54 protein-coding genes, 3 tRNA genes and 1 riboswitch (2 of these 58 cut by a window edge) are annotated in these 57,671 nt (G+C 39.5%); of the genes, 22 read left to right on the top strand and 35 right to left on the bottom strand.

Features of this window, described 5'->3' with window-relative positions:
- A protein-coding gene (locus K1I80_RS10590; protein WP_223312470.1) for a polyphosphate polymerase domain-containing protein crosses the window boundary here: on the bottom strand, positions 1-630 show its 5' portion. 84 nt of this gene lie to the left of the window's left edge; the window shows 630 of its 714 coding nt (coding positions 1-630); the start codon lies at positions 628-630; its stop codon lies off the left edge, out of view.
- Positions 631-819: 189 nt separating this feature from the next.
- Positions 820-3,243: a YhgE/Pip domain-containing protein gene (locus K1I80_RS10595; RefSeq protein WP_223312471.1), complete on the bottom strand. Its 2,424-nt coding sequence runs from the start codon at positions 3,241-3,243 to the stop codon at positions 820-822.
- Positions 3,244-3,616: 373 nt separating this feature from the next.
- On the opposite strand from K1I80_RS10595, the gene K1I80_RS10600 reads away from it, so the two are divergent.
- Both K1I80_RS10600 and K1I80_RS10605 read left to right on the top strand, forming a co-directional pair.
- Positions 3,617-4,321: a DUF4947 domain-containing protein gene (locus K1I80_RS10600; protein WP_223313912.1), complete on the top strand. Its 705-nt coding sequence runs from the start codon at positions 3,617-3,619 to the stop codon at positions 4,319-4,321.
- Positions 4,322-4,553: 232 nt separating this feature from the next.
- A complete protein-coding gene (locus K1I80_RS10605) occupies positions 4,554-5,084 on the top strand; it encodes a TetR/AcrR family transcriptional regulator (RefSeq protein ID WP_004189391.1) in 531 nt (176 codons plus the stop codon).
- A gap of 98 nt (positions 5,085-5,182) precedes the next feature.
- Here the strand turns inward: K1I80_RS10605 and K1I80_RS10610 are convergent, their stop codons facing one another.
- From K1I80_RS10610 to mnmA, 15 genes are all read right to left on the bottom strand, one after another.
- Positions 5,183-6,127 (bottom strand): 3-oxoacyl-[acyl-carrier-protein] synthase III C-terminal domain-containing protein, encoded by a 945-nt coding sequence (locus K1I80_RS10610; protein WP_223313913.1) that lies wholly within the window; start codon positions 6,125-6,127, stop codon positions 5,183-5,185.
- A gap of 100 nt (positions 6,128-6,227) precedes the next feature.
- A complete protein-coding gene (locus tag K1I80_RS10615; RefSeq protein WP_223313914.1) occupies positions 6,228-7,487 on the bottom strand; it encodes a F390 synthetase-related protein in 1,260 nt (419 codons plus the stop codon).
- On the bottom strand, positions 7,456-8,283 hold the full coding sequence (locus tag K1I80_RS10620) for an MBL fold metallo-hydrolase (protein WP_223313915.1): 828 nt from the start codon (positions 8,281-8,283) through the stop codon (positions 7,456-7,458). Before K1I80_RS10620 ends, K1I80_RS10615 begins: the two co-directional genes overlap by 32 nt.
- Positions 8,258-9,289: an NAD-dependent epimerase/dehydratase family protein gene (locus K1I80_RS10625; protein ID WP_125445655.1), complete on the bottom strand. Its 1,032-nt coding sequence runs from the start codon at positions 9,287-9,289 to the stop codon at positions 8,258-8,260. Before K1I80_RS10625 ends, K1I80_RS10620 begins: the two co-directional genes overlap by 26 nt.
- A gap of 242 nt (positions 9,290-9,531) precedes the next feature.
- On the bottom strand, positions 9,532-10,143 hold the full coding sequence (gene rpsD, locus K1I80_RS10630; RefSeq protein ID WP_002899562.1) for a 30S ribosomal protein S4: 612 nt from the start codon (positions 10,141-10,143) through the stop codon (positions 9,532-9,534).
- Positions 10,144-10,405: 262 nt separating this feature from the next.
- Positions 10,406-11,128 carry an ABC transporter ATP-binding protein gene (locus tag K1I80_RS10635; protein ID WP_223313916.1) on the bottom strand — a complete coding sequence of 241 codons (723 nt, stop codon included), beginning with the start codon at positions 11,126-11,128 and terminating at the stop codon, positions 10,406-10,408.
- Positions 11,128-12,126 carry an ABC transporter substrate-binding protein gene (locus K1I80_RS10640; RefSeq protein ID WP_223313917.1) on the bottom strand — a complete coding sequence of 333 codons (999 nt, stop codon included), beginning with the start codon at positions 12,124-12,126 and terminating at the stop codon, positions 11,128-11,130. The genes K1I80_RS10635 and K1I80_RS10640 overlap by 1 nt, the downstream gene beginning before the upstream one ends.
- A gap of 44 nt (positions 12,127-12,170) precedes the next feature.
- Positions 12,171-12,923 carry an ABC transporter permease gene (locus K1I80_RS10645; protein WP_032911785.1) on the bottom strand — a complete coding sequence of 251 codons (753 nt, stop codon included), beginning with the start codon at positions 12,921-12,923 and terminating at the stop codon, positions 12,171-12,173.
- A 116-nt stretch (positions 12,924-13,039) separates the two neighbouring features.
- Positions 13,040-13,141, bottom strand: a riboswitch (TPP riboswitch).
- A gap of 84 nt (positions 13,142-13,225) precedes the next feature.
- The gene (locus K1I80_RS10650) at positions 13,226-13,849 is read right to left on the bottom strand and encodes an HAD family hydrolase (RefSeq protein ID WP_223313918.1); all 624 of its coding nucleotides are present in this window, start codon (positions 13,847-13,849) and stop codon (positions 13,226-13,228) included.
- Positions 13,850-13,945: 96 nt separating this feature from the next.
- Positions 13,946-14,221, bottom strand: a complete 276-nt coding sequence (locus tag K1I80_RS10655; protein WP_002894239.1) for a Veg family protein — start codon at positions 14,219-14,221, stop codon at positions 13,946-13,948.
- A 2-nt stretch (positions 14,222-14,223) separates the two neighbouring features.
- Positions 14,224-15,579, bottom strand: coding sequence for a replicative DNA helicase (dnaB, locus tag K1I80_RS10660; protein WP_223313919.1), 1,356 nt, complete (start codon positions 15,577-15,579; stop codon positions 14,224-14,226).
- A 26-nt stretch (positions 15,580-15,605) separates the two neighbouring features.
- Positions 15,606-16,058 (bottom strand): 50S ribosomal protein L9, encoded by a 453-nt coding sequence (gene rplI / locus K1I80_RS10665; RefSeq protein WP_002894242.1) that lies wholly within the window; start codon positions 16,056-16,058, stop codon positions 15,606-15,608.
- Entirely contained in the window at positions 16,055-18,046 is a 1,992-nt protein-coding gene (locus K1I80_RS10670; protein ID WP_457654941.1) for a GGDEF domain-containing protein, read from the bottom strand. The genes rplI and K1I80_RS10670 overlap by 4 nt, the downstream gene beginning before the upstream one ends.
- Before the next feature lie 187 nt (positions 18,047-18,233).
- Positions 18,234-20,141: a tRNA uridine-5-carboxymethylaminomethyl(34) synthesis enzyme MnmG gene (gene mnmG, locus K1I80_RS10675; RefSeq protein WP_223313921.1), complete on the bottom strand. Its 1,908-nt coding sequence runs from the start codon at positions 20,139-20,141 to the stop codon at positions 18,234-18,236.
- 137 nt (positions 20,142-20,278) lie between these two features.
- The gene (mnmA, locus tag K1I80_RS10680; RefSeq protein WP_223313922.1) at positions 20,279-21,400 is read right to left on the bottom strand and encodes a tRNA 2-thiouridine(34) synthase MnmA; all 1,122 of its coding nucleotides are present in this window, start codon (positions 21,398-21,400) and stop codon (positions 20,279-20,281) included.
- Between the two features lie 298 nt (positions 21,401-21,698).
- On the opposite strand from mnmA, the gene sdaAB reads away from it, so the two are divergent.
- Genes sdaAB through K1I80_RS10695 form a run of 3 tightly spaced genes read left to right on the top strand, consistent with a single transcriptional unit; the run spans position 21,699 to position 23,950 of the window.
- Positions 21,699-22,370, top strand: coding sequence for an L-serine ammonia-lyase, iron-sulfur-dependent subunit beta (gene sdaAB / locus K1I80_RS10685; protein WP_002899403.1), 672 nt, complete (start codon positions 21,699-21,701; stop codon positions 22,368-22,370).
- Positions 22,371-22,378: 8 nt separating this feature from the next.
- Positions 22,379-23,251 carry an L-serine ammonia-lyase, iron-sulfur-dependent, subunit alpha gene (gene sdaAA / locus K1I80_RS10690; protein ID WP_223313923.1) on the top strand — a complete coding sequence of 291 codons (873 nt, stop codon included), beginning with the start codon at positions 22,379-22,381 and terminating at the stop codon, positions 23,249-23,251.
- Positions 23,252-23,302: 51 nt separating this feature from the next.
- Positions 23,303-23,950, top strand: a complete 648-nt coding sequence (locus K1I80_RS10695) for an HAD family hydrolase (protein ID WP_223313924.1) — start codon at positions 23,303-23,305, stop codon at positions 23,948-23,950.
- Between the two features lie 132 nt (positions 23,951-24,082).
- Here the strand turns inward: K1I80_RS10695 and K1I80_RS10700 are convergent, their stop codons facing one another.
- From K1I80_RS10700 to yfmF, 8 genes are all read right to left on the bottom strand, one after another.
- Positions 24,083-24,673, bottom strand: coding sequence for a LysM peptidoglycan-binding domain-containing protein (locus K1I80_RS10700; protein WP_002894257.1), 591 nt, complete (start codon positions 24,671-24,673; stop codon positions 24,083-24,085).
- Between the two features lie 210 nt (positions 24,674-24,883).
- Positions 24,884-25,678 carry an energy-coupling factor transporter transmembrane component T family protein gene (locus K1I80_RS10705; protein ID WP_223312483.1) on the bottom strand — a complete coding sequence of 265 codons (795 nt, stop codon included), beginning with the start codon at positions 25,676-25,678 and terminating at the stop codon, positions 24,884-24,886.
- Positions 25,671-26,510, bottom strand: coding sequence for an energy-coupling factor ABC transporter ATP-binding protein (locus tag K1I80_RS10710; RefSeq protein ID WP_223313925.1), 840 nt, complete (start codon positions 26,508-26,510; stop codon positions 25,671-25,673). Before K1I80_RS10710 ends, K1I80_RS10705 begins: the two co-directional genes overlap by 8 nt.
- On the bottom strand, positions 26,486-27,322 hold the full coding sequence (locus tag K1I80_RS10715; protein ID WP_223313926.1) for an energy-coupling factor ABC transporter ATP-binding protein: 837 nt from the start codon (positions 27,320-27,322) through the stop codon (positions 26,486-26,488). The genes K1I80_RS10710 and K1I80_RS10715 overlap by 25 nt, the downstream gene beginning before the upstream one ends.
- 1 nt (position 27,323) lies before the next feature.
- Positions 27,324-27,863 carry a CDP-diacylglycerol--glycerol-3-phosphate 3-phosphatidyltransferase gene (gene pgsA / locus K1I80_RS10720; RefSeq protein ID WP_048773852.1) on the bottom strand — a complete coding sequence of 180 codons (540 nt, stop codon included), beginning with the start codon at positions 27,861-27,863 and terminating at the stop codon, positions 27,324-27,326.
- A gap of 16 nt (positions 27,864-27,879) precedes the next feature.
- The gene (gene rodZ, locus K1I80_RS10725) at positions 27,880-28,734 is read right to left on the bottom strand and encodes a cytoskeleton protein RodZ (protein WP_075202717.1); all 855 of its coding nucleotides are present in this window, start codon (positions 28,732-28,734) and stop codon (positions 27,880-27,882) included.
- Between the two features lie 33 nt (positions 28,735-28,767).
- The gene (yfmH, locus tag K1I80_RS10730) at positions 28,768-30,063 is read right to left on the bottom strand and encodes an EF-P 5-aminopentanol modification-associated protein YfmH (protein WP_223313927.1); all 1,296 of its coding nucleotides are present in this window, start codon (positions 30,061-30,063) and stop codon (positions 28,768-28,770) included.
- Positions 30,063-31,310, bottom strand: a complete 1,248-nt coding sequence (yfmF, locus tag K1I80_RS10735) for an EF-P 5-aminopentanol modification-associated protein YfmF (protein WP_317627756.1) — start codon at positions 31,308-31,310, stop codon at positions 30,063-30,065. Before yfmF ends, yfmH begins: the two co-directional genes overlap by 1 nt.
- 187 nt (positions 31,311-31,497) lie before the next feature.
- On the opposite strand from yfmF, the gene yaaA reads away from it, so the two are divergent.
- Together yaaA and recF are read left to right on the top strand one after the other, a co-directional pair.
- Positions 31,498-31,896, top strand: coding sequence for a S4 domain-containing protein YaaA (gene yaaA / locus K1I80_RS10740; RefSeq protein WP_223313929.1), 399 nt, complete (start codon positions 31,498-31,500; stop codon positions 31,894-31,896).
- A gap of 2 nt (positions 31,897-31,898) precedes the next feature.
- On the top strand, positions 31,899-32,993 hold the full coding sequence (gene recF, locus K1I80_RS10745) for a DNA replication/repair protein RecF (protein WP_223313930.1): 1,095 nt from the start codon (positions 31,899-31,901) through the stop codon (positions 32,991-32,993).
- 180 nt (positions 32,994-33,173) lie between these two features.
- Here recF and guaB read toward each other — a convergent pair whose 3' ends face one another.
- Positions 33,174-34,655: an IMP dehydrogenase gene (guaB, locus tag K1I80_RS10750; RefSeq protein ID WP_111676888.1), complete on the bottom strand. Its 1,482-nt coding sequence runs from the start codon at positions 34,653-34,655 to the stop codon at positions 33,174-33,176.
- Between the two features lie 204 nt (positions 34,656-34,859).
- Complete coding sequence (gene trpS / locus K1I80_RS10755; RefSeq protein WP_223313931.1) at positions 34,860-35,885, bottom strand: tryptophan--tRNA ligase; 1,026 nt, start codon at positions 35,883-35,885, stop codon at positions 34,860-34,862.
- 290 nt (positions 35,886-36,175) lie between these two features.
- Here trpS and K1I80_RS10760 point away from each other — a divergent pair, with 290 nt between their 5' ends.
- Entirely contained in the window at positions 36,176-37,798 is a 1,623-nt protein-coding gene (locus tag K1I80_RS10760) for an ATP-binding cassette domain-containing protein (protein ID WP_002899531.1), read from the top strand.
- 75 nt (positions 37,799-37,873) lie between these two features.
- Positions 37,874-40,459, top strand: a complete 2,586-nt coding sequence (locus tag K1I80_RS10765; protein WP_223313932.1) for a YfhO family protein — start codon at positions 37,874-37,876, stop codon at positions 40,457-40,459.
- A gap of 111 nt (positions 40,460-40,570) precedes the next feature.
- Here the strand turns inward: K1I80_RS10765 and K1I80_RS10770 are convergent.
- From K1I80_RS10770 to rlmH, 7 genes are all read right to left on the bottom strand, one after another.
- A tRNA-Asn gene (locus tag K1I80_RS10770) sits at positions 40,571-40,644 on the bottom strand.
- A gap of 5 nt (positions 40,645-40,649) precedes the next feature.
- Positions 40,650-40,721, bottom strand: a tRNA-Glu gene (locus K1I80_RS10775).
- A 45-nt stretch (positions 40,722-40,766) separates the two neighbouring features.
- On the bottom strand, positions 40,767-41,531 hold the full coding sequence (gene comE / locus K1I80_RS10780) for a competence system response regulator transcription factor ComE (protein ID WP_002905684.1): 765 nt from the start codon (positions 41,529-41,531) through the stop codon (positions 40,767-40,769).
- 5 nt (positions 41,532-41,536) lie between these two features.
- Positions 41,537-42,871: a competence system sensor histidine kinase ComD gene (gene comD, locus K1I80_RS10785; protein WP_223339043.1), complete on the bottom strand. Its 1,335-nt coding sequence runs from the start codon at positions 42,869-42,871 to the stop codon at positions 41,537-41,539.
- Between the two features lie 27 nt (positions 42,872-42,898).
- The gene (locus K1I80_RS10790) at positions 42,899-43,006 is read right to left on the bottom strand and encodes a competence protein (RefSeq protein WP_223313934.1); all 108 of its coding nucleotides are present in this window, start codon (positions 43,004-43,006) and stop codon (positions 42,899-42,901) included.
- Between the two features lie 181 nt (positions 43,007-43,187).
- Positions 43,188-43,261 (bottom strand) — tRNA-Arg (locus K1I80_RS10795).
- Positions 43,262-43,303: 42 nt separating this feature from the next.
- Complete coding sequence (gene rlmH, locus K1I80_RS10800; protein ID WP_002920030.1) at positions 43,304-43,783, bottom strand: 23S rRNA (pseudouridine(1915)-N(3))-methyltransferase RlmH; 480 nt, start codon at positions 43,781-43,783, stop codon at positions 43,304-43,306.
- Between the two features lie 203 nt (positions 43,784-43,986).
- On the opposite strand from rlmH, the gene K1I80_RS10805 reads away from it, so the two are divergent.
- The 5 genes from K1I80_RS10805 to K1I80_RS10825 all read left to right on the top strand — a co-directional run bounded on the left by K1I80_RS10805 (position 43,987) and on the right by K1I80_RS10825 (position 49,171).
- Positions 43,987-45,159, top strand: a complete 1,173-nt coding sequence (locus K1I80_RS10805; protein WP_223313935.1) for a S1C family serine protease — start codon at positions 43,987-43,989, stop codon at positions 45,157-45,159.
- Between the two features lie 63 nt (positions 45,160-45,222).
- The gene (locus K1I80_RS10810; protein ID WP_223313936.1) at positions 45,223-45,984 is read left to right on the top strand and encodes a ParB/RepB/Spo0J family partition protein; all 762 of its coding nucleotides are present in this window, start codon (positions 45,223-45,225) and stop codon (positions 45,982-45,984) included.
- 213 nt (positions 45,985-46,197) lie between these two features.
- The gene (dnaA, locus tag K1I80_RS10815) at positions 46,198-47,550 is read left to right on the top strand and encodes a chromosomal replication initiator protein DnaA (RefSeq protein WP_009659520.1); all 1,353 of its coding nucleotides are present in this window, start codon (positions 46,198-46,200) and stop codon (positions 47,548-47,550) included.
- A 162-nt stretch (positions 47,551-47,712) separates the two neighbouring features.
- Positions 47,713-48,849: a DNA polymerase III subunit beta gene (gene dnaN, locus K1I80_RS10820; RefSeq protein ID WP_223313937.1), complete on the top strand. Its 1,137-nt coding sequence runs from the start codon at positions 47,713-47,715 to the stop codon at positions 48,847-48,849.
- 127 nt (positions 48,850-48,976) lie between these two features.
- Positions 48,977-49,171 (top strand): DUF951 domain-containing protein, encoded by a 195-nt coding sequence (locus K1I80_RS10825; RefSeq protein ID WP_002894296.1) that lies wholly within the window; start codon positions 48,977-48,979, stop codon positions 49,169-49,171.
- Between the two features lie 119 nt (positions 49,172-49,290).
- Here the strand turns inward: K1I80_RS10825 and K1I80_RS10830 are convergent, their stop codons facing one another.
- Positions 49,291-49,782: a DUF1307 domain-containing protein gene (locus tag K1I80_RS10830; RefSeq protein WP_002916268.1), complete on the bottom strand. Its 492-nt coding sequence runs from the start codon at positions 49,780-49,782 to the stop codon at positions 49,291-49,293.
- Positions 49,783-49,948: 166 nt separating this feature from the next.
- Here K1I80_RS10830 and ychF point away from each other — a divergent pair, with 166 nt between their 5' ends.
- The 8 genes from ychF to tilS all read left to right on the top strand — a co-directional run.
- Positions 49,949-51,064, top strand: a complete 1,116-nt coding sequence (gene ychF / locus K1I80_RS10835; protein WP_032907115.1) for a redox-regulated ATPase YchF — start codon at positions 49,949-49,951, stop codon at positions 51,062-51,064.
- 73 nt (positions 51,065-51,137) lie between these two features.
- Positions 51,138-51,707 carry an aminoacyl-tRNA hydrolase gene (pth, locus tag K1I80_RS10840; RefSeq protein WP_223313938.1) on the top strand — a complete coding sequence of 190 codons (570 nt, stop codon included), beginning with the start codon at positions 51,138-51,140 and terminating at the stop codon, positions 51,705-51,707.
- On the top strand, positions 51,700-55,203 hold the full coding sequence (gene mfd / locus K1I80_RS10845) for a transcription-repair coupling factor (RefSeq protein WP_223312498.1): 3,504 nt from the start codon (positions 51,700-51,702) through the stop codon (positions 55,201-55,203). The genes pth and mfd overlap by 8 nt, the downstream gene beginning before the upstream one ends.
- A 90-nt stretch (positions 55,204-55,293) precedes the next feature.
- On the top strand, positions 55,294-55,560 hold the full coding sequence (locus tag K1I80_RS10850; protein ID WP_223312499.1) for an RNA-binding S4 domain-containing protein: 267 nt from the start codon (positions 55,294-55,296) through the stop codon (positions 55,558-55,560).
- Positions 55,553-55,921, top strand: a complete 369-nt coding sequence (locus tag K1I80_RS10855) for a septum formation initiator family protein (protein ID WP_002899511.1) — start codon at positions 55,553-55,555, stop codon at positions 55,919-55,921. The genes K1I80_RS10850 and K1I80_RS10855 overlap by 8 nt, the downstream gene beginning before the upstream one ends.
- 2 nt (positions 55,922-55,923) lie before the next feature.
- The gene (locus K1I80_RS12055; protein WP_002922810.1) at positions 55,924-56,052 is read left to right on the top strand and encodes an SP_0009 family protein; all 129 of its coding nucleotides are present in this window, start codon (positions 55,924-55,926) and stop codon (positions 56,050-56,052) included.
- Positions 56,045-57,328 carry a serine hydrolase gene (locus K1I80_RS10860; RefSeq protein WP_223313939.1) on the top strand — a complete coding sequence of 428 codons (1,284 nt, stop codon included), beginning with the start codon at positions 56,045-56,047 and terminating at the stop codon, positions 57,326-57,328. Before K1I80_RS12055 ends, K1I80_RS10860 begins: the two co-directional genes overlap by 8 nt.
- On the top strand, positions 57,325-57,671 hold the start of the coding sequence (tilS, locus tag K1I80_RS10865; RefSeq protein WP_223313940.1) for a tRNA lysidine(34) synthetase TilS. Its footprint extends 931 nt past the window's final position; the window shows 347 of its 1,278 coding nt (coding positions 1-347); it begins with the start codon at positions 57,325-57,327; its stop codon lies beyond the right edge, outside the window. Before K1I80_RS10860 ends, tilS begins: the two co-directional genes overlap by 4 nt.

Raw genomic sequence — 57,671 nt, forward strand, 5'->3', positions numbered from 1 at the left:
GATTTCACTCAGCCATAGCGGACAAGCTTCTGGAATTTTAACTTCCATAATGACATGATTGGCTGGCAGGAGATGATCTCCATGGCGACCGGCTAAGAGACTCAGATCATAAGGACGGTAGGTCAGGTCGTGATCAAAGGTAATCCGAATCCGCTCATCCTCAATCCCTTTCATCGAATAACGATTGTAGCCGATATACATCATAGGCTGAATATGGCCAAAATGCTGGGTCAACCAGACCATTTCCTTATCTATCTGAAGGTCAGTCAGCTGACTATAATCACCGTCCAGATAGGCTTCTGCTGTCAGCAAATCTGCTGCAAGACGGCGTTTGGTGACCAGACCTTCTGTCTTTTTCTTGATTTCTAAAAAGACTTGACTATCCTCGGTCGGATGCTCTTGATAGGTCCGCAAGCGAACTTTCTCATCAAAGTGAGGATTTTCCAAGGACTCACGAATAAGCTGATAAGATGGCGTATCGTAGTAGAGATTGTTAATGGTCGAATAAGCTCGCTCATCCTCCACCAGATAGCCTTCAAACTCTAGCAATAGATCCAGCAAGGTTTCCTTGGAAATGATGTATTTGGTTTCAAAGCGCTGAAAATGATGTTGAAAAAATTTTTCTGCCATGGGCTTCTCCCCTCTCTATCTTTCTTGAATGTAATGCAATTTTAAAGATGAAAACTTAAAAGAAAGATAAAGAAAACTTAAAGAAAACAAAACATCTCCCTTTTCAGGAGATGTTGATTAGATAAAAACTAAAAGAATTACAGATAGACTTTTCATCTACATTTTTACAGATTCATAAGATTAAGAACCCTAAGCTAGCTGTTTTTTATCTGTTCGATAGACCAGAGTACCAAGTGCTATAAAAAGAACTAAAACAAAAGCAAGGAAGATCACCTGACTACCAATTTGGCCGTTCATAGAAATCGTTTGGCGCAATCCCGATACAGAATAGCTCATTGGCAGCCAAGGGTTGATAACTTGGAAAATCTTACTAGTCAGCTCCAGCGGATAGGTTCCTGCACTAGAAGCCAGCTGTAAGAGCAAAAGAATCAGAGAAGCAAAGGCGCCGAGCTTGCTATCCCAAGTAACCAAAGCCGTCACAAGAGCCATAAAGGTCATGCTGGCTAGGACAATCAAACCAAGGGTTGCCCACTCATGGTTTGCAGATAGGCCTATCAAGTGCACAGCACCATAGACCAAAACACCCGCTACGACAGAAATGACTCCATTTACCTCTATACGAGCCTTCAGCCAATCTCGTTTCGTCTTAGGGGCTTGACCCGATGGAAGTGTGCTAAAGATGATATTGGTTGAAATAGCCGCCACAAATAAAGCTACTGAAATCATATATGGCGCCATCCCAATTCCGTTTTTCTCTACCTTGTTCTCATCTTTCTTGCTCAGTGTCAGAGGATCTGCTAGAGTTTTTGCATTGTCTTCCTTAGTAGAAACAGTTGACAATTTATCACCTGCATCTGAGAGGCCATTGGACAAATCGCTTGTTCCCACAGTAAGTTTAGAGAGATTATCTGTTAAAACACTGCTGCCATCAGCCAGCTTTTCTGTGCCGCTCGCTAATTGATTGGTTCCATCTGCTAATTTCCCGAAACTAGAGGTCAATTCTGGCGATTTATCTGTTAATTGGGCTGCCCCGTTTGCTAATTTTGTTGTATTTGCTAGTAAAGCAGGATTCTTACTTGCCAAAGCTGATGTCCCCTCAGATAGCTGACCTACTGCATTGGTATAACTTGTCACCCCTTGTTCCAATTGTGTTGCGCCAGTCGTTAATTTTTCATTTAGGGTGTCTACACCTGCGACTAGTTGATTGGCTCCTCCACTTGCTGAACCGAGGCTAGTACTCACTGTTGATAAGCCATTATAAAGACCATTAATCATGTTAGCTGCCTGTGGCAGAACTTGATTTGATGCACCTTCTAATTGACTAAGTTTTGTTTGACTAGCGCCTTTTATCGTTTCAAGAGAAGCCCTCATCGTATCGATTTCTGATAAAATCGTCTGAGCAGATTGATCACTTCCCGCTTGACTAGCACCGACTGCTGCATCAATCTCAGCCTTAGCCTCGCTAGAAAGCCCTTGATAAGCACTGGTCCCTTGGACACTTGCCAAAGCTGCGGCCTTGGCGTCTTGATTATTATTGATAATGGCCTGAGCGGATGCTGCTATGCTAGTCAGTGAAGCTTCAATGCTGTCTGTCGAAACAGCTGAGTCACTTGCTGCAGCTTGAATACTAGCATTCAACTGTGTCAAACCATTTGCTAAATCATTCACATTTTGCTGGTTGTTAGCTAAGGTTGTATCTACCGATGATTTTAATGTAGCCAAACCAGTGTTCAGATTCGTTACACCTGTCGATAAAGCCTGAACTCCATCTCCTGACTGAGTAAGCTGTTGGACTCCACCCAATAAGTCTGCTGATCGACCCGACAGCTGATTTGCACCTGCGGCCACAGTACTTACACCATTAGCATAAGTGTTTATCCCATTTGACAAACTACCCAGCCCAGACGATACTTGTGCAACACTCCCAGTATAAGTCTGTAGTCCTGTGTTAAATTGAGTTGCACCGGACGATAATTTGGTCGTAGCTCGATTCAGAGTTCTTAAGTTATCTGCAATTGTCCGACTGCCTGAACCTAGTTGTTGGCTGCCAGATGCTAATTGCTGAGCACCATCAGATGCCTTAACCAATCCCGTTTTTAGATCTCCCATATTCTTAAATATGGCGCTTGTATAAGTGTCCGTCACATTTTGCGCCACCGTCTGCTTCAAAGAAGTCATAGCTGAATCACTCATCTTACTAGCAATAAAACTGTGGCCGCTAGACGTTTGATAGTCAATCTTCATTTGCTGAGGATTATCGGTCAAAACACTGGCTGCACGTTCAGATAAATCACTTGGAAGCGTCACAACCATGTAGTAATCACCCTTTTCCAGACCATTTTGAGCGTCTTCTTTACTGACGAAGTGAAAATCCAAATTTTTATTTTCCTTGAGGCTGGAAACAACATCCTCGCCTATAGACAAGGTCTTGCCACTAGCAGTTACAGCTTTATCCTGATTGACGACCGCCACTGGCAAGTTCGATACCTTTCCATACGGATCCCACATGGAGCTCAAGAAAATAACATTATACAAGGCAGGAATCAAAGAGACTCCTAACATCACAATGATAAAAGTCGGCTTTTTTAAAATAGCTTTCCATTCTCTTAACATGTCTACCTCCTAAAATTATACACAGTGTCCAAATTTCGATAAAATTGATTATACACCAATCGAAAATTATTACAAGTTTATTCTTTAAAAATTGGACACGCTGTCTAATTTTGTTTAAAAAGATTGTAGAGAAGCGGAATAAGTTCGCCCTAGTATCTTTAATCCCTAAATAATCTGTAGATAAAAAATATTTTTCCACTGGTAGCTACACAGAAAATCAGTATTATGTTAGAATGATAAGCGAGGTAAATGGAGTCAAGCATCGAGATCTTAACTTGATGATAGGGTTCCATGTGAAACACCGCTGCCAGCAGATGCCTCACATCACAATAGCTCAAGTCAGATTGAGCATAGTAAAGAAAGGTTTAAGACAATGAAAAAAAGAACACTATTTAGCTTATTTTCTCTAGTTGCAGTACTATTTCTTCTGTCAGCCTGCCGTTTCCTTGTACCATCTAACTCAGATTCTACCACTCGCTCTTCCAATTCAGATAAATCAGGAAAAAAAGTTAGTTTAAAGGATTCCTCAAGCTCATCAAAGCAATCTTCCAAAAGCAAAAGCAGCTCCTCTAGCAGCAGTAGTTCTTCCAGAAGTTCTAGTAAAGAAAATAGTAGTTCTAGTAGGGATATAGAAAAAACCACAGATGGTCTTCCAGAAGATGCCGATCATGCTAAGAAAGATAAGATTTATGCGACTGGCGATGCCAAGGTTTATTACCAATCATATGAATCTGGGGGTTTTGAAGCTCAAATTCCTGAATTTAAAGGATATACCCAAGAAAAAGTTAAAAGTATTTTCGGCGAGCCAGAAAAAGTAAGCACCGACCTCGCTTCTGAATACGAAACCTTCCAAAACAAAGAATTAGAAAATCTGAAGAGGCTGGTTCAAGAGCAAAAAATCAACACCGAACAAGCGCGTGCTTTCTTAGCAGGTGTAGTTGATATTTCTCAAGCATCAAGGTTACAAAACACCTATACGGTTTACTCTTATAAAAATGAACAAATTTCTATTATCTTCTCGCAAGAGGGTGAGTTGCTTTACGTCACTCCCGACCCCGACTACCTCTACTTTAAATAATGCTCAAAACGAAGGCCGAGACTTTGCTTTAAGTCTTGGCTTTATTATTTTACCAGTCTAAGAAACCTAATAAAATAAAATTTTGCCTATCTATGCCTATTTTCGGAATTTAACTCTTTTCCACTTGAAAAACATTTGATATAATAGTACATGGAGAAAAAGAAAAAGTAGTTTGCTATGATAGCTATTAGTTTGAAGAGCAGACTGAGGCTTAGCCTCAAAGGGAGATTTTATGTTAGAAAGCAATAAACGCCGAAAAACCAAGGCTATTATTGAGAGAGCCATGGTTTCACTGCTGCATCAGCAGTCCTTCGACCATATCACTACTGTCCAGTTAGCTCAAGCTGCTGGCATCAGCCGTAGTAGTTTTTATACTCACTACAAGGATAAGTACGATATGATTGAACGTTATCAGCAAAACCTCTTTCATCAACTGGGGTATATTTTTGATAACAATCAGGAGGATATTCAAACTGCGATTACGGAGGTCTTTCAGTTCCTCCAGCTAGAGCCGCTTTTAGCTGCTCTTCTGACAGAAAACGGAACGAAAGAAATTCAAAATTTCCTGCGCCATAAGCTGCAGATGATGCTAGCTGATAGCCTTCAGGATCGCTTTAGCAATCGCATTTACAATCATTTTGAAAAAGAATACAGCCGAGTCTTTCTCGCTAATGCCTTCTTCGGCGTCTGCCAGATGTGGGTTTCCAGAGGGAAAAAAGAAAGTCCTGAACAAATAGCAGAATTTCTTTTAAAAATGATATAAGAAGTTGCTTAAGCCCATCGGGCACACTTCTACTCAAATTTTTGAACAATTAAACAGGGTGTACGAAACCAAAAGAGGTTCTGTACACCCTGTTTTTATTATAATTTCATAGCCAACATATTGACTGTCATACCAGCTGCTGTTCCCATCAGAGCGATGGTGTCCCCTTCCTTGACTAGATTGCGCTCCAGAGCATAGCAGAGGGAAAAGGGCACTGCTACTGACACCATATTACCATAGTCTTGCACGAGATTGAGGTATTTGTCATCAGGAATACCCAAGCTGCGCATGACCATTGGCAGGGCACGACTGGCCTGATGCGGAATGATATAATCCAAGTCAGACAGGCTGAGACCACTCTTTTCTTTAAATTCTTTAAACATTTCTGGAATTTTTCTGGCAGAGAGCAAGAGAATCTTCTTGCCATTCATGTCAAACATGTAGTGAGTCTTGGTAGCATCCGAATACTCCTTAGGCTGAAAAGATGTCAAACCACCGCGAATCTCTGTATCGTGTGCTCCTTCAGACCAGGTCCGCTGCAGGCTGGAGATGACCCCTCTTTCTTCCTCTGTTGCTTCAAAAATCAAAGCAGCCGCACCATCACTGAACAACTCAAAACTTTCTTTCTGATTGGGATTAAGTCCTAAACTTCCAACCTCACTGGACACGATGAGGATTCTATGATACTCACCAGCCTCCAACAAATGAGACATGAGACTCAAAGCCGAGATAAAACTGGTGCAGGTCGTGTTGATATCCATGGCTGGAATGGACAAGCCCTTGGCTACCAACTCATGAATCAGGGCCGCTGTACAAGGAATAGGCTGGACACCCACCGCACTGGCTGACACGATACAATCGATGTCTTTGATTGTCAAGCCCGCTTGCTCTAGGGCTTTTTCAATCGCCTTGACCGCCATGGAAAGCTGGGTTTCTTCATTTTCCACCACTCGATAACGAGTCTGATCCTTAAAAGTCACAGTATTTCTAGGTAGATGCGTACCATAACCAACAATCTTTATATGATTCTTTACTGTTGTCATATTAAACTCCTTCTTGTCAGACTTGGGGCTGTTCGGCAGCTGGGTAAACTGCTAAAGCACTTGAGCCTCTGATTCATGTATTTTTCCACTTGGGGCATTCTTAAGCCCGATAGATGCGTTTCAACTTACGGCTTCTGTCCCGCTGATAATCTTCAAAAGAAATAGCCGGCATAAGAAAGTCTTTATCAGTCGCTAAGTTTTGAAACTGCTTGATAATTTCGTCTTCTCGCTGCTGACTACGATGTTCGATAGCAATGATCAGCGAATAGTCCTTTTTCTGAGCGACTTGATATTCTCCAATCCCATCAACTAAGAGCAGACAACGGCGGATAAAGTCTGGAAAGACCTCCACCGACTGACCTGCAGCATTTTCAAAAATGAAAATATCATCCGAGCGCCCCTCAATCCTGTCAATCCGTGTAAAGACCGAACCGCAGGGGCAAGGTTCAGGATTTTCCACCAAGATATCATTCAGCTCATATTGAAAAATTGGCTGAGAAGTCCGCTTGAAATCCGTAATAATTGGATAAAAGCGTCTATCATCCAAGTAACTCTTTTTTACATGGACAATATCTTCATTTAGATGAAGATTCCCGTGGATACAAGTGCAGGCTAGAAAGCCCTCGGTCGCTTGGTAGACCTGATCCACCTTTTTCAGACCAAATCCTGCTTGAATCCTCTGCCGATCTGGCTCTTCTAAAATCTCTGCCACCGATACGACTTTGCTAAGGGCAATTTTCAAATTTCCTGCCTGGACTTGTTTAGCCAGCTCCAAGAGCATTGATGCTGGCGCTACCAAAATCGTTGGCTGGTAAGCATTCAAACGCTCTACATGCTCTTCGGCTCCCTGAAAAGTATCAAAATACTCCAGAGAAATCAAGCCTGAATTGACAGTCTGATAGAGCTCGTTGTCTGCCCGAAGAAAGAAGGCTATTTTGTGACCAAAGAGTTTACCTTTAGGCAGCATCTTGGCCAAGATGGCTGCCGCCCACATACTACGCTCCTTTTCAGTGGTGACAAACAAGCCTCGGTGACCAGATGTCCCTGAAGACAAGCCGACAGCAATCTCTCCTATCATGGGACTAAAATCACGTGTCCGCTCGCTCTCCAGGGCAAAGGCTAGCAACTCATCTCGATTCAGTCCCTGAGTATTGAGCTCATTGAAATGCTCCATCATAAAGGCCTTATTCATCTTAAAATCTGCTGGAATACCTGATTTGAAATAAGGCGATTCCTGCTGCAGAAATTCCCGATAGGCTGCTAAAGCCTTGACTTGATAGCGTTCCAGAGTCTGTCGATCTTTAAATTGATGCCCCCAGCGCATGACGCTAAAGGTTTTTAGAAATGTTCCCAGTTTCATACAAAATCTGCTCCGCTCTCTCAGCCGGATCATGACTGACTAGCACCTGATAGCCGACAGCAAGCAACTGCCGCAGCAAGGCCACACCAGCCATGTATTCTTCTTTGCTATCCTGAATCAGTGACGGCAAGAAACGCATCTGCTCCGTATAAGGCAACAGATCCACGCCCCAGCACAAATCAGCTCCGATAAACAGATGATAATCTGGCAAAAAGAGACAAGCTTGACCAGCGGCATGGCCATCAACTGAAGCCAGATATATACTGCCATCCCCAAACAAATCAACTGTCTTGCGATAGAGGAATTCTGCTTGGACCTGCTGAGGTTCTACCACTTCCAACCGACTCTCAAAATCCTGCGGAAGAAATTCCTTGAAAATCAAATCCTTAAGCTTGGCATGCTGATAAGTTTTGAAAACGGTCTTGGTCAGAATGAAGCGGGCCTTGGGAAAGAAAGCGGCTCCGCCGATGTGATCTGGATGCAAGTGCGACAAGATGACATAAGAAATATCTTCTGGCGCAATTCCTTTTTGCTCAAGCAGACGATCTACACGCTCCTCTTCTGACATATCAACAGGCGTTCCCAGACCATAAAGCCAGTATTTAAAATTGGGCTTCAGAATAGCTGGAGAATAGCCAGTGTCGTAGAGAATATAGCCTTTCTCACGATGCTTCAAGAGGAAAACACCAGCTGGAAAAATCATTTTTTTCTTGGCAACTCCCTTAAACATCTGCTGCAAGTGACTGCTGCAGCGTCCAGGCTGAAGATACTCAATTTTCTCGATAATGTTGGACATATTTTGCAATCCCTTCACTGATTGTCAACTTGGGTTGATAGCCCAAATCCCTTACTGCTGCTGATATATCCAGCGTTTGACTATAACGCATTAAGTAATAGGTGTAAAGAGTCAGCGGTGGCTCTTTTTCAATATGAAAGAAGCGATAAAAGCTTTCAAATCCCTGTGCCAGAATACCTAGAAAAGCAGCAGGCAACTTAACATAACGTTTACGAACCTGTAAACCATCTAAAGCTTCATCCAGCATATCCTTGAAACTACGGGATTCTCCGTTGGTAATATTGTAAACTTGTCCTTGCGCTTCTGGAATTTCCAAAGCCAGTCGAACAGCAAAGGCCACATTTTCCACACAGGTCATGTCCATCATTTGCTGGCCATCTCTGATAAGTGGAATCGCCAGTTTTTGACTTAAGCGCAGAATCCTAGGAAAGATACTGGTATCTCCAATACCAAAAAGCCCTCTAGGACGCAAGATAACTGATGGAACTTGAGGATAGCTTCGGACAATCCGCTCAGCCATGAGCTTGCTTTTAATATAGAAATTCAGCTCGTTTTCCTGAGGAGCAGCCTCTTCTTTGATAGCAAGTTGGTCACGCGCGGCAGCATAAACACTCGGAGAGGAAATATAGACCAGTCGTTGCACTCCAAAATGTCGGCAGGCTTCCATAACCAACTTGGTTCCTACTACATTTGTCTGATAAAACTGCTCCCAGGGTCCCCAAATCGTTGAGAGAGCACCAGCGTGCACCACTGCATCCACTCCTTCGCAGGCTGCAAAAATTTCTTCTTCTCTGGTAAAATCTCCAGCAAAAAACTCTACTAAAGGACCTTCTAACTGCCGACCAGCCTTCAGATTACGACCAAAAGCCCGCACCTGATAGCCTTGTTCAGCTAGCTCTTCTACAACATACTTTCCTAGAAAGCCAGTCGCACCTGTCACTAGAACCTTCATCGCTACTCCTTTCATACAATTTTCTGTTTGTGTCTTGTCCCCATTATACACCATTTCAGCAAATCTTCCGTAAAAAAGCTGGAAAAAATCTTTACAGAGTGTCTCACCTGATTAGATAGGAGCAGAAAGAAATCACTAAATTTCTGAAAAATATCTGTCTCCTTTTCCTTGCTCTTAGTTATAGAAAATTGAGCAAACTCAAGTTTTCGTCAACCTTTTTAGTTAAAATCAGCTTTATTAGTTCACTGAGAATATTAAAAAAGAAGCCGGGAAACCGGCTTCTGAACAAATACAAATTAAAGCATTTTGTTGTAGAATTCAACGATAAGTGCTTCGTTGATTTCTGGGTTTATTTCGTCGCGCTCTGGAAGGCGAGTCAATGAACCTTCTAATTTTTCAGCATCGAATGATACGAATGCTGGACGTCCAAGAGTTGCTTCAACAGCTTCAAGGATTGCTGGAACTTTCAATGATTTCTCGCGAACTGAGATCACTTGACCTGGAGTTACGCGGTATGATGGGATATCAACGCGTTTGCCGTCAACAAGGATGTGACCGTGGTTTACGAATTGACGAGCTTGACGACGAGTAGTCGCAAGACCAAGACGGTAAACAACGTTATCCAAGCGACGCTCCAAGAGAAGCATGAAGTTGAAACCAAGGATTCCTTCTTTGATTTTTGAAGCTTGAACAAACAAGTTACGGAATTGTTTTTCACCTACACCGTAAGTGAAACGAAGTTTTTGCTTTTCAGCCAATTGCAAACCGTATTCTGACAATTTGCTGCGGTTGTTTGGTCCATGTTGACCAGGTACATAGTTACGGCGAGCCAATTCTTTACCTGTACCAGTAAGAGAAAGACCCAAACGACGAGCTTGTTTCCAAGATGGTCCTGTATAACGTGACATAAAAATGTCCTCCTGTAAAATATTTTCGAGGAAATAGTCACTTAGAAAGCCCTGATTCGTGCAGAACATTTTCGCCCAAACAGCTAAGGCTACTTTTATAGCTGATGTTCTGTTGACGAGCTCCATGCTTTCCTGCTGCTATTTCACACAAAGGCTATTGTACCATGAATACAGTCAAAAGTAAAGGGCCTCATACAAAAAATCAAGCCAAAAGGCTTGATTAAAGTTGTTTCTTTAAAGCAAAGGAATTCCAACAGTTGCTTCACACTCCCAAAATCCTCAAAATCTCTTGCTTGTATCGCAGCTTCTGTAGTTCCTTATCCTCGCTGTCTGACCAGGTCAGCTGGAGATTTGCGACGATTTGCCCAGGCCGATTTTTCAGAACATAGATACGGTCACTGAGAGCCAGAGCTTCCTCGATGCTATGAGTAATGAGAAGAGTCGTCAGACCCAGCCTACGATGAATGTCCAGATACCAAGCGTGCAGCTCCATCTTGGTCAGCTCATCCAAGGCACTAAAGGCCTCGTCCAGAAGAAATAGCTTGTGGCCGAACATATAGGTCCGCAGCAGAGCCACTCGCTGCCGCATCCCTCCACTCAGCTCATGAGGATACTTGTCTGCCACATCAAAGAGCCCAAAATCTTTCAAAATCTGACTTGCCTGCTCCGTTGCTTCCTTTTTGGATACTTTTCGGATTAACAGGGGCAAGATGACATTGCCCAACACCGTCTTGTGCTCCAGCAGTAAGTCCTTCTGCAGCATATAACTCACCCGGCCCTTGGGATTTTCCTGCCCATCTAGGACAATCCTGCCCGACTGGACCTCCAAAATCCCAGCAATTAGATTAAAGAGGGTCGTTTTCCCGACTCCACTAGGCCCCAAAATTGCTACGACCTGGCCTGCTTCTACCTGTAGGCTGATATCTTTCAAAATCTGCTGCTCATCATAAGCATAGCTTACATTTTCAAGTTTAATTTCTGTCATTATTTTATATAATCGTTGCTAAATCCCTTGTCACTCAAGTCATTGTCCACGATCCCCTTATCCTTGGCCCATTTGTAAAAGGCATTCCAGCGGCTAGCCTCAAACTGACCCCACTTGTCCTTATCTGATGCATATTGCTCGGACAAATATTTTTGAGAAGCCAAAACAAAGTCTCGTTTGTTTTTCAGCTCTGGCGCATGTTTGATTAAAATATCCGCTGCCTCTTCAGGATGCTCCATGGCATATTGATAACCCTTCTTGATAGCCTGCAGGACCTTTTTCGCCTCGTCCGGATTCTTCTTCAGATAGTCATTATTGGCAATGATGACTGGAGAATAATAGTCAAACTCCTTGACATAGTCCTTCATATAAAAGAAATTAGTGTCCATGCCCTGAGTTTGAGCCATGATGCCGTCCCAGCCATGATAAATCCAGGCTGCATCAAACAAGCCATTTTCAATCGGAGTAATAGAGTTGGAATCGTTGTTGGGAACTTTTTCCACTTCATCAAACTGGCCGCCTTGGCTTTCGACCAAGGTTTTGAGCATGCCTAGCTCCACTGGATCATTCCAGGTACCATATTTCTTCCCAGTCAGATCCTTAGGTTCTGTAATACCTGCAGACTTCTTGGAAATAATGCCCGAAGTATTATGCTCTACAATGGCTGCGACTGCTGTGATTTCTGCGCCCTTATCCAGTTTTTTAGCCATGGAGTCCTGGAAGTAAATACCAAAAGGCGCCTTGCCGTTGATAATCAGATCCGAACTGCTATCTTCAGGCGGCAACTTGATATCCACATCCACGCCTGCTTCCTTGAAATATCCCTTTTCCTGAGCTACATAAAGGCCGGTATGGTTAGTGTTAGGTGACCAGTCTAGGATGAAATCAATCTTTTTATCCTTGCTTTCAGACGTAGATTTCGACTGACCGCAGGCCGCTAGGCCAATGATTGACACGGCAGCCAAACCTGCCAACAAGACTTTATAACTTTTTTTCATCATTATCCTCTTTTCTTTCTTTGGAAAATAGCAGAGCTAAGCTCCTATTTCCACTTGATGACATATTTTTCACTGACAGCCACCAGCTTCATCCCCAGAAGACTGATGACCGAAACCAATATGATAATGGCAAACATGGTGTCGTACTGGAAAAGTTTCTTAGACTGGATCATATAGACACCCAAGCCTTCAAAACCGCCCAGCCATTCGGAAACCACGGTCGTGATAAAGGCATAGGAAACACTGACGCGCAAGCCCGCATAGAAATAGGGCAGACTAGCTGGAATCTTAAAATGCCAGAGAATCTGCCAGCGATTGGCCTGCATAAGCTCAAAGAGAGTTAGAGTATCCCGATCACAATGCCGAAAACCGTCCAGAATACTGATGATAATCGGAAAAGTCGTCGTCAGAATAATCAGCACAATCTTGGGCAAAATCCCATAACCCAGCCAGAGAACCAGGATTGGCGCCAAAGCAATGGTCGGAATCGTCTGCACCACGACCATCATGGGGTAGATTAGATCATTGAGCCAGCTCATGCTGTCCATGAGTATAGCTAGTATACAGGCCAAGATGACGCCCAAGACTAAACCCAGCAAGGCTACTTTTAAGGTCGCCCAGCTATGACTTGCTAGAAATCCAGCATCTCTGATAAAGGCCTGACCGATTTCCAGAGGTGTCGGCAGGATAAACTTGGGCAAGAGCTTGAGCCAGCCCATGACCTGCCAGATGACAAGTACACCCAGCATACCTAAGAGACCGATTTGCTGTCGCATCAGCCTTTGTAGTGCTTTCATTAGAACGATTTTCCTCCCTTCCTGTATTTTAGCGCTGTAATTCTTAAAATATCAACATTAATAAAGATGATAAAAGAAAAGGCCTTTCCCGTATATGGAAAAGGCGCACAAATACCACTATTTTTCGGTATATTTCCTACGCTGGCATTACCCAGATCAGGTGCGGTCGAAGCTTACACTTCCTCTCAGACTGTACACAGACTCCCATATATAGGACTATGATAGCGCAATCATCAGCAAATGTCAAGGTTTGAGCTTGGGCTCACTCCTTTTCAACGATAAGTGAAGCAAACAATCATCAATCAGTCAAACTTCCCTTTCGCAGCCAGCAAAGTCTCCATAGCCCTGATATTCTCTGTTTCGCTTGTGGATAAGATAGTTTCAAAGCCCAATTCAGCTGCCGTATCTAAGTTAGCCTGAATATCATCAATGAAGACGGATTCTACTGGATCCAGATTATATTTTTTTAACAGCTTTTGGTAAATCTCTGCTTCTGGCTTGACGACACCGACCTCTGAGGAAAGGATATAGCCCGACAACAGTGAGTAAATGGGCAACAAACCAGCTTTTTCAATATGATAAAAAATCTCACAAGTGGTTGACAAGATATAGATTCGATAGCCCTGATTAGCCCATAGCCGAATCCTTTCCTGTAAATCACTGTAAACATGCACGACTTCGTACCAATGGTAAAAGATATTCTTAACGGCAGAATGATAGGAAGCGTCCAGCTGAGCTAGGACTTCCTCACAGGCTTCTTTCAAACTCAGCTCCCCCTTGTCTGTCTGATGCCAGACACCCGACTCAAAAATGGCCTGCCTAATAACCTGCCGCCGCTCTTTCTCAGGTTCAAAATATGTCAAGATTTTCTCAGAATTCCATTCAATCAGAACATTGCCCAAATCAAAAACCAAATTTTTAATCATGATGACCACCTGTTTTCTTTGCTTATCATCCTCTATATAAGTCGATTTGACTGAGGAATTGCTTCAAATATAAGTAAAAAGGCCCACTGGACCTTTCTATTCATCAAAATAACGGATGAGGTTCTTTTCTGTCAGAATATCAGAATAAGTGTAAGACTCCACATAAGTATTGGAGATTTCCCCTGGCTGACCGCCTTCATTGGAATATTCCACGATAAACAAAGACGGATAGACTTCAATCAGACGGCCTTGCTTGCTTTTTTGGCGCTTACGACCGTTTTCCAGCGTCATCTCGACGATTTGTCCTTCATGCGCCTTGATATCTTCTTTGATTTTTTTCATTTTTGCCACATCTGTAAATGCATCACTCATCTTTATTCGTCCTCTCTTTTGGAAATACTTGAGAATTTATTATACTCTTTCTGGAAAATTAACTCTACTGTACCACGCGCCCCACTCCGGTTTTTCTCGATAATGACTTCAACCTTGTTGTTGGGAATGCCTTCTTCCTCCTCGCCAGCTCGATCATAATAATCATCCCGGTAAAGGAAGGCAACGATATCCGCATCCTGCTCAATGGAACCTGATTCCCGAATATCAGACAGCACTGGTCTCTTATCCTGCCGCTGCTCCACGCCACGCGAGAGCTGACTCAGCGCAATAACTGGCACCTTGAGCTCCTTCGCCAAGATTTTCAACTGCCGGGAAATTTCCGAAACTTCTTGCTGGCGGTTTTCACGACCCGTTCCTGTAATCAGCTGCAGATAGTCAATCAAGACCAGCCCTAGATTACCCGTTTCCTGTGCCAGTTTTCGAGCCCGCGAGCGAATCTCTGTAATCCGAATCCCTGGTGTATCATCAATATAGATACTAGCGTTAGCCAGATTAGCTGTCGCAATGGTATATTTTTGCCACTCTTCATCTGTCAGTTGCCCCGTACGAATGGAATGAGAATTAATCACCCCTTCTGAAGCCAGCATCCGGTCCACCAAGCTCTCCGCCCCCATTTCCAGAGAGAAAATAGCTACAGTCTTATCTAGCTTGGTTCCGATATTCTGAGCGATATTAAGGGCAAAGGCCGTCTTTCCGACCGCTGGCCGGGCCGCCAAAATGATTAATTCTTCCTCATGCAGACCAGTCGTCATCTTGTCCAGCTCACGGTAGCCAGTCGCAATTCCAGTGATATCTGATGTCTGCAGAGACCGAGCCTCCAGATTGCCAAAGTTAAGATTCAGCACATCATGGATATTTTTAAAGCCACTGCGATTGGCCGTCTCACTGACATCAATCAGGGCTTTTTCAGCTCCGGCGATAATTTCCTCTGACAGACGGTCACCATCGTAGGCTTGATTGATAGACTCTGTCAGACGCGAAATCAGCCGCCGCAGAATGGCCTTTTCTGCAACGATTTTAGCATAGTATTCAGCATTGGCAGAGGTTGGCACAGAATTGACCACTTCCACCAAGTAGCTGAGACCGCCGATATTCTGCAAATCACCCTGACTATCCAAAATATTGCGAACAGTCGTTGCATCAATGGCATCGCCGCGGTCAGCCAAGTCAATCATAGCCTTGAAAATCAAGCGATTGGCATACTTAAAGAAGTCAGCAGGCTCGATATACTCACGAACAAAGACCAGTTTGCTCTCATCAATGAAAATGGCTCCTAAGACAGACTGCTCAGCTAAAATATCCTGAGGCTGAGCTCGGAGTTCATCAATCTCTGCCATCGGTAAATCCTTCCTTCAAATCACTATTATCCTTCTTTAACCCGCAAACGAATCACCCCAGTTATATCCTGATAAATTTTCACTGGAACATCTATCAGACCAATGGAGCGAATCGGTGAGTCCACCTTAATATGACGTTTGTCAATTTTGATACCAAACTGCTTCTGCAGCTCTTCTGCTATTTTCTTACTTGTAATAGATCCAAAGGTCCGGCCGTCTGGACCAACTTTTTCAGTAAATTCAACAAGAGTAGCTTCTTCTGCTAACTTAGCTTTAATAGCTTGAGCTTCTGCCACTAGTTCCGCGTGGGCTTTTTCTTCGGACTTTTGCTTTCCGCGCAGTTCACCGATAGCCTGCGCTGTTGCTTCCTTGGCTAAATTTTTCTTAATCAGAAAATTTTGAGCATAGCCAGTCGGCATTTCCTTGATTTCGCCTTTTTTGCCCTTGCCTTTTACATCTGCTAAAAAAATTACTTTCATCCTTTTTTCTCCTCGTCTATTATTACTTCCTCTTTAATGACTTGGTCCATAATTTCTTGATTCAGCGACTGAAGGACCTCAGAAACTGTTTTACCTTCAATTTGAGCTGCCGCCAGATTGAAATGGCCGCCACCGCCCAGCTTTTCCATGATTCGCTGAACGTTGATCTTGCTTCGACTGCGAGCCGAAATAGACACATAGCCTTTGGTATTCTTGCTCACGACAAAAGTAGCTTCAATTCCTGACATAGAGAGCATGGTATCAGCTGCCTTACTGATGACAACTGTATCGTAAGTGTTCTCCTCTGGACCAGCTGCTACAATGACATTAGGCAATATCTTCTTGCCGTTTAAAATCAGCTCATTAATCGCACGATATTCCTCAAAATTCGTAGCGGAAATGTCCTGAATCACAACACTGTCACTGCCTCGAGTCCGCAGATAGCTGGCCACATCAAAGGTCCGACTGGTGACTCGAGATGAAAATCCTTTGGTGTCAAGCATAATCCCCGCCATGAGAATGCTGGCTTGCATCTTACTGAGACGATTCTTTTTAGAATTCTGGAACTGAATCAGCTCCGTTACCAATTCACTGGCACTGCTAGCCCCACTTTCGATATAGGCAATCACAGCATTTTCGGGAAAATCTTCATCACGACGATGGTGGTCGACTACGATAATCTGACTGAATTGATCAAAGAAATCCTTAGACAGCGTCAGAGATATCTTGGAGTGGTCAACCATAATCAAGAGCGAACGATTGGTCACCATATTTACTGCTTCAGAAAGCGGAACCAGATAGTCAGCCCCTTCCTGCTTGAGCTTTGTAATGGACCGCTCAATGTCAGAAGCCATCTGAGACGGATCATAGACCACATAAGCTTTCTCAATGATATTACTAGCAAAGAGCTGCATACCAAGAGAAGACCCCAAGGCATCCATATCCAGATTTTTATGTCCGACTATAAAGACCTGATCCACACTCTTAATCTTATCAGAGATCGCAGTCATCATAGCCCGAGTACGGGTGCGCGTGCGCTTAACAGCTGACGCCGTTCCTCCACCAAAGAAGATTGGATTCATGTTGTCATTATTTTCTTTGACGACAGCTTGATCCCCACCCCGAACTTCAGCTAAGTTGAGGTTAAGCAGGGCGACCCGACCGATTTCATCATGATTGCCATCGCCATAAGAAAAGCCCATACTGAGTGTCAGCGACAGCTCTCGATTTTTAGCTTCCGTCCGGAATTGATCAATGATAGAAAATTTATTTTCCATCAGCTGTTCCAGCACTGTGTAATCCGTAAAAAGATAGAACCGATCCATGCCAACCCGACGGTAAAACATGTGAAACTGCTCAGAAAATTCTGCCACGAAGTTGGCTACAAAGCTATTGATATGACTGATATCCGTGTCTGAAACGACATCTTCCAAATCATCATAATTATCCACCGAGATAATCCCGATCACCGGGCGCGTTGTTACCAGACCAACAGTGGCTTCGTATTCATTGGATGCATCAAAAAAATAAAACACACTGGATGCACGGTCCAAATAAACCGAATATTTCTTGTCTCCAACCGTAGCATAATGACCAGAGTCTGAATAAGCAGCCTTCATGATATTCTTGAGCATATCTGCATCAAAATCACCATCTTCGGTTGTAAAAATCAGTTCTGCATAGGGATTAAACCACTCTACATCACCATTATCTTCACTGATTTTAATGACACCAACTGGCATCTTATCCAGCAAGGAAGCGAGGCTTCCTTCTGCTTGATGATTGACATAATGAATCTGCTCAATCTCATCTAGCTCGGATACTCTCTGTTGCTGGATAAAAAGCACAATCAAAAGAGCCAGCACAAGCATGAGAGCAGCTAGCATGGCTAAACTATCACCAAAAAGCCTCAGACAGATGGCTAAGATTATAAAGGAAATTAAACCCGCCATCGCCAAGTGAATTGGGGCAAAACGAAATTTTCTCATCATAGACCTCTTATTCCGCCATTTTACCATAAATCCTAGAAAAAAGCGAATTTCTCCCAATAAGTAAAGCATTTAAGAAGGGTAAAGAAAGCGAAAAACAGCATTTCAAAGTTTACAACGTTGTAAACCTCTTGTAAATTTACACAAAAAGGCTGCTTCCCAAAGGAAACTAAGCCTTTTACAAGAGTTACTTCGCTTGATTTTTAGAAATGCTTCTGGACTTGCCTTCTAAGTAAACCATCAAAATGGAAATATCTGCTGGATTGACACCAGAAATACGACTAGCCTGACCAATTGTTTCTGGATTGATTTTCTTAAACTTCTGTCGAGCTTCAGTCGCAATCGAGTCAATATCATCCCAGTCAATATTAGCTGGAATCCGCTTCTCTTCCATACGCTTCATCTTTTCAACCTGATCGAGAGCTTTAGAAATATAACCTTCGTACTTAATCTCTGTCTCAATCAGCTCGATAATCTTCTCATCAAGCTCTTCTGCTGCTGGACCAATGAATTGAACCGCATCTTTGTAAGACACTTCCGGACGTCGTATAAATTCTTTGGCAGTTACTGCATCCGTCAGAGGCTTAAAGCCAAGCGCTTCTACCTTAGCGTTTGTTTCCTTGACAGGCTTTAGTTTGATAGATTCCAAGCGCTTCATCTCATTGTCAAACTGATTCTTTTTAATCTCAAAACGAGCCCAGCGCTCATCATCTACCAGACCAATTTCCCGTCCCATCTCTGTCAAACGCATATCTGCATTGTCATGGCGGAGAATCAAACGGTATTCAGCTCGGCTGGTCAAAAGTCGATAGGGTTCTACGGTCCCCTTGGTCACCAAATCATCAATCATGACTCCAATGTAACCATCACTGCGCTTCAAGATCAACTCCGGCTTACCTTGGATTTTCAAGGCCGCATTAATCCCAGCAATAATCCCTTGACCTGCAGCTTCTTCGTAACCAGAAGTCCCATTGGTCTGACCTGCTGTAAAGAGCCCAGAAATTTTCTTGGTTTCCAAGGTTGCCCGCAACTGGTGGGGCATAATCATATCGTACTCAATGGCATAGCCTGTCCGCATCATCTCAGCATTTTCTAAACCTTTGATAGAGTGAACCAAGTCCTTTTGTACATCTTCTGGCAGACTGGTTGACAGCCCCTGCACATAAACTTCTTCTGTATCACGACCCTCAGGTTCTAAGAAAAGCTGGTGGCGTTCCTTATCCGCAAAACGGACAATCTTATCCTCGATAGACGGGCAATAGCGAGGGCCCACACCCTTGACTACTCCTGAAAACATAGGCGCCCGATGCAAGTTATTTTGAATAATCTCATGACTTTCCGCATTGGTATAAGTTAACCAGCAAGGCACTTGATCTTTCACATAGTCCTCATCACGAGAAGTGTAAGAGAAATGATTGGCCTTTTCATCACCTGGCTGAATTTCAGTCACATCATAATTGATAGATGATGCCTTGACACGCGGTGGCGTTCCTGTCTTAAAACGACCAATTTCAAAACCTAGATCTCGCAGGTTATCAGCCAAAGGAATGGCTGCCAGACTGTGGTTAGGGCCAGATGAATACTTGAGATCACCAATGATAATTTCTCCCCGCAAGGCTGTTCCAGTGGTAACAATGACAGCTTTAGCGGCATATTCCTGTTGCGTCGCTGTCTTAACCCCAATGACCTTACCATCTTCTACCAAGATTTCATTAATCATGGTTTGCCGCAAGGTCAGATTTTCTTGATTTTCAACAGTCTTCCGCATTTCTTTGGAGTAGACTTCCTTATCCGCCTGCGCCCGAAGAGCCCGAACTGCAGGTCCCTTACCCGTGTTGAGCATCTTCATCTGGATATAGCTCTTGTCAATATTCTTGGCCATCTCTCCACCCAAAGCATCTACTTCACGGACGACAATGCCTTTCGCAGAGCCTCCTATAGAGGGATTACAGGGCATAAAAGCCAGCATCTCAATATTGATGGTTGCCAAAAGAACCTTACAACCCATTCGACTAGCAGCAAGCGATGCCTCAACCCCAGCATGCCCTGCTCCAATCACGATAATATCATAACTTTCAGTAAAATTGTGTGACATTTCTTTTTCCTTCATTTTTTCACCAAAAAAGGCCAAATCTCTAGAAGTGCAGGACAAAAAAGCCTGCAACATCCATGAGCTTTGACCATCATAGGTATTGCTTATCTTATTTTAGCAGATTGAGCTGAATTGTCAATCTAAATGTACTGCAAGACTTGACCATTCTTATAAGCTCTGTCAATCAAGCCTCCACCTAGGCACTCATCTCCATCATAGAAGACAACTGCCTGCCCTGGAGTAACAGCCCTCTGTGGCTGATCAAAGTTGACAACTGCCTTGTCACCCTTTACAGTAACTGTCACTTTGGAATCAGGCTGACGATAACGGAACTTAGCTGTACATTCTATAGTAAATTCTTCTGGCATTTCTTTTGTGAAATGAACCTGACTAGCGTCAAGACTGGTTGACATCAAATTGTCATGATAAAAGCCTTGACCTACGTAAAGAATGTTTTGGCTGAGATCTTTTCCAACCACAAACCAAGGTTCATTATCTCCCCCATGCTGACCTCCAATTCCAAGACCACCTCGCTGGCCAATGGTATAATACATCAACCCAGCATGCTGGCCCATATCTCGACCTTCCAAGGTCATCATGCGACCCGGCTGGGCTGGTAAATATTGACTCAGAAACTCTTTAAAATTCTTCTCACCAATGAAGCAAATACCTGTCGAGTCTTTTTTCTTAGCTGTAGCTAAACCAGCTCTTTCAGCAATCGCTCGAACTTCTGGTTTTTCTAAATGACCCAGAGGAAACATAGTCTTTTGCAGTTGTTCCTGTGATAATTGGCTTAGGAAGTAAGTCTGATCCTTATTATTGTCCTTGCCACGCAACATATGAACAAGACCATCTTTGTCTCTCTTCACCTGAGCATAGTGACCTGTTGCAACGTAATCTGCACCCAGTGTCAAGGCATAGTCAAGGAAGGCTTTAAACTTGATTTCCTTGTTACACATGACATCTGGATTTGGAGTCCTACCAGCTCGGTATTCCGCCAAGAAGTATTCAAAAACGCGATCCCAGTACTCTTTCTCAAAGTTGACAGAGTAGTAAGGAATGCCAATCTGGTCTGCAACAGCTGCTACATCCTTGTAGTCTTCTGTGGCTGTGCAGACACCAAATTCATCTGTGTCGTCCCAGTTTTTCATGAAGATGCCAATTACATCGTAACCTTGCTCTTTTAAGAGCAAGGCAGTTACTGATGAATCAACACCTCCGCTCATACCAACAACGACACGAATCTTAGAGTTATCACTCATTGTATTCTCCCATCTTTTCGTTATTTCACGATTGAAGGTCGTGCTGTGCTTTCAACGATTGAAGGTCGCTTGAGCAAGCCCTATTATAGCACGAAAAGACTAGGAAAACAAATCAGAAATTTAACTAAAATTAGTAGATGTAAAGAATGTTTACAATGCTGTAAAGTTATTGATTTTCTCTTTTACTTTCCTCTCTAACGAAATTTTATAATATCCACTTTTAATTCATTTAAAAAATCAGCAGAAAGCCCTTAACTTTGTTATAATGAAAATAATAAATTAGCTGCAAGGAGAAATCATGACTTCACTAAGATTTCAATCTGTTTTTGATATTATCGGACCCGTTATGATAGGCCCATCAAGCAGTCATACAGCAGGTGCCGTCCGTATCGGAAAAATTGTCTCCTCTATTTTTAACGATGAGCCTACGGAAGTAGAATTCCAGCTCTTTAACTCTTTTGCCAAAACTTACCGAGGTCACGGAACTGACTTGGCTCTTGTAGCAGGGATTTTAGGTATGGATACAGATGATCCAGAGATTCCTAACAGTCTTGAAATCGCCCATAAACGTGGCATCAAGATTGTCTGGACGATTCAAAAGGATAGCAATGCTCCCCACCCCAATACGACAAAGATTACAGTCAAAAATGACCATAAAACAATCAGTGTGACTGGAGTCTCTATCGGTGGCGGCAACATTCAAGTAACAGAGTTGAATGGCTTTTCAGTATCTCTGAGCATGAATACTCCGACCATCATTATCGTCCACCAGGATGTCCCAGGTATGATTGCCCATGTCACCGAAGCTCTGTCACGCTACAATATCAATATAGCTCAGATGAATGTCACCCGTGAGAAGGCTGGAGAAAAAGCAATTATGATTATTGAAGTTGACAGCCGCAGCTGTGAGGAAGCCATCGATGAAATCCGCAATATTCCTCATCTGCATAATGTGAATTTCTTTAAATAGGAGAAAATATGTTTTATTCCATCAAAGAATTGGTAGAGCAAGCTGACTTGGATTACCAAGGAAATGTTGCTGAATTGATGATTACTACCGAGTATGAATTGACTGGTCGCGAAAGAGATGAAGTCCTGCGGTTGATGCATCGCAATCTGGAAGTCATGAAAGCCTCTGTCCTTCTTGGACTCGATGAGAGCAGGTCTCGCAGCGGATTGACTGGTGGTGACGCAGCAAAACTTGACCACTATATCCAGTCAGGAAAGGCTTTATCAGACCACACTGTGCTGACTGCTGCAAAAAATGCTATTGCTGTCAATGAGCATAATGCTAAAATGGGCTTGGTTTGTGCCACACCAACGGCCGGCAGCGCTGGCTGTCTGCCAGCTGTTCTCACATCTGCAATTGAAAAGTTGGGACTCTCAGAAGAAGAACAGCTAAACTTTCTATTAGCTGCAGGCGCTTTTGGCCTAGTCATTGCCAATAATGCTTCAATTTCGGGAGCTGAAGGTGGCTGTCAAGCTGAGGTCGGCTCCGCTTCAGCTATGAGTGCAGCTGCTTTAGTTCTGGCTGCTGGAGGCTCACCTTTTCAAGCTAGTCAAGCTATTTGTTTTGTCATCAAAAATATGCTGGGTTTGATTTGCGATCCAGTAGCTGGTCTGGTCGAAGTGCCTTGTGTCAAGCGAAATGCTATGGGAGCCAGTTACGCCTTTATTGCAGCTGATATGGCTCTTGCGGGAATCGAGTCTAAAATTCCTGTTGACGAAGTCATTGACGCTATGTATCAAGTCGGGTCAAGTCTGCCTACCGCTTTCAGAGAAACAGCTGAAGGCGGTCTAGCTACAACACCTACAGGTCGCAGACTTTCAAAAGAAATCTTTGGAGAATAACCTTGACAAATTTGTCAAGTAGATTTACTAGATAGTAAACAAGGAGACAAGATGAATCATTTGAAATATATCTTCTTTGATTTGGATGGAACCTTAGTTGACAGTTCAAAGGGCATCCAAGAATCCTTTGAATACAGCTTTAAACAACTTGGAAAAGAGTGTCCTGAAGAAAGTATTATAAAAAGTTTTATGGGTCCTCCTCTGGAAGTAAGCTTCGCTTCTGTTCTTGAAGAAAGCCAAGTTCCAGAAGCAATTAACTATTATCGCAGCTTCTATAAGGAAAAAGGCATCTGGGGCGTCCGCCTCTATGAGGGGATACCAGAATTGCTGAAACAGTTAAAAGAAGCCGGCTATCAGATTTATGTAACAACGAGTAAAAATCAACCCACAGCACAAGATTTATTAGCAAATCTAGCTATCTCTGACCAATTTGATGATATTTTTGGCTCACTGCCAGATTCATTTCACAAAGCAGATGTTCTGCGTCGAGCTCTGCGAACACTAGATGCAAATCCAGAAGAAACCATAATTATAGGCGATACAAAGTTTGATATAATTGGCGGTAAGGAAGTAGGAATCTTAACTTTAGGAGTCCTTTGGGGCTTTGGCAGCCAAAAAGAGTTACTAGAAAATGGATCAGATTTGCTAGCTAATTCTCCTAACCACATTTTAAAAATATTGAAAGAACACTTTTCATAACTTTACACAGCTGTCAATATAGATAAGATTGTTACCTTTAAATCTTAATCTACACTACCATTTTCTGCTTATAAATAGTCAATTTTTTGTAAACCAAAAAACCACAGAAATCTGTGGTTTTTTATTTCTATCTTAGTAACCCCAAGCTGAAAGTCCTTGAGCGCTATAGGCGCTATATGCTGATTGGATTTGATCATCAACAGTAGCTGTTGAACCCCAACCTGGCATTGTTTGGAAAAGACCACTTGCACCTGAAGGGTTGTAAGCATCTACTTGACCATTTGATTCACGGGCAATAATAGCTTCCCAAGTTGATGCAGGAACACCAGTCATTTCTGCCATACGTGATGCTGCATAAGAACCAGTTGCACCAGCGGTATTACCATTGCTAAGTACAAGGCCTCCTGAAGTTGCTGCTGAATTAGCTGTTGCTGCAGGTGCTGCATAATTATTTACGGGAGTTGCAGTTGCTGCTACGCTTGTTTCAGACGTTTTGGCACTATTTCCAAGTTCCAAGATTTGACCAACACGGATGTGATTTGGATCTGCAATCTTGTTTAACTCTACTAATTTCTCAAGAGTTGTATTTTTTTCGTTAGCAATAGCTGATAAAGTATCACCGGCTTCAACTGTATAGGTCTCAGCATTTGCAATACCTGAAACCAAGAAAGCCGCTGCAGCGACTGCACCTGTTAAAGTCCATTTTGCTGTTTTTTTGTTCATTAAAAAGTAATTCTCCTTTCGATGATAATACTATCTTACACATAAAATATTACCAAAAAGTTACATTACCAAGTCAAACGTTACAATAACATTTAGTTTAGACGTTAAAAACGGACTTTTAGAGCTTTTTTGCCAAATATTTTCTTTGACCAAATAAAAAATAGACAAGTTTAACTTATACTATTCTCTAAAAACACTTTAAACAGCAGGTCAGTTTTTCAATATATAAAGTAGAGTACCTAATATAAGTAAGCTAATAATAGCCAAGCTGTCATTTCTTTTCCATGCTAAGCGGCGAAAACGTGTCCGACCTTCACCTCCATTATAACCACGAGCTTCCATGGCAATAGCTAGAGCATCTGCCCTTTTAAAACTAGAAGCAAACAAAGGGATTAGAATGGGAATAATAGATTTAACCTTTTGAACAAGCTTTCCCTCGCCAAAGTCAACACCACGCGCCCTCTGGGCGTTCATAATCCGAGTAGTATCATCCATCAAAGTTGGAACGAAGCGCAGGCTCATAGAGAGCATCAGACCAATCTCATGTGCTGGCACCTTGAAAACCTTCAGAGGCTTCAGCAAAGACTCAACCGCATCGGACAAGCTTAAGGGCGTCGTTGTCAGAGTCAGAAGAGTAGAAAAGAAAATAATCAGAATAAAACGGCTAAAAATAATGCCAGCCTGTGACAGTCCTAGTTCTGTAATTCTGACAAAAGCGAATCGGAAGATTGTGGCCCCTCCCGAGGTCAAAAACAGCTGGAACAAGGTGGTAAAAGCTATGATAAACACCATAGACTGGATACCCTTTAAAAAGAACTTCAAAGGAACCTTAGACAGCAAGACCAGACTAAAAACGAAAACAAACAACAGCAGATTGGTCACAAGATTATTAGCCCAGAAAATTAATAGAATAAAAAGAAACATCGCCAGCAACTTGCTCCGCGGATCCAAACGATGGATGATTGAATTTCCGGGAATGTAGCGACCTAAAATCAACTTATCCATGCAAGATCTCCTTGAATTCTTCAATTGTAATAGGATAATGCGAGAAATTCATCCCTTTCTCCGCCAATTCGTGAGCAAATTTTGTAATCTTAGGAACACCCAATTGAATACTCTCCATAAAATCAAGATCCTGAAAGACCTGAGCAGGCTGACCGCTCTTGACTACTCTGCCCTTATCTAAAACATAGACTGTATCAGCAAAGTTGGCTACATCATCCATTAGGTGTGTTACCAAAACAATGGTCATACCGGCACGATGCAGCTCTTCAAAGAGCCTCATCAGTTCTTTTCGACCAGATGGATCAAGTCCTGCTGTCGGCTCGTCCAAAACCAAGATATCAGGCTCCATAGCCAGTATACCTGCTATGGCCACCCTACGCATCTGGCCACCAGAAAGTTCGAAAGGACTGCGATTGAACAAATCCTCAGAAATTCCGACTAAGTGCAGCTTTTCACGCGCCAAAGCTTCCGCTTCTTCCTTAGAAACACCAAAATTCTGAGGACCAAAAGCCACATCTTTCAAAACTGTTTCATCAAAAACTTGACTTTCCGGAAATTGAAAGACTAGACCGACCTTCTTGCGCACCTGTTTAATGTCTTTATTGATAGAATCAGCTGTGATGACTGTACTGCCTACTTCAACACTACCCTGATTGGGAACCAGCAAGCCATTTAAAAGCTGAAGAATGGTTGACTTACCGCTGCCAGTATGCCCGATAAGAGCTGTATAACTGCCCGATTTTATCTCCAAATCCACTCCAAAAAGCGCTGGTCCCTCAAAAGGAGTGCCAGCTTGATAAGTATAACTTACATTTTTGAGAGTAATGCCCATAGTTGATCCTGCAATTCTTTTTCTGTTAAGTAAGAGTCTGGCAGAGGAAGCCCTGACTGACATAAAGCCGCCTTTACCTGATTAACAAATGGCTGATCCAATCCTAGCTCTTCCAAATCTTCTCGAGAAAAAAGTTCTCTCGGAGTAGCGGTAGACTCAACCTGACCCTCTTTCATGACCAAAACACGGTCGCTTAAGGCTATTTCATCCAGGTCATGAGTGATAGAGATGACGGTCAGCTGATTCTTATCTTTAATTTTTTTCACGGTCTGGATAAGATCCAAACGTCCCTCTGGATCTAGCATGCTAGTTGCTTCATCCAAAATAATAATATCCGGTCTCAGAGCTACTACACCTGCAACAGCTACCCGCTGTTTCTGGCCTCCGGAAAGACGAGCTGGTTCACGCTCCTTAAAATCCTGCATGCCGACAAGCTCTAATGCTTGCTGGACTCGCTCTACCATCAGATCATAGTCCAGCCCTTGATTTTCCAAACCAAAGGCTACATCGTCTTCTACAGTTGCACCGACAAACTGATTATCTGGATTTTGGAATACCATACCAATCTGTCTGCGTTTTTCCCAGACATTTTCAGCTGTCAGTTTATCGCCTGAGATAATAATATCTCCGCTTTCAGCTTCTAAAAGACCGTCAATCAAACGAACAGTGGTTGATTTTCCACTGCCATTATGGCCAACAATGGATAACCATTCCCCTTTTTTTACTTGAAAAGAGACATCATTTAAAGTGTAATTCTCAGACTCACTATCGTATTTGTACTTAAGATTTCTTACTTCGATGATATTTTCCATATTATTTAAAGGTGTCTTTAAAGAGATAGGCACTTCCCTTGAAGTAGTCATATCCAGAATAAATCGTAAAGATTAAAGCGATATACAGAAGGACTTGCCCTAAGAGAGTCCAATGAATCAGTAGAAAAATAATAGCAAACATCTGCGTGAAGGTCTTGATTTTACCTGGCATAGCAGCCGCTAAGACTGTACCGCCTGTTTCCACTAAAAGCAAGCGTAGACCTGTTACTGCCAATTCCCGGCAAATAATAATAGCCACAACCCAGGCAGGAGCCATTTTCATCTCGATCAACATGATAAAAGCAGACATCACTAAAAGCTTATCAGCCATGGGATCAGCAAATTTACCAAAGTTTGTTACCACTTCCCACTTTCGAGCCAAATAACCATCTAGATAATCAGTTATACTGGCAAAAGCAAAGATAAAAGCCGATAAAATATGCATGGTGTAAGAATGACCGAATGTTAAAATCACAACAAATACAGGGATTAAAGCAATTCTAACAAGAGTTAAGGCATTTGGAATATTTTCTTTTTTCATGGTATTCTCTTCGTTTTTATCCTTTCGTAATGTTCAAACTAATGGTTCCACTATCACTAGTCAAAGCCGAAGTATCTAGTTTTTGTCCCTCTATCGTTACAGTTGCTCCTTTAACAGGTGCTAACGTAATGAGATACTTATTTCCTGGCTCAAGAGAAACCGTCTGGCTTGATTTTTCAGGAGATAAGGTGATGCCTTCGGCTAGTTCTGAATCGCTTATGCTTACCAAATTGGTCGTTTGCTCCACAGAAACGGTCACTTTGACAGGCTGACTTGCTCCGCTGTACTCAGCAATCAAATTATCTCCGCTTCCACCAACTGTCAACTTGCTAGCCGAGGAAGAAACTGACTTAGAATCAGCCGAAGAAAAGGAACCCATCTGACTATTAGTACTTGTAGAAGACACCAGACTATAATTACTGTTAGATGCTTTGAAACTTACCGAATTAGTGTGAGCATAGCTCCAGATATAGTATGCCACGAAAGCAGCAATAGCTGAAGCCAACAAGAGAAAATAGAACAAGGGCAGAAAAGAGCTTTTATTTTTATTTTTTCTGCTCCTAAATTCCTCATCTGCTGCCAGTGCCACTTCATCAAAGACAATCATCTCACCAGCTTCGTAAGCCTCCAAAATAATGGATTCATCCAAATCTACAGCCCAAGCATATTTCCGCAAGAAGCTACGGGCATAGAAAGGACTAGGAAGCAAATCATAATCATTTCGTTCCAGCGCTTCCAGCAAATCCTGCTGGATATCTGTCTTTTTTGACAGTTCCTCTAAGCTCAGCCCTTGATTGGTCCGGGCAAGTTTCAACACTTCTCCTATCGTTTTTTTTCTCATACGTACTTTTCCCTTATTTCTATTTTTCACTATTTTAACAAAATTTTAAAAACGATTCTGGAATTATTTTGGAAAAATAGTAAAATCTGTCATATCACACCGATTGATAAATCGATGACCTAGTTTTATCACATCATTCAGGCTGATATCCTGTAAAATTTTCGGCAAATCAAACAAATTCTCACCCGTCAAATGCGGTTCATATTGGGTTGCAATATACTCAAGCGAGTTTAAACCGTGCAGAAAATCACCAAACATCTCACTTTTAATCGTATCCAAATGCTCTTCTGTCACATCCGGATCCTTATCAAAATTCTTGATGGCTGAGCGAAATTGATGAGAAAGTCCCACCGGCTCCTGAGTATCCATCGTCAGCATGACAAAGTGAAAATCTTTTTCTACTTCCACTTCCAACGTTAAAGAATTATCCATTTTCCCACTTTCATAGAGGGATTGGAAACGCTTAGAAGTCCAGCCAAACATCATGGCAAATAAGAGTTTCAAAGTGATTTTATAGCGATACAACTCCGATTCATCAACAAAATCTGTCCCTCGAATCCCAACTGCCAGTTTTGGACTAGCTACCTCCATTCGGTAGGTGTCCGTTGATACCACTGGGTGAAGACTAACAGGAATTTTTTCAATAGGTTCCGAACTCCCAGCAAAAACTAATTTTGCCTGCTGTTCTGCAATCTCTGCAGCTATCTGTTCCAAATCAAAATTACCAATCACAAACAAAGTCATATTAGAAGGATGATAAAAGTTCTTGAAATTTTCCTTCAAATTTTCGACGGTTATCTCAGAGATAGATTCCTTCGTTCCTGCAATGTCTTCTGCCAAAGGTGTTTGAGGATAGAGATTGGCCAAGGCTCCAAAAAAGAGACGATAATCTGGATTATCCTGATACATTTCAATTTCTTGACCGATAATATCCTGTTCCCGCAAAATGGATTCTTTTGTGAAATCAGCCCGATGCACAAGTTCTTGCAAAAGTTGGAGGTTTTCTGAAATGTTATCCGTTGCAGAAAACAGATAGCTAGTCCGAGTAAAGCTTGTAAAGGCATTGCTCTCAGCCCCTAGCTTAGTAAATTCCAGCAGCAAATCCTTTCCTTGCGGGCCTTCAAAAAGCTTATGTTCCAAAAAATGAGCTATTCCAGCCGGATATTGAGTGACCTGCTTGGTTTCACGTGAAACAATCCCTGTATCCACTGAACCAAAATTAGTTGAGATAATCCCATAAGTTTCATTAAAATCATTTTTAGGCAGAAGAAAAACACGTAAACCGTTTGCTAATACTGTCTGATAGACAGTTTCTCCCACTGCTGAATAATTGATTTTTTCTAGTACTTCTCCCTGCATTATTTTCCTTCCATAAAGTAAATAGCTTGTAATTTTAAGAGACCAGCTGCTTTGATAATATCATCCTTACGAACCTGTTCCAAAGCTTCCAGCCAAGCTTCAAGAGATAAGAATTTTTTCCCTAAAACAGAAGCCATATAAGCTCTCTCTAAGATTGTATTCTGTCGATCCTGAGCTAACAATACTGAATTTCTCAGCATTTTCTTGGTTTGATTCAGTTCTTCCAGACTAAAATTCCCACGCTTCAAATCAGCAATCTGTCGGTTGATTAAAGCAACTGTTCTGGTCCGATTGCTACGATCAATACCAGCATAAATCCGCATCATTCCTGAAAAAATATCAAAATTGCTAGAAATTGTATAAGCCAGCCCTTCCTTTTCACGAAGATTGACAAATAATTTCGAATGGGCAAAGCCACCTAGCAAAGCATTTAAAACGACCAAGGGCAGGTGCTCACTCTCTCCGTACTGAATAGGGAAGTGATAGGCCAACTCAATAATTGACTGATGGACATCTTTCTGCTCCAGTCCTTCTCGTAAAACATTGGAATATTCTTGCTGATAAACTAACTGAAGTTCTTGTTGGCGAGGTGCAAGATTGAAAGATTGAATTTTCTCCCGAACAGCCACTTCATTAAAGTCCCCAATAAAGAAAAAGTCAATCTGATTTTCCTGAAGCATCTGCTGAAAAGCAGCAAAACTGCTTGCAGCTGTCTCTTTCTGGATTAATTCAATCGTCCCAACACGAGGCATCTGCATTTCCTCTTCTTCATAAAAGAGTTTGTCTAATTCTCGATGAGCATGATAAAAATGATTCTCAATTTCTGCTTCCAAATCATTCAAGATATTTTTCTTCTCAATTTCAAAAGCAGATTCATCAAAAGCGTCCTGACTTACCAATGGAGAAAACAAGCTGGCTTTCAAAAAATCAAGCATGGCATCTGTCAGGACATTCTTGCGACTCAAAAATTTATCCCGCACAAAAGAAAGATTGATATCTAAATAATGGACCAATCCTCTCCTTGAAAGACTCGTAGAATAATCAGCTCCATACAAATTGGCCAAACGTTCTCTGAAGGCCTGCGAAGTAGGATAAACCGCATTGACAGTTTCTAGCATGCTGGCTGTTAAAACCCGACCAGCTACTGTTTCTTTGGACATAGGCGCTGAAAAACGAACCTTAATTTTGTTTGTTTTAAATTTTTCTGATTGAATAAAATGGAGACGAACTCCTTTAGTGATTTCCATGACGCCCCTCATACTGAATAATATAGACTACTATTATATCATGAAATGCCTCTGATTTGTTTGTTCTACCAAGCTTTTTGCTGATTAAAACGTTTTCTGATAACAGGAGAAAATTTCCGATTTTATCCAAAGCACCTCAGCACTTTTTACTAACAAATATGGTATAATGACAGGGTTGAGGTGAAATATGGAATATAAATTATTTGATGACTACATCACGCTACAAGCCCTTTTAAAAGAAACAGGAATTATCCAAAGCGGCGGAGCAATTAAAACATTTCTAAGTGAATATCCAGTCCTTTTTAACGGTGAGCCAGAAAACCGCCGGGGAAAAAAACTCCGTGTCAATGACAGGATTTCCCTTCCCGAGCAAGGAATTGAAATTGATTTAACAGCCCCTAGTCAAGAAGAAATTCTGCAACACCAGAAAGAAATCGCAGAAAAAAAACGAGTTGCTGAACTTGTCAAAGCCATGAATAAGGATTTAAAAAAATCGCAGACTTCTAAAAAAGAAAAGCGTAAGAATACAGGGATACCTAAAAAGCAGAAAACTACTAAAAGCCCTGTTCGCTTCCCTGGTATCTAATCATGTGGCTGCAATCATTAAAAATCAAGCATTTCCGAAATTATCAGGAAGCTGATATTGATTTCCATCCTGGCTTAAATGTCTTTCTAGGCCAGAACGCACAAGGTAAAACCAATATTTTAGAAGCTGTTTATTTCCTAGCCCTAACAAGAAGCCACCGCACACGCTCAGATAAGGATCTGATTTATTTTATAGAAAATGATCTCCTTGTCTCTGGTCTCTTAGAAAAAAAGACTGGTAAAATTCCCCTTGACATTAACTTGACACCAAAAGGTCGCATCACAAAAGTCAACCACTTGAAACAAAGTAAATTATCAGACTACATTGGAACTATGAATGTTGTCCTGTTTGCTCCTGAAGATTTACAGTTGATTAAAGGTTCTCCCAGTCTACGCCGTAAATTTATAGACATTGAACTTGGACAAATCAAGCCTGTCTATCTGTCAGATTTATCAAATTATAATCATGTCCTTAAACAACGCAATGCCTATCTGAAAGCTAATGACAAAGTTGATGAAACCTTCTTGACTGTCCTTGATGAGCAGCTGGTTGACTATGGCTGTCGTGTCATAAGGCATCGGTTGGATTTTTTGCAAAAGTTAGAAAGCTTTGCTCAAGACAAGCACTGGGACATCTCTCAAAATTTGGAAAAATTGACTGTCAAGTATCTGTCATCTATTCCTTTACACCAAATTGACAATTTAGAAGAAACTTACCGCTCTTCCTTAATAAGCAGCCGTAAACGCGATCTATTCAAAAAAAATACAGGTGTTGGTCCCCATCGTGATGATATTGCTTTTTTTATCAACCAGATGGATGCCAACTTTGGTAGCCAAGGTCAGCATCGCAGTCTTGTTTTATCACTGAAACTAGCCGAAATCAAGTTAATAGAAAGCATTACAAAGGAAACACCTATTTTGTTGCTTGACGATGTAATGAGCGAACTTGACAATAACCGTCAACTAAAATTATTAGAAACTATCTCTCAGGATATTCAAACTTTCATTACTACAACAACTTTAGAACATTTAAAAAATCTTCCACAAGATATAAAAATTTTCACCATTCAGCAAGGACAAATTATATCTCAATCCTAGCATTACATGAGGTTTACGTTTTTGTAAATTTCATTTACAAAATATTGCTTATAGTGTGAACGAATTATATCGAATTGTTGTTAGAACAGCTTTTATAACCTCTTGAATTGTAAAGGTATGTCAATTTAAATCGTAAATTTAAAACGAGGTTAGGAAAAATTCCCGACCTCGTTTTATTTTTTATTGAACTGAATAGTTAGGGGCTTCATTTGTAATTTGTACATCATGAGGGTGGCTTTCCTTTAATCCGGCGCCACTCATCTCAATAAACTGAGCATTATCGTGAAGTTCTTGCAGATTTGCAGCACCAACATAGCCCATTCCAGAGCGGATACCACCGAGCATCTGGAAGACAATATCTGCAGCAGCTCCCTTGTACGCCACACGGCCTTCAATTCCTTCTGGAACTAACTTATTAGCTTCATTAACAGACCCTTGGAAGTAACGGTCACTAGAGCCCTTCTTCATAGCGGCGATGGATCCCATACCACGGTAAGTCTTAAATTTCCGACCTTGGAAGATTTCTGTCTCGCCTGGCGCTTCGTCTGTACCAGCAAACATTGAACCTAACATAACAGCATTTCCACCTGCAGCCAAAGCCTTGACAATATCTCCAGAATACTTAATTCCACCATCAGCAATGATGGTTTTTCCATATTCACGCGCCACAGCAGCTGCATCATAAATAGCAGTTACTTGGGGAACACCAACACCAGCAATGACACGGGTTGTACAGATAGAACCAGGACCAATTCCGACCTTAACAACATCCACGCCTGCTTCATAAAGAGCGCGTGCACCTTCAGCAGTTGCAATATTTCCAGCAATCAAGGTGCGTTCAGGGAAATGAGCACGAATCTCAGCAATCTTGCGTAAAACTCCAGCTGAGTGACCATGAGCAGTATCAATAACAATCGCATCTGCACCAGCTTCAAAGAGAGCTTCCGCACGTTCAAAAGTATCTGAAGTAACACCGACAGCACCAGCTACCAAGAGACGGCCAAACTCATCTTTAGCAGCATTTGGAAACTCAATAACCTTTTCAATATCTTTAATGGTAATCAAACCTGAAAGACATCCCTTATCGTCAACCAAAGGCAACTTTTCAATCCGGTGCTCCTGCAAAATGCGTTCTGCAGTTCCTAAATCTGTACCGACAGGCGCCGTTACAAGATTCTCACTGGTCATATGACGAGAAATAGGTTGGTCATAGTCAGAAATAAAACGCAAATCACGATTAGTTAGAATCCCTACTAACTTACGATTTTCAAGAGTTTCTACAACAGGAACACCACTGATACGGTAACGTCCCATCAACTCATCTGCTTCAGCAATCGTATGCTCTGGCGTTAGGAAAAAAGGATCAATAATTACGCCATTCTCAGAACGTTTAACCTTTCGAACTTCATCAGCCTGTTGCTCAATAGACATATTTTTGTGGATAACTCCAAGACCACCAGCACGGGCAATAGCGATAGCCATCTGACTCTCTGTAACAGTGTCCATGGCAGCAGTAATGATTGGGATATTCAAGGTCAAATTCTCAGCAAGCTTGGTACTTAGATCAGCATCATTGGGCAGTACATGGCTTTCAGCTGGAATCAGCAGCACATCATCAAAGGTAAAACCTTTTTTCAAAAATTTAGTGTCCCAGTTAGACATCCACAGTTTCCTCTTTTCCTTCTTATTTGAACTAATACCCAAAGAAAATTGAAGTTCAGTTTTCTTTGAATAAGAGCTGTTTTTTTGTTGTTAATATCATACCATTCTATAGGAAATTGTCAATCATTATTACACAAAAAATAAAAACCATCATTTTTTAAACTAAAAACGATAGTTTTTGTGATTCATAATCAATAATGTTCGTTATTTAAAATAATTAATCCCCATCGCAGACTTCACTTCCGAAAGAGTCTGAGCGGCAGTCTGACGTGCCTTATCGCATCCTTCTTGCAGCATTTGATAGACCTGTCCCATGTCTTTAGCAAACTCCACACGACGCTCACGAATCGGACCTAACTCTCGCTCTAAAATTTCTAACAGATAGCGTTTGGTTTTGACATCTCCCAGACCACCTCTTTGATAATGTTCTTTCATTTCAGCAATATCAGCAGCATCTTCTGGGCGACCAAAAACATCCAGATAGTGAAAGACCATATTTCCCTCAACTTTTCCAGGATCTTCCACTCTGATATGATTAGGATCTGTATACATGCTCATGACTTTCTTTTGCAGAATATCCATATCATCTGCCAAATAAATGCCGTTATTGAGAGACTTAGACATCTTAGCATTGCCATCCAATCCAGGCAAACGTCCAGCTGCTTCATTTTCAGGATAAATCCCTTCCGGTTCTACCAAAACATCTGTCTGATAAGCATGGTTAAAGGAACGGACAATCTCCCGGGTCTGCTCAATCATAGGTTTTTGATCATGTCCTACTGGTACAAAATTAGCTTTAAAAGCAGTAATATCCGCTGCTTGAGAAATTGGATAAACTAAAAATCCAGTCGGTAAACTTTCCCCAAATCCTTTTTGCGCAATTTCTGTCTTGACAGTAGGATTGCGTTCAAGACGAGCTAATGACACCAAATTCATATAATACATTGACAACTCTGCCAACTCAGGAATCTGACTTTGAATAAAAATAGTTACTTTTTCAGGATCCAATCCAGCCGCTAGATAATCTAAAGCTACATTACCAATAGACTCAACAATTGTCTGAGGGTCCTTTGCATGATCTGTCAAAGCTTGCTGATCAGCCAAAAATACGAACATATCATATTTACCCTGATCCTGCAAAAGCACACGATTCCGTAAACTTCCTACATAATGACCAATATGCAATTTTCCTGTCGGACGATCTCCTGTTAAAATAATTGGTTTAGTCATTTATTACTCCTCAATTTATAATGAGTTCATTATATCATTTTCAATGAAAATGAGAAAGAAGTTTCTAGAAAAAAGCAAAAAATCCAGTTTTTATAGCTTAATTGACATCCCTTTACAATATTTGTAAACTTAATTGACAAACTATTCTGGCTGTAAAACCTAAAAGTCTTAGTTCATTCTATTCTCCTTTTTTCTTTTGGCTTCGTTTTTTACTTTTTATCTCAGAATTATTTGAAAAAAGTTCTGTTTTCTAGTAAAATGAAGAAGATTATATATATAGGAGAAAGACATTGCTTACAGTATCAGATGTATCACTGCGTTTCAGTGACCGAAAATTGTTTGATGAGGTCAACATCAAATTTACAGAAGGAAATACTTATGGATTGATTGGAGCTAACGGCGCTGGAAAATCAACCTTTTTAAAAATTTTAGCTGGCGATATCGAGCCAACAACAGGCCACATTTCTCTAGGACCAAATGAACGTCTTTCAGTCCTTCGCCAGAACCACTTTGACTATGAAGAAGAACGGGCTATTGATGTTGTAATCATGGGAAATGAGCATCTCTACAACATCATGAAAGAAAAAGATGCTATTTATATGAAGCCTGATTTTTCTGATGAAGATGGTGTACGTGCGGCCGAGCTTGAGGGTGAGTTTGCTGAACTAGGTGGCTGGGAAGCTGAAAGTGAAGCCTCTCAATTATTGCAAAACCTCAATATTCCGGAAGATCTTCACTACCAAAATATGAGCGAACTTTCTAACGGAGACAAGGTTAAAGTGCTCTTAGCCAAAGCCCTTTTTGGTAAACCTGATGTTTTACTTCTGGACGAGCCAACTAACGGTTTGGATATTCAGTCTATTACTTGGCTGGAAGACTTTCTTATCGATTTTGACAATACAGTTATTGTTGTATCCCACGACCGTCACTTTTTAAATAAAGTCTGCACTCATATGGCCGACCTTGACTTTGGAAAAATCAAGCTCTATGTCGGAAACTATGATTTCTGGAAAGAATCAAGCGAACTAGCGGCTAAGCTTCTAGCTGACCGAAATGCCAAAGCAGAAGAAAAAATCAAGCAACTTCAAGAATTTGTTGCTCGCTTTTCTGCCAATGCTTCAAAATCAAAACAAGCAACTTCTCGTAAAAAGATGCTTGACAAGATTGAGTTAGAAGAAATTGTTCCATCTAGCCGTAAATACCCATTTATCAGCTTTAAAGCAGAACGTGAAATCGGTAATGATCTCTTGACAGTGGAAAACCTTTCTGTCAAGATAGATGGAGAAACTATTCTTGATAATATTAACTTCATTTTACGTCCTGGCGATAAAACAGCTTTGATTGGCCAAAACGATATCCAAACAACAGCTTTGATTCGTGCCTTGATGGGTGATATTGAGTATGAAGGAACTGTCAAGTGGGGTGTCACAACCAGTCAATCTTACCTACCAAAAGATAATTCTCGTGACTTTGCTAGTGGCGAATCAATCCTTGACTGGCTGCGTCAATTTGCTAGCAAAGAAGAGGATGACAACACCTTCCTTCGAGGATTCCTTGGGCGCATGCTTTTCTCTGGAGATGAGGTTAACAAGTCTGTCAATGTCTTGTCAGGAGGAGAAAAAGTTCGGGTCATGCTATCTAAGTTGATGTTGCTTAAATCCAACGTTTTAGTCTTAGACGATCCAACCAATCACTTAGATTTGGAATCAATCTCCAGCTTAAATGATGGATTGAAAAACTTCAAAGGATCCATTATTTTTGCTAGCCATGACCATGAATTTATTCAAACCTTGGCCAACCATATCATTGTCTTGTCTAAAAACGGTGTGATTGACCGCATTGACGAAACCTATGATGAATTCTTGGAAAATCAAGAAGTTCAGGCAAAAGTCAAAGAACTTTGGAAAGATTAATTCCTTGTCAATTTACGTTTACAAAGCTTTACAGAGGCATGAAACAACGTTTCTGCCTCTTTCTATATAAGAAATATGAATCACATTAAAGAATATTTTAAAAAAAATTGGCCTTATTTTTGTGCCTTCTTTCTTCCATTTTTCGTCATGTTCTTTGTCTACTTGATGTATGGAATTTACTGGAATAGCGAAACTTCTCCCTTGCTTGGTGATGGTTTTCATCAGTATGTCATTTTTGACACCAACCTAAGAAATATCCTTCATGGCACAGATAGTATTTTCTATACTTTCTCCAGTGGACTTGGGCAAAATTTTTATGCTTTATCCAGTTATTATTTAGGCAGCTTCTTATCTCCCTTGGTTTATTTCTTTGATTTGAAATCAATGCCAGATGCCGTCTATCTATTTACCTTAATCAAGTTTGGATTAATCGGACTCTCTACCTTTATCAGTATCAAAGGTATATTTAAAAAGATTCCAGCTTTACTCATCATCACTCTTTCGACCTCATTTTCTTTAATGAGTTTTTCAGTCAGTCAATTGGAAATTAAAACCTGGCTGGATGTGTTTATCCTTGCACCTTTAATTGTTCTAGGTTTACATAGGTTGATAACTGGAAAAGGCAGAGTACTATATTTTACAACACTGTCAATCCTCTTCATCCAAAATTATTATTTTGGATATATGATGGCAATCTTTTTGGTCTTTTGGTACCTTCTTCAATTATCTTGGGATTTCAAAAATAGAATTAAAAGTTTACTTGACTTTACAGTCGTATCTGCTTTAGCAGGTCTGACTAGCCTAATCATGATTCTGCCAACTTACCTAGACATAAGTACTCATGGTGAAACCTTAACAAAAGTTTCTTCCTTGTTGACAGAAAAAAGTTGGTTCTTAGATGTGTTTGCTAAAAATTTTATTGGCAGTTTTGATACAACCAAATATGGTTCTATCCCTATGATTTATGTCGGAACCTTCCCCTTGATTCTGGCTATCTTATTTTTCACCTTAAAATCTGTTAAGTTTCACGTGAAACTTTGCTACTTTTTACTCATTGCAATTTTTATAGCTAGTTTTTATCTTCAATATTTAGACTTGCTTTGGCAGGGAATGCATGCACCGAACATGTTTCTTCACCGTTATTCTTGGCTATTTTCTCTGGTAGTTATCTATATGGCTGCTGAGACTTTAAATCGTTGGAAAAATGTGAAATTGATGAATGTTGCCATTAGTTTCACTTTGCTCAGTCTCGGATTCATTATGACGTTTATTCAGAGAAAACATTATGACTTTTTGGGTCCTGAGAATTATATTCTAACATTAGAATTTCTGCTGGCTTATCTCTTGATTAGCTTTGTCTTAGCAAAATCTTCTATTCAACCAAAAATCATTCTCCCTGTCTTGCTATTCTTTGTTACTTTTGAATTGTCGCTTAATTCCTATTATCAAGTTGGAGGAATTGCTAAAGAATGGGTATTTGCCACTCGTTCATCTTACGCTAGTCATCTTGACGAGATTGACAAGCTTGTCAATTATTCCAAAAAGGAAAATATTGACTTTTTTAGAACTGAAAGATTGAATCCACAAACAGGAAATGACAGTATGAAATTCAACTACAATGGAATTTCCCAGTTCTCATCTGTCAGAAATACTCAGGCAAGTTCTACTTTAGATAAACTTGGTTTTAAATCAGCGGGAACAAATCTGAATCTCCGTTATCAAAACAATAGTATTTTGATGGACAGTATTTTTGGTGTTCGCTACAATCTATCTGAAACAGATCCTCAAAAATTTGGTTTTCTTCCTGAGAAAACTGAAAAAGAAATGTCTCTCTACCAAAATGATGCTGCACTTGGTTTAGCTTTTCTGACCAATGATATTTACCATGATGTAAAGTTTACAAATTTGACCCTAGATAATCAAACAGAATTTTTGAATCAATTGACTGGCTTTGATTTTAAATATTATGATAAAGTAGATGCTATAACTACTAATGAAAATGTCAAGCAAATTGGTAACAGAGTGACTGTGGATGTTGACAGAGAACAGAATACAAGCTTTGCTAGCGTAGTCTATACTGTCAATGTACCTACTAACAGTCAACTATATGTTAATGTTGCTGGGATTGATTTTAGTAATGATGATCAGACAGATGTTGACATTACTGTCAATAACTTTACAGAACGTTATACAACTAATAATGTATTTCCTTTCTTTAATGCTGGCTATTTCAGTCAAAGTCAAACAGTATCTATTCGCTTTACATTTCCAGACAATTCGACAGTTTCTTTTGATACGCCAGAATTTTTTGCCGTTAATACTGAGCAATATCAAAAGGTCATTCAAAAATTAAAAGAGCAGCCCGTTTCCACAACTACTGATTTAAACACAGTAAAAACAAACTATAGAGCGGAAAAGGATACTTCATTATTCTTTACCATTCCTTATGATAAGGGATGGTCAGCCACTCTGAACGGAAAGCCTATCACACTAAAACGAGCTCAAAATGGCTTTATGAAATTAGATGTGAAAAAAGGAGAAGGAAATGTCGTCCTCACTTTCATTCCTAATGGACTGAAAGAAGGTAGCATTGCCTTCATATCTGGTATAATCTTATTTGTTTACTATAATTTTCTACGTAGAAAACGACAGAGAATGTAAATATATCAAAAATAAGATCTTTACCAATATAAAAAATAAGGCTCTTCACTAAAATGCTAGTGAGGGCCTTTTCTTGAACAATAAAAAAACACCCACTAGGAGTGTCTCTAGCTCCGGCAGTAGGACTCGAACCTACGACATCATGATTAACAGTCATGCGCTACTACCAACTGAGCTATGCCGGATAATATAGTCCGTACGGGATTCGAACCCGTGTTACCGCCGTGAAAAGGCGGTGTCTTAACCCCTTGACCAACGGACCATATGGTATGCTCTCTTTCAGAACATATTCCATTATATCAGGTTTTTAAGCTTTGTCAACTCTTTTCCCTTTATTTTCGAAAATATCTTTCAGATATTTCACTCTTAAACGAGTGACTGGACAGCGATGATTTTCGTAAAAAATAATTTCTCGATTTTTCTTGTCATAATCAACAATGTTGCCAATATTAACCAGATAAGATTTATGTGGTGAAAAAAATCGTTTAGATTTCTGATCTTTTTCTTGAATATCTGTTATCGTTCCATAAAACTCCTTGAGAAAATTTTTACCGACAATCCGAAGTTTATGAGAGCTCCCTGTCGTTTCGATATACAAAATATCGTTATAAGGCATTCGAACATCATTGCCACGATAACTATATTCAAAATAATCTACCATATTGGTATTTTCAATTAGTGTACTCTTAGTGTAAAGAATACTGTCTTTGATTCTATTTTTAAAAGCATCATTGTTGATATCTTTATCGATAAAATCAAGTGCTGATACTTTATATTTAAAAGTCATAGTAGCAAATTCAGATTTTGAGGTTACAAAAACTATAATGGCATAAGGATTATGATGACGTATAAATTGAGCTACTTCCAGCCCTTTTGTTTCCTCCCCCTTAATGTCAATATCCAAAAAATAAAGCTGGTTAACGTCTCCATTTTCAATATATTTTTTGAATTCTTTGATTTTTCCTGTAACCTGAACCTGGATGTCAATTCCAAGTTCCTCAGCAATTTCTGCTAATGTCGTTTCCATCCTGACTTGATGAGATACAGTATCCTCTAAAACTAACACTTTCATAAATTCTATCTCCTAATTGTTAAAATCTGTGTAAAATTGCTTGGCTCAATTTGTGTATCAAGGGTGATAAATTCATACCTATCTAAAATTTCCTTGATGTTATTCAATCCGAAGCCTCTATTTTCTCCTTTAGTTGAAAACTCGGGCTGATAGAGTTCTTCCAAATCCAATTTTCCTTCTTTACGAGAATTTTGCACAACAAAAATGGTTCTATCATCCAGTTGAACCAGAGAAACATGGACAATTTTTTCCAGGCTGTCAATGGCACTCTCAATAGCATTATTTAATAAAATACTAGCAATTCTGACCAGATCTAACAATTTGATTGGAAGGCGTTCCACTTTATCCTTAACTTCAAAAGTCAGCTGAATCTGATGTTCACGCGCTTGAAAGATTGTCTCAGTCATGACACTCCTTAAAGCTGAATCTCCTACATTATTCAAATCAAAAACTGTATATTTATCTGAACGCAGGTTCAAATTTGCATCAGCCAAGACCTCTTGATAAATGTGCTCAATTTCCTTGATATCTCCAGTTTGAATAGCCACTTGCATACTTGTCAGCATGCTAGCATAATCATGACGAAAACCTTTGATTTCATAGTACAATCTCACAATTTCATCAGTATATTCCTGAAGTCGAAGCTGTTCAGATTCTTTTTGACGTAAACGCTCTTCTTTCTCGTATTTCTCACGGCTGTCCTTGAATGTCACTAAGGTAGAAAGAAAGGCCAAGAAGCAAATAGTAGCAATCATGCTGCTAAAACTGTTGAAATGCTTTATATTACTAATCCAGTGAGAGAGATTTAAAATCAGCCAATTCATTGCATATAAACTACTAATCATCAGAATCTGAGATTTAAAGAAACTTCTTTTAAGATAATCTATTCTGAAATCAAAAATATCAATAACCTTTACCATAAAGAACAAGGATATTAAGTTGATACATGTCAGAAACAAGCCCATGTACTGAGCTACAAAATCATCTCCTAAAACAGATGAAATAATAACTGAAAAGAAAGTAGTAGAACTATCAATTGACAGACATAAAAAGAAGGAAAGTAAGAAAGATTGATATTTTTTAATTTTTTCAACTCTACAAAAATACCAAASTATAAATAGAGGGAGAAAAAATGACAGTGCATATGATGGAAATGAGATTTCAAATGAAAACACATGCCCTAAWAAAGCAATTATAAACGGAATTATAATCTCAAGACCAAAGCAAACACCTACAAAAAAGTAAGTATGCTTAATTTTAGTGATTTTTGATAAAATCACTAAAAATGCAGCTACATTAATAAAAGGATGAACAATTAATCCWATTATTTCAAGTGACATAAATTTCTCCCCTAAACTTTAAAATTCTTATCTTCCAAAAATCCAATCCCATGGATTTGGAATACCTCTTATATCCCAAAAGGTTTGAACAAGTAAATTGCTATTTGCAGCAATTTGAAAAGAATAGATTTTCATAACTATCTCCTATCTTTTTATCTTGTAAGTCACCTTACATTTATCATTATAGAAAAATAGAAAGAGTTAGTGACAATTTTCCCTGAAATGTCATTTTTTATCCCCAAAATGACATTATACCAAAAAAATAGAAGAAAAAAACACGAAATATTGTAAAATACTTCGCATTTTTTTACCTTTCTGATCTCAGCAGGATTCGAACCTGCGACCGTTCGCTTAGAAGGCGAATGCTCTATCCAGCTGAGCTATGAGACCAATACTATCTCATTCTATCAGAAAATAGGGTTGCCGTCAAGATTACTTATGATAAGGACTCCCCTGCTGAATCATAAAAGCTCGATAGATTTGCTCTATTAAAACAAGGCGCATCAGTTGATGAGGTAGCGTTAATTTGCCAAAACTCATCAGAAGATTTGCCCGTTTTTTTACTGCAGGAGATAAACCTAAACTTCCGCCAATAACAAAAGTGATATCAGAAAAGCCATGCACTGTAGTATCCATCATGAGCTGACTAAACTTTTCTGACGGAAATTGCTTTCCTTCAATTGCCAAAGCAATAACAAATTCACGCTCATTGATTTTAGCCAGAATTTTATTTCCTTCTTTTTCAAGAATCTGCTGATTTTCTAAATCACTAGCTTTATCAGGTGTTTTTTCATCCGCTAGCTCAATCATTTCCACCTTGCAGAATCGATTGAGACGCTTCATGTATTCAGCAATTCCATCCTTTAAATATTTTTCTTTCAGTTTTCCAACTGTTACAAGTTTTATTTTCATAAGTTTATTCTATCATATTCATCTATACTTCACACTTTATTAACAAGTAAAATTTATCTGGGAATCGGCTAATCTGTGTATTTTCTAATGCCTATCAACAGTTTTTCTAAGTTTTCCACAAGGTGTGGAAAACTTAGAGGATTTAAGTTATAATTAAGTTTAGCTAACTATAATTTCATCAATTGTAATTCAAGGAGGAAAACATGAAAAACTCTTCAAATGCCATCAAAAAGGCTTTATTGCTTTTTGCAGTGTTAATTGTAGGTTTTATCGGTGGAAGTTTAGGAAATTATGTTACTACATTAGTAACTTCACGTGTAAAAATGAATGGAAATTCAACAACCAGTGTAACTACTTCATATAAAAACTCTACTGACATTTCAGAAGCTGTGAAAAAGGTTCAAAATGCCGTTGTTTCAGTAATTACTTATGCTGAATCTTCCAGCAGCGTTATCAATGATGAATCTTCCAACGATGAATCACAAATCTCCAGTGAAGGTTCTGGCGTAATTTATAAAAAAGACGGAAAATCAGCCTATCTGGTAACCAACACCCACGTTCTTAACGGATCAACCAATGTAGATATCTTGCTAGCTGATGGAAACAAGGTTCCAGGTGAAGTAGTTGGATCAGATGTTTATTCAGATATCTCTGTCGTTAAAATTAGCTCTGAAAAAGTAACTGATGTCGCTGAATTTGGAGATTCTAGTTCTCTGACAGTCGGTGAGACAGCTATCGCTATCGGAAGTCCTCTTGGAACAGAATATGCTAACTCTGTAACACAAGGAATTATTTCTAGTTTAGGCAGAAACGTTACGTTACAATCTGAAAATGGTGAAAATATTTCAACAACTGCACTGCAAACAGATGCTGCAATTAATCCTGGTAACTCTGGCGGCCCGTTGATTAACATTCAAGGACAAGTTATTGGAATTACTTCAAGTAAAATTTCAACAAATGGTCAAACTTCTGTTGAAGGGATGGGATTTGCCATTCCATCTAATGATGTCGTAAATATTATCAATCAACTTGAGAAAAATGGAACAGTCACACGTCCTGCTTTAGGAATTCAAATGATGGATTTATCTAATCTGACAACTTCTGATTTTTCTAAATTAAATCTTCCTTCTTCAGTGAAATCAGGTATTCTTGTTCGCTCTGTTCAGCAAGGAATGCCTGCTGATGGCAAGCTTCAAAAAAATGATGTCATTACAAAAGTAGATAACACAGATGTGGAATCCACTAGTGATTTACAATCTGCTCTCTACAAGCATAGCATTGGAGATGAGGTGGAGATTACTTATTATCGAGATGGTAAATCTCAAACAGTCAAAATCAAACTCACTAAATCAACAAAAGAGTTAAGCTCAAATTAATCTATTTACAAGATTGTCAACACACCTTTACACAATCGTAAAGGTGTGTTATTCTATATACAAATGGAAAACTTTCAATATATTGCACTTAAAGACATTCGAACCAATCCTTATCAGCCTCGTAAAGAGTTTTCACAAAAAAAGATTGAAGAATTAGCGGCATCAATCAAAGAAAATGGTCTCATTCAGCCAATCATTCTTCGGAAATCTTCACTTTTTGGTTATGAAATTTTAGCAGGAGAACGGAGATTTAGAGCTACCTCTTTTCTTGGCCTAGAAACGATCCCAGCTGTCGTCAAAGAATTATCTGATGATGAAATGCTGAAACAAGCCATTATCGAAAATCTTCAAAGAGAAGACTTGAATCCTATAGAAGAGGCTGAGTCTTATCAAAATTTGATTGACAAAGGCTTGACACATGATGAAATTGCTAAAATCATGGGAAAATCTAGACCCTATATTAGCAATATTGTCAGACTTTTACAATTATCCAAAGAAGTTCGTCAAGCTATAAAGGAAGAAGAGATTTCTCAAGGACATGCTCGCCTGCTGGTTCCCTTGAAAGAAGAGGAACAGTTACTATGGCTGGAAAAGATATGTAGAGAAGATTTATCGGTTCGAGCAGTCGAAAAGCTTCTTCAGCAAAAAAAGAGTCTCAAAAAGAAACCTAATAAAGAACTATTTGCTAAATCTGAAGAGGAAAAAATTAAAAAAATTCTCGGTCTGGAAGTTTCTATTCAGTTAAAAAACCAGAGTAAAGGAAAGCTGATTATTCCTTTTGAAAGCGAAGAAGAATATCAAAGAATTATAAACAGTTTTAAATAAAACTGTTATTTTCTTTTTTTAAAATAACAAAATTATCCACTGTTAAATTAATTAGGAAACTTATTAAAATACGAAATTTTAGCTTTATTCACATTCTGTGGATAACTTCAGCTAACAATGTGAATTCTTTTCCAGTTCTTGTGGAAAACTTTGAACCTTTATGATAAAATAAGATGCGTATGAATCAGAAAATTATAGAAAAGGAGGGAAGTTATGACCAAAGAACAGGACTTTTGGAATCGTATTTTAGAATTGGCTCATGCTCAGCTAAAACAGACAACTTATGATTTCTTTGTTGCTGAAGCCAAGCTTGTCAAAGTTGAAGAAAAGCAAGCTGTTATTTTCCTAGATAGTCCAGTAAAACAACTATTTTGGGAGCAAAACTTAGTAGGAGTTATTCTTACTGCAGGATTTGAGATTTTTAATGATCAGATTGCTGGAAAATATATTTTTGAAGAAGAAACTAACACTGAAACTCCGAAATCTGCAGTAACCAGTCCTCAAATCAGCACTGTTCAGCCAAGCTTGCCACCTATTGATACTGGCTTAAAGTCAAAATATACCTTTGATAATTTTGTTCAGGGAGACGGAAATATCTGGGCTAAAGCTGCTGCCTTAGCGGTATCTGAGAATCTAGCCACAACCTATAATCCTCTTTTTATCTACGGAGGACCTGGCCTGGGCAAAACTCATTTATTAAATGCTATTGGCAATCAAATTTTAGAAAATATTCCAGATGCGCGTGTCAAGTATATACCGGCTGAAACCTTTATTAACGACTTCCTTGAACATTTAAGATTGGGAGAGATGGATAGCTTTAAAAAAATCTATCGTAGTCTGGATCTTCTGCTAATTGATGATATTCAATCTTTGGGAGGAAAAAAGGTTTCAACTCAGGAAGAATTTTTCAACACTTTCAATGCTCTTCATGGTGAAAATAAACAGATTGTTTTAACCAGCGACCGCAGTCCTGATCATCTGGACAATTTGGAAGAACGCTTGGTAACACGTTTCAAATGGGGATTAACTCAAAATATTACACCGCCAGATTTTGAAACACGAATTGCAATTCTGCGAAACAAAATAGAAGATTTGGATTATATTTTCCCGAATGATACCTTGGAATACCTTGCAGGACAGTTCGACTCTAATGTCCGCGACTTGGAAGGTGCTTTGAATGACATCAGTCTCATCGCTAGAGTTCGTCATCTAAAGGAAATTACTATTGATATCGCTGCGGAAGCCATTCGAGCACGCAAACAGGATTCAAGCCAGGTAACAGTTATCCCGATTGATAAGATTCAGTCTGAAGTTGGGAAATTCTATGGTGTTAGTGTCAAAGAGATGAAAGGCAGCCGTCGAGTGCAAAATATCGTTTTAGCTAGACAGGTAGCTATGTATCTGACTCGTGAGCTGACTGACAACAGTCTGCCTAAAATTGGTCGTGAATTTGGCGGGAAAGATCATACGACTGTTATCCATGCACACGGAAAAATCAAAACCATGATTGAATCAGACGACAATTTACGTTTAGAAATTGAAAGCATCAAGAATAAAATTAAATAGCGTGTGGAAAACTACAGAATTTTTTCAAGACTTATCCACACTTTGTGAACAAGTCTCAAAACTTGTTAGAATAAGGACGAAGCTATTTTTCCACATAATTCACACAAACTACTATTACTATTAATCTTATAATCATAAATAAATAAATAAAAAGGAGATCCCATGATTCATTTTTCTATTAATAAAAATCTCTTCTTACAAGCGTTAAATACCACTAAAAGGGCTATCAGCCATAAAAATGCAATTCCTATTCTTTCTACTGTAAAAATCGATGTTACCAAAGAAGGAATCACCTTAATCGGCTCGAATGGTCAAGTGTCGATTGAAAACTTTATTTCTACTCAAAATGAAAATGCAGGCTTGCTTGTCAACTCAACAGGCTCAATTTTATTAGAAGCGACTTTCTTTATTAATGTTGTTTCCAGCTTGCCAGATATTATTTTGGATTTTAAAGAAATTGAACAAAAACAAATCGTCTTGACTAGCGGCAAATCAGAGATTACTCTGAAAGGAAAAGACGCTGACCAGTATCCACGAATCCAGGAAATTTCTGTCAGCAATCCCTTGGTTCTTGAAACAAAAATTCTCAAAGATGTCATTAACGAAACAGCCTTTGCAGCCAGTGTTCAGGAAAGCCGTCCAATTTTGACTGGTGTTCACTTTGTTTTGACAGATAACCGTTATTTGAAAACAGTTGCGACAGACTCCCACAGAATGAGTCAAAAGAAAATTACTCTAGAGAAAAACGGAGATAATTTTGACGTAGTCATTCCAAGTCGCTCTTTACGTGAATTTACGGCTGTTTTTACCGATGAAATTGAAACGGTAGAGGTTTTCTTTGCTAACAATCAAATTCTTTTCAGAAGCGAAAATATCAGTTTCTACACCCGCCTCTTGGAAGGAAATTATCCAGATACAGATCGTTTGATTCCGACTGAATTTACGAGTATCCTTACTTTTAATACTTCTGATTTGCGTGCAGCTATGGAACGCGCTCGTCTCTTATCTAATGCCACACAGAATGGAACAGTTAAACTGGAGATTACAGGCGGTATTGTCAGTGCCCATGTAAATTCACCAGAGGTCGGACGTGTTAACGAAGAAATTGATACAGAAAGTGTAACTGGCGAAGATTTGACCATTAGCTTTAATCCAACTTATCTGATCGATGCTTTGAAGGCCATTGACAGTGAAAAAGTAACGATTAGTTTTATCTCATCCGTTCGTCCTTTCACCTTGGTACCGAGTGAAGACACAGAAAACTTTATTCAGCTAATTACACCTGTTAGAACTAATTAAGATGAAAAGCAGTGGACCAAGTTAAAGATTTTTAATTCTTGGTCCTAATCGTTTTTTATTCACAGAGTATGATAGATACTTAAGTTTTCTTCCTGGACAATGATAGTTCTTTGAAAGGAGAAAGAAAATGTATGAAATTGGTCATTTTGTAGAAATGAAAAAGCCACATGCCTGCACCATTAAAGCGACTGGGAAAAAGGCGAATCGCTGGGAAATCACAAGGGTTGGTGCAGATATCAAAATCCGTTGCACTAATTGTGAACATCTTGTGATGATGAGTCGTCACGATTTTGAAAGAAAAATGAAGAAAATAATTGATTGAACTAAAAATCATCGTAAATGCTATTGTGGAAAACTAATTTGCATTGCTGAAGATCAGATTTAGATTTAATTTTTCAAGCAAAAATGGATGGGACTTTTTAAGTCCTATCCATTTTGCTTTTATTTAAGTTCTTCAAATTTACCGTCTTTAACTTCTTTATAACCTGCTTTTTCGAGTAATTTAGCAGTTTCTTTGTAACTGATATAATCTGCTTTTTGATTACCAGATGTTTGAAGAAGCTGTTTACTTTGTAGTTCTTCAATATCAGCTTTACTGAAATCGATTGTCAGTTTTTCAGTTAAATAATCATCTTTGTACTCAATTTTATGAGTTAATCCTTTGATACCCTCAATAGATTTAGCATAGGCTTCTGTCTGCTCTTTAGCAGTGTCTTTTGTCAAGCCAACTGGTTTATAGTAGAAGGTGTTGTTTGTTTCGTTTATAAGAAGCTCATCACCTTTATATTCAACAGTGATGCGACTATCTTGCTTAGTATTTTGGTCAATCAGCTGGAAATAAGCTTTTTTAGGACTGCTGCAGGCAGCTAAAACAAACAAAGCGGAAACCGTAAGGAAGGAAAGAAAAAGTGTTTTGAAAGTATTCTTTTTCATTAGAGACTCCTTTAATAAGAATATTAGCTATATTATACCATTTTTTTCTTCAATTTATTTTACATTTTTGTAAAGAAAGCTAGAAAAAATAACTTAAATCCGCTGTTTAGGATAAGGATTTATGGTATAATGGTTTGGATTGAAAAGATGAATGGAGAAGATAAGAATGGCTTTGACAGCAGGAATCGTTGGTTTACCCAATGTTGGTAAGTCAACTTTATTTAATGCAATTACAAAAGCAGGTGCAGAAGCAGCTAATTACCCTTTTGCGACAATTGATCCAAATGTCGGGCGGGTAGAAGTTCCGGATGCTCGTCTGGATAAATTAACAGAACTCATCAAACCACAGAAGAAAGTCCCAACAACCTTCGAATTTACTGATATTGCTGGAATTGTGAAAGGTGCTTCAAAAGGAGAAGGACTAGGGAATAAATTCTTAGCCAATATCCGCGAAGTAGATGCTATCGTCCATGTAGTACGTGCCTTTGATGATGAAAACGTCATGCGGGAACAGGGCCGTGAGTCTGAATTTGTAGATCCAATGGCTGATATTGAGACCATTAATCTAGAATTGATTTTAGCAGACCTAGAAAGTATTAACAAACGTTATGCGCGTGTAGAGAAGATGGCTCGGACCCAAAAAGATAAGGATTCAGTGGCAGAATTTAATGTTTTACAGAAAATTAAGCCTGTCCTGGAAGATGGTCTATCAGCTCGTACAATTGAATTCACAGAAGAAGAGCAAAAAATTGTCAAAGGGCTCTTTCTCTTAACGACTAAGCCAGTTCTCTATGTGGCCAATGTCAGTGAAGATGAGGTAGCTGATCCAGATAATATTGACTATGTGAAGCAGATTCGTGAATTTGCAGCTACAGAAAATGCTGAAGTTGTTGTCATTTCAGCGCGTGCAGAGGAAGAGATTTCTGAATTGGATGATGAAGATAAGTCAGAATTTCTGGAAGCTATCGGCTTGACAGAATCAGGTGTGGATAAACTGACCAGAGCAGCTTATCATCTGTTGGGACTTGGAACCTACTTTACAGCTGGTGAAAAGGAAGTGCGTGCTTGGACCTTTAAGCGTGGAATGAAAGCTCCGCAAGCGGCTGGTATTATTCACTCAGACTTTGAAAAAGGCTTTATTCGAGCAGTGACTATGTCTTATGATGACTTAGTGCACTATGGCAGTGAAAAAGCAGTTAAAGAAGCTGGACGTTTGCGCGAAGAAGGAAAAGAATATATCGTTCAGGATGGCGATATCATGGAATTTAGATTTAATGTGTAAAGTATTTGTAAAGTTTAAAAATTCTAGGTTGGAAAATTTTTTCCAGCCCTTTTGGCTTTTATAAAGGAGAAAAATGGTAAAGTTAATAGTCGGTCTGGGAAATCCAGGAGAAAAATATATTGAAACTAAACATAATGTTGGTTTTATGTTAGTTGACAAGATTTGTAAAGATCTTGATTTAAAGTTTACAACTGATAAAATCTTTCAAGCAGATATTGCTTCTACTTTTCTGAATGGTGAAAAAGTCTATTTTGTAAAACCAACTACATTTATGAATGAGAGCGGAAAGGCCGTTCAAGCTTTACTAGCATACTATGGTTTAGATATAGAGGATTTATTGGTCATCTATGATGATTTGGATATGGAAGTTGGTAAAATTCGTTTGCGCAGCAAGGGTTCAGCTGGCGGCCATAACGGTATTAAATCTATTATCAAACACATTGGAAGTCAAGAATTTAAACGGATAAAGATAGGTATTGGCCGTCCAAAAGAAGGCATGACAGTGGTCCACCATGTTCTAGGAAAATTTGATAAAGATGATTATATAACAATTCTGAATACTCTTGATAAGGTTGACAATGCTGTAAAGTATTATTTACAGTCAGGCAATTTTGAACAAGCAATGCAGAAGTATAATGGATAATAAAATGAACTTGATTGATTTATTTTGTCAAAACCAGCAAATTTCAGATTGGAAGAAAAATCTCCATAAAAACAGCAGACAGTTGATAATGGGATTGTCTGCATCAACAAAAGCAATTACTATAGCAGCTGGATTAGAAGAATCAGAGAAAATCCTTGTGCTGACTTCTAGTCAAAATGAAGCAGATCGTTTGGCTAGTGATTTGATTTCTTTGTTGGGAGAAGACAAGGTCTATACTTTCTTAGCAGATGATACTCCTATAGCAGAATTTGTTTTTGCTTCACAGGAAAAAATATTTTCGAGATTAGATGCTCTAAACTTTTTAATAGACCATCAAAAGTCTGGAATTCTAGTTACTAATGTCGCAGCCAGCAAATTACTCTTGCCTGATTCTATTGATTTTAAAAATACCAATATAAATTTGACAGTTGGACAAGAATATGACCTAAATAATCTTGTAAAGATGTTGTCAAGATCAGGATACAAGAAGGTGTCTCAAGTTTTAAGTCAGGGAGAATATAGTCTAAGAGGAGACATCTTAGACATTTTTGAGCGCTCAGCAGAGTTTCCCTATCGACTGGAGTTTTTTGGCGATGAAATTGATGGTATTCGGATTTTCAATCCAGAAAATCAAACGTCAATTGAGAACATAGAAAGTATTTTGATTAAACCTGCTTCTGATATCCTGCTTTCTGAGAAAGATTATACTCGAGGACAAGAAAATCTGGAAGCAATTATAGAAAAAGCTGTTGATCCTACTTTGAAATCTTACTTAGAAGAGATACTAATCAGTGCCAAAGAGGAGTTCCATCATGCAGATATTCGTAAATTCCTTTCTTATTTTTATCAGAAAGAATGGACTATTTTAGACTACTTGCCTGTTCATAGTCCTGTGTTTTTTGATGATTTTCAAAAAATTGTGGATCGACATGCTCAATTTGAACTGGAAACAGCTAGTTTATTGACAGATAATTTACAAAATTGTAAAGCTTTATCAAGTCAGAAATATTTTGCAGATAAGTACCAAGATTATCGTCAATATAAACCAGCAACCTTCTTTTCAAGCTTTCAAAAAGGTTTGGGAAATCTGAAATTTGATGCTTTGTATCAATTCAATCAGTACCCAATGCAAGAATTTTTCAGTCAGTTTTCCTTGCTCGAGGAAGAGATTAATCGTTATAAAAAATCTGGCTATACAATAATTTTACAAGCAAATTCTTCGGCAGGTTTACAAAGTTTACATAAAAATTTACAGGAATATGATATTCATTTAGACTATATAAGAGAGGCTGAGATTCAAAAAAATGCAGTTCAGCTTATTGAAGGAAATCTTGTTCAGGGTTTTAATTTCGTAGATGAGAAAATTATTCTTATTACAGAGTACGAAATTATTCACAAGAAAATAAAACGAAAAATCCGGCGTCAGAATATCTCAAATGCTGAACGACTGAAAGATTATAATGAGCTAGAAAAAGGGGATTATGTTGTCCATAATATTCATGGGATAGGACGTTATCTGGGAATAGAAACGATTGAAATCTCTGGTGTCCACCGTGATTATCTGACGATTCAATATCAAAATTCTGATCGTATTTCGATTCCAGTTGACCAGATTGATCTCCTATCAAAGTATGTTGCCAGCGATGGAAAAACACCTAAGGTAAATAAGCTAAATGACGGTCGTTTCCAGAAGAGTAAGCAAAAAGTTCAGCATCAGGTTCAGGATATTGCAGATGATTTGATTAAACTATATGCTGAACGCAGCCAGCTAAAAGGTTTTGCTTTCTCAGCGGATGATTCTAATCAAGAGGAATTTGATAATGATTTTCCTTATGTTGAAACAGAGGACCAGCTAAGAAGTATTCAGGAAGTAAAGAAGGATATGGAAAGCAGTCGTCCAATGGACCGGCTCTTAGTTGGTGATGTAGGCTTTGGAAAAACAGAAGTAGCCATGCGGGCTGCTTTTAAGGCTGTCAACGATCATAAACAGGTGGCTGTATTAGTACCAACAACGGTTTTAGCCCAGCAGCACTATACTAACTTTAAAGAACGCTTTAATGATTTTGCGGTCAATGTTGAGGTACTCAGCCGTTTCAGGAGTAAGGCAGAACAAAAACAGACTCTGGAGAAGCTGCAGAAGGGACAAGTTGATATTATCATTGGAACCCATCGACTCTTATCCAAAGATGTAGAATTTGCGGATTTAGGTTTGATCATCATTGATGAGGAGCAGCGTTTTGGAGTTAAGCATAAGGAAACATTAAAGGAATTGAAAAAGAAAGTTGATGTCCTAACCTTGACAGCAACTCCTATTCCTCGAACTCTTCATATGTCTATGCTGGGGATTCGCGATTTGTCAGTCATTGAGACCCCGCCAACCAATCGCTATCCTGTTCAGACTTATGTTTTAGAAAGCAATCCTACAGTGGTTCGAGAGGCTGTCTTACGTGAAATAGACCGAGGTGGACAGGTTTACTACCTTTACAACAAGGTTGACACAATTGAACAGAAAGTTTCGGAATTAAGAGAGTTAATCCCAGAAGTTTCTATAGGCTATGTTCATGGTCAAATGAGTGAGATTCGTTTAGAAAATACTTTACTGGATTTCATCAATGGAGAATACGATATTTTGGTGACCACAACCATTATTGAAACTGGAGTTGATATCCCAAATGCCAATACTTTGTTTGTAGAAAATGCTGACCATATGGGGCTGTCAACCTTGTATCAACTTCGTGGACGGGTTGGCCGCAGTAATCGGATTGCCTACGCTTATCTGATGTACAGACCAGATAAGATCCTAACAGAAGTTTCTGAAAAGCGTCTAGAGGCTATTAAGGGATTTACAGAGTTAGGTTCTGGATTTAAGATTGCCATGCGAGATTTGTCTATTCGAGGGGCTGGCAATATCCTAGGAAGTATGCAATCTGGCTTTATTGATTCTGTTGGTTTTGAAATGTACTCACAGCTTCTAGAAGAAGCTATTGCTAAAAAGCAGGGTAGAGAGAATAAGCGTCAAAAAAGCAATGCAGAACTTAATCTGCAGATTGATGCCTATCTACCTAGTGACTATATTTCTGACGAAAGACAGAAGATTGAAATTTACAAGAGAATTCGTGAGATTGACAGTCGTGTAAACTATGAAAATCTACAAGATGAATTGATTGACCGCTTTGGAGAATACCCTGATGTTGTAGCCTATCTGTTGGAGATTGGACTTGCTAAGTCTTATTTAGATCAGGCTTTTGTAAAGTCAGTGGAACGCCAGCAGAATGCAGTAATGATTCATTTTGAGAAAATTTCGCAGCAGCTTTATCTGACGCAGGACTATTTTGAAGCACTTTCGATGACGAATTTAAAGGCTCGAATTGGTGAAAAAAATGGCTTGATTGAAGTGATTTTTGATGTGAGGAACAAAAAAGATTATGAGATTTTAGAAGGTCTAGTTAATTTTGGAGAAAAGATGCTGGAAATTAAACAGCGCAAGGCAGAATAAAGGTTACAATTCAGTGAAGTTTGGCTTTTTAAGCTCTATTTTTCTCAAAAAATGGTAGAATAATAAATTAAGAGAAAATGAGGTAATAGGATGAGATTAGATAAATATTTGAAAGTGTCACGGATTATCAAGCGACGTCCAGTGGCTAAAGAAGTAGCTGACAAGGGTCGGATAAAAGTGAACGGTATCTTGGCCAAGAGCTCAACAGATTTGAAAGTGGATGACTTGATTGAAGTACGCTTTGGTAATAAACTCTTGACTGTAAAGATTTTGGAGATGAAAGACAGTACCAAAAAAGAAGATGCAGCTAAAATGTACGAAATCGTCAGTGAAACAAGGATAGAAGAAGATGCCTAAAAATATCGTCCAACTCAATAATCGTTTTATTCAAGATGAAAATCAACGCCGCAGATATGTGGATCAGGAACGGCGAAAACGCAACCGTTTTATGGGCTGGGTTCTGATTTTGGTGATTCTATTATTTATTCTACCTACCTATAATTTGTACCAGAGTTATCAAACCTTGCTGCAGCGTCGTGAACAGTATTCTAAACTGCAGGAGAAATATCAGACGCTCAGCGAAGAAAAGGTCTATCAATCAGATATAGCAACAAAGTTAAAAGATGATAGCTATGCTGCTAAGTATGCACGCGCTAAATACTCTTTTTCAAAAGAGGGTGAGTACATTTATACTATCCCAGATTTATTACCACAGTAGTTATGGAAGATTTACTAAAAACAATTGAGCAGTTCTTGGAATTTTCTGATGAAAAACTAGAAGAACTGTCTGAAAAAAATCAAGCTTTGAAACTTCAAGAAAATCAAGAGGAAAGGGGAAAACATGCGTAAGTTTTTGTTACTGATATTTTTGCTGCCAGCTTTATTTAGCAGTATCACAGTTATTAGTACCGAAAAAGATTTCGTATTAGACGAGGAAGAAAAATATCATTTTACAAGCACTGCGTATGGACGCTATTATGATAGCATCCCGACAAATCCTAATGTTTATGAAGAAACTCCTACATTTACAGATTCTACTCTGAGTAAGACTGCTGGAAAGCTAGTTCCAGACCAGCCAATCCAGATAACAGGATTTTATGTAAATGAAGAAGAAGTCCCGATTTTCAAACTGAAAAATGGGCAGTTTGTGATAGCGGACAAAAACACAATTTACGAAGATACTGTCCAGTCAATTGAAAATATCCATCAAGAAATGTGGCTGAAACCAGGCTTTATTCTTTATGATAAAGCCAATATCAACGGAGCTAAAAAAATCAATGCAACAGTAGCTCCATATACAAAAGTAAACATTGTCCAAATTGTTCAGACAGTCAAAGGAACTTATGCCCAGATTGAAGGACAGGGCTGGGTTTCTATGGAATTTCTGGATGAAACTGATAATCGAATGGACAAAGTTCAAGAAATTTTGAGCAGTAAGTATAACAAGGCGGACTACTCTATCTATGTCAAACAGCTGGACACAGGCAAAGAAGCGGGTATCAATCAAGATCAAGAGATGTATTCGGCCAGTGTGACAAAACTGCCCTATCTCTACTATGTGCAGGAACAGCTGGATCAGAAAAAACTTTCGTTAGATCAGAAGTTCAAGTATATTGGAGCAGTCAATGATTTTGCAGGTGCTTACGAACCAGAAGGAAGTGGCAGCATTGCTAAGTCAGCTGATGACAAGGAATATTCAGTTCAGGATTTGATTAATAGAGTGGCCAAAGAATCAGATAATGTCGCCCACAATATTTTAGGCTATTATGCGACCAATCAATCTGATAAAAATTTTCAGCAGACTATTAACAAAATAGCTGGAAAGAAATGGGATGTGGAAGAAAGACAAGCATCTTCACGTATGGCTGGAAATGTTTTGGAAGCTATCTATGAGCAAAATGGCATGATTATCGATGCCTTGTCTCAGACAAATTATGATAATCAGCGGATTTCTAAAAATATAGATGTTAAAGTGGCTCATAAAATTGGTGACGCCTATGATTTTAAGCACGATGCTGCGATTGTCTATACAGATTCTCCTTTTATCATTGTCATTTTTACTAATAATTCAAACTACGATAATATTTCTCAGATAGCAGACGATGTCTATGGAGTTCTGAAATGATTAAGCAAGAATTTCTTAAAAAAATGCAGGAGAAAAAGTATTTCCAAGACCATCAAAAAGTTTTGGTTGCTGTATCAGGTGGACTGGATTCTATGACACTGCTGCAGCTGTTGATTGATTCTCAAAAAGAACTGGCTATCGAGCTTGCGATTGCTCATGTCAATCACAAACAGCGGCCAGAGTCAGATCAAGAAGAAAAGACATTGGTAAAGATTGCGGAACAGCTTGGTGTAAAGATTTTTACATCAAGTTTTTCTGGTAATTTTTCAGAAAATGCTGCTCGGCAGTTTCGTTATGATTTTTTCGGGAACGTGATGCAGGAGGGGCACTATACAGCTTTGGT

This window comes from Streptococcus sanguinis (genome assembly GCF_019929225.1).
Taxonomy (GTDB): Bacteria; Bacillota; Bacilli; order Lactobacillales; family Streptococcaceae; genus Streptococcus; species Streptococcus sanguinis_J.

Coding starts and splice junctions, on each gene's coding strand:
- K1I80_RS10595 (WP_223312471.1), bottom strand. CDS start 3,243: ATGTTAAGAGAATGGAAAGCTATTTTAAAAAAGCCGACTTTTATCATT.
- K1I80_RS10600 (WP_223313912.1), top strand. CDS start 3,617: ATGAAAAAAAGAACACTATTTAGCTTATTTTCTCTAGTTGCAGTACTA.
- K1I80_RS10605 (WP_004189391.1), top strand. CDS start 4,554: ATGTTAGAAAGCAATAAACGCCGAAAAACCAAGGCTATTATTGAGAGA.
- K1I80_RS10610 (WP_223313913.1), bottom strand. CDS start 6,127: ATGACAACAGTAAAGAATCATATAAAGATTGTTGGTTATGGTACGCAT.
- K1I80_RS10615 (WP_223313914.1), bottom strand. CDS start 7,487: ATGAAACTGGGAACATTTCTAAAAACCTTTAGCGTCATGCGCTGGGGG.
- K1I80_RS10620 (WP_223313915.1), bottom strand. CDS start 8,283: ATGTCCAACATTATCGAGAAAATTGAGTATCTTCAGCCTGGACGCTGC.
- K1I80_RS10625 (WP_125445655.1), bottom strand. CDS start 9,289: ATGGTGTATAATGGGGACAAGACACAAACAGAAAATTGTATGAAAGGA.
- rpsD (WP_002899562.1), bottom strand. CDS start 10,143: ATGTCACGTTATACAGGACCATCTTGGAAACAAGCTCGTCGTTTGGGT.
- K1I80_RS10635 (WP_223313916.1), bottom strand. CDS start 11,128: ATGACAGAAATTAAACTTGAAAATGTAAGCTATGCTTATGATGAGCAG.
- K1I80_RS10640 (WP_223313917.1), bottom strand. CDS start 12,126: ATGAAAAAAAGTTATAAAGTCTTGTTGGCAGGTTTGGCTGCCGTGTCA.
- K1I80_RS10645 (WP_032911785.1), bottom strand. CDS start 12,923: ATGAAAGCACTACAAAGGCTGATGCGACAGCAAATCGGTCTCTTAGGT.
- K1I80_RS10650 (WP_223313918.1), bottom strand. CDS start 13,849: ATGATTAAAAATTTGGTTTTTGATTTGGGCAATGTTCTGATTGAATGG.
- K1I80_RS10655 (WP_002894239.1), bottom strand. CDS start 14,221: ATGAGTGATGCATTTACAGATGTGGCAAAAATGAAAAAAATCAAAGAA.
- dnaB (WP_223313919.1), bottom strand. CDS start 15,579: ATGGCAGAGATTGATGAACTCCGAGCTCAGCCTCAGGATATTTTAGCT.
- rplI (WP_002894242.1), bottom strand. CDS start 16,058: ATGAAAGTAATTTTTTTAGCAGATGTAAAAGGCAAGGGCAAAAAAGGC.
- K1I80_RS10670 (WP_457654941.1), bottom strand. CDS start 18,046: ATGAGAAAATTTCGTTTTGCCCCAATTCACTTGGCGATGGCGGGTTTA.
- mnmG (WP_223313921.1), bottom strand. CDS start 20,141: ATGTCACACAATTTTACTGAAAGTTATGATATTATCGTGATTGGAGCA.
- mnmA (WP_223313922.1), bottom strand. CDS start 21,400: ATGAGTGATAACTCTAAGATTCGTGTCGTTGTTGGTATGAGCGGAGGT.
- sdaAB (WP_002899403.1), top strand. CDS start 21,699: ATGACTTCACTAAGATTTCAATCTGTTTTTGATATTATCGGACCCGTT.
- sdaAA (WP_223313923.1), top strand. CDS start 22,379: ATGTTTTATTCCATCAAAGAATTGGTAGAGCAAGCTGACTTGGATTAC.
- K1I80_RS10695 (WP_223313924.1), top strand. CDS start 23,303: ATGAATCATTTGAAATATATCTTCTTTGATTTGGATGGAACCTTAGTT.
- K1I80_RS10700 (WP_002894257.1), bottom strand. CDS start 24,673: ATGAACAAAAAAACAGCAAAATGGACTTTAACAGGTGCAGTCGCTGCA.
- K1I80_RS10705 (WP_223312483.1), bottom strand. CDS start 25,678: ATGGATAAGTTGATTTTAGGTCGCTACATTCCCGGAAATTCAATCATC.
- K1I80_RS10710 (WP_223313925.1), bottom strand. CDS start 26,510: ATGGGCATTACTCTCAAAAATGTAAGTTATACTTATCAAGCTGGCACT.
- K1I80_RS10715 (WP_223313926.1), bottom strand. CDS start 27,322: ATGGAAAATATCATCGAAGTAAGAAATCTTAAGTACAAATACGATAGT.
- pgsA (WP_048773852.1), bottom strand. CDS start 27,863: ATGAAAAAAGAAAATATTCCAAATGCCTTAACTCTTGTTAGAATTGCT.
- yfmH (WP_223313927.1), bottom strand. CDS start 30,063: ATGCAGGGAGAAGTACTAGAAAAAATCAATTATTCAGCAGTGGGAGAA.
- yfmF (WP_317627756.1), bottom strand. CDS start 31,310: ATGGAAATCACTAAAGGAGTTCGTCTCCATTTTATTCAATCAGAAAAA.
- yaaA (WP_223313929.1), top strand. CDS start 31,498: ATGGAATATAAATTATTTGATGACTACATCACGCTACAAGCCCTTTTA.
- recF (WP_223313930.1), top strand. CDS start 31,899: ATGTGGCTGCAATCATTAAAAATCAAGCATTTCCGAAATTATCAGGAA.
- guaB (WP_111676888.1), bottom strand. CDS start 34,655: ATGTCTAACTGGGACACTAAATTTTTGAAAAAAGGTTTTACCTTTGAT.
- trpS (WP_223313931.1), bottom strand. CDS start 35,885: ATGACTAAACCAATTATTTTAACAGGAGATCGTCCGACAGGAAAATTG.
- K1I80_RS10765 (WP_223313932.1), top strand. CDS start 37,874: ATGAATCACATTAAAGAATATTTTAAAAAAAATTGGCCTTATTTTTGT.
- comE (WP_002905684.1), bottom strand. CDS start 41,531: ATGAAAGTGTTAGTTTTAGAGGATACTGTATCTCATCAAGTCAGGATG.
- K1I80_RS10790 (WP_223313934.1), bottom strand. CDS start 43,006: ATGAAAATCTATTCTTTTCAAATTGCTGCAAATAGCAATTTACTTGTT.
- rlmH (WP_002920030.1), bottom strand. CDS start 43,783: ATGAAAATAAAACTTGTAACAGTTGGAAAACTGAAAGAAAAATATTTA.
- K1I80_RS10805 (WP_223313935.1), top strand. CDS start 43,987: ATGAAAAACTCTTCAAATGCCATCAAAAAGGCTTTATTGCTTTTTGCA.
- K1I80_RS10810 (WP_223313936.1), top strand. CDS start 45,223: ATGGAAAACTTTCAATATATTGCACTTAAAGACATTCGAACCAATCCT.
- dnaA (WP_009659520.1), top strand. CDS start 46,198: ATGACCAAAGAACAGGACTTTTGGAATCGTATTTTAGAATTGGCTCAT.
- dnaN (WP_223313937.1), top strand. CDS start 47,713: ATGATTCATTTTTCTATTAATAAAAATCTCTTCTTACAAGCGTTAAAT.
- K1I80_RS10825 (WP_002894296.1), top strand. CDS start 48,977: ATGTATGAAATTGGTCATTTTGTAGAAATGAAAAAGCCACATGCCTGC.
- K1I80_RS10830 (WP_002916268.1), bottom strand. CDS start 49,782: ATGAAAAAGAATACTTTCAAAACACTTTTTCTTTCCTTCCTTACGGTT.
- ychF (WP_032907115.1), top strand. CDS start 49,949: ATGGCTTTGACAGCAGGAATCGTTGGTTTACCCAATGTTGGTAAGTCA.
- pth (WP_223313938.1), top strand. CDS start 51,138: ATGGTAAAGTTAATAGTCGGTCTGGGAAATCCAGGAGAAAAATATATT.
- mfd (WP_223312498.1), top strand. CDS start 51,700: ATGGATAATAAAATGAACTTGATTGATTTATTTTGTCAAAACCAGCAA.
- K1I80_RS10850 (WP_223312499.1), top strand. CDS start 55,294: ATGAGATTAGATAAATATTTGAAAGTGTCACGGATTATCAAGCGACGT.
- K1I80_RS10855 (WP_002899511.1), top strand. CDS start 55,553: ATGCCTAAAAATATCGTCCAACTCAATAATCGTTTTATTCAAGATGAA.
- K1I80_RS12055 (WP_002922810.1), top strand. CDS start 55,924: ATGGAAGATTTACTAAAAACAATTGAGCAGTTCTTGGAATTTTCTGAT.
- K1I80_RS10860 (WP_223313939.1), top strand. CDS start 56,045: ATGCGTAAGTTTTTGTTACTGATATTTTTGCTGCCAGCTTTATTTAGC.